The 57,671-nt window shown below is 34.9% G+C and carries 48 protein-coding genes and 1 tRNA gene (1 of these 49 running past the window's edge); 24 read left to right on the forward strand and 25 right to left on the reverse strand.

The annotated features are described in order from the left end of the window. The 3 genes from V7P73_RS04515 to V7P73_RS04525 all read right to left on the reverse strand — a co-directional run. Positions 1-1,073, reverse strand: the start of a protein-coding gene (locus V7P73_RS04515; RefSeq protein ID WP_333851754.1) for a zinc-dependent metalloprotease. The gene continues 1,156 nt to the left of window position 1, outside the view; the window shows 1,073 of its 2,229 coding nt (coding positions 1-1,073); the start codon lies at positions 1,071-1,073; its stop codon lies beyond the left edge, outside the window. A 22-nt stretch (positions 1,074-1,095) separates the two neighbouring features. Continuing rightward, positions 1,096-1,476 carry a hypothetical protein gene (locus tag V7P73_RS04520; RefSeq protein ID WP_333851755.1) on the reverse strand — a complete coding sequence of 127 codons (381 nt, stop codon included), beginning with the start codon at positions 1,474-1,476 and terminating at the stop codon, positions 1,096-1,098. 179 nt (positions 1,477-1,655) lie between these two features. After that, positions 1,656-7,661 carry an alpha-2-macroglobulin family protein gene (locus V7P73_RS04525; RefSeq protein ID WP_333851756.1) on the reverse strand — a complete coding sequence of 2,002 codons (6,006 nt, stop codon included), beginning with the start codon at positions 7,659-7,661 and terminating at the stop codon, positions 1,656-1,658. Positions 7,662-7,812: 151 nt separating this feature from the next. Between V7P73_RS04525 and V7P73_RS04530 the strand changes: the two genes are divergently transcribed. Genes V7P73_RS04530 through recF form a run of 5 tightly spaced genes read left to right on the forward strand, consistent with a single transcriptional unit; the run spans position 7,813 to position 12,050 of the window. After that, positions 7,813-8,583, forward strand: coding sequence for a hypothetical protein (locus V7P73_RS04530; RefSeq protein ID WP_333851757.1), 771 nt, complete (start codon positions 7,813-7,815; stop codon positions 8,581-8,583). A 9-nt stretch (positions 8,584-8,592) separates the two neighbouring features. Next, positions 8,593-10,392 carry a hypothetical protein gene (locus tag V7P73_RS04535; RefSeq protein ID WP_333851758.1) on the forward strand — a complete coding sequence of 600 codons (1,800 nt, stop codon included), beginning with the start codon at positions 8,593-8,595 and terminating at the stop codon, positions 10,390-10,392. 43 nt (positions 10,393-10,435) lie between these two features. Further along, the gene (locus V7P73_RS04540) at positions 10,436-10,678 is read left to right on the forward strand and encodes a hypothetical protein (RefSeq protein WP_333851759.1); all 243 of its coding nucleotides are present in this window, start codon (positions 10,436-10,438) and stop codon (positions 10,676-10,678) included. Then, complete coding sequence (locus V7P73_RS04545) at positions 10,666-10,974, forward strand: type II toxin-antitoxin system RelE/ParE family toxin (RefSeq protein ID WP_333851760.1); 309 nt, start codon at positions 10,666-10,668, stop codon at positions 10,972-10,974. Before V7P73_RS04540 ends, V7P73_RS04545 begins: the two co-directional genes overlap by 13 nt. Further along, positions 10,971-12,050, forward strand: coding sequence for a DNA replication/repair protein RecF (gene recF, locus V7P73_RS04550; RefSeq protein WP_333851761.1), 1,080 nt, complete (start codon positions 10,971-10,973; stop codon positions 12,048-12,050). The genes V7P73_RS04545 and recF overlap by 4 nt, the downstream gene beginning before the upstream one ends. Before the next feature lie 185 nt (positions 12,051-12,235). On the opposite strand, the gene V7P73_RS04555 is transcribed toward recF, so the two are convergent. Then, entirely contained in the window at positions 12,236-12,715 is a 480-nt protein-coding gene (locus V7P73_RS04555) for a cytidine deaminase (RefSeq protein WP_333851762.1), read from the reverse strand. Between the two features lie 78 nt (positions 12,716-12,793). Between V7P73_RS04555 and V7P73_RS04560 the strand changes: the two genes are divergently transcribed. Then, positions 12,794-13,321, forward strand: a complete 528-nt coding sequence (locus V7P73_RS04560) for a hypothetical protein (RefSeq protein ID WP_333851763.1) — start codon at positions 12,794-12,796, stop codon at positions 13,319-13,321. Here the strand turns inward: V7P73_RS04560 and arfB are convergent. Together arfB and V7P73_RS04570 are read right to left on the reverse strand one after the other, a co-directional pair. After that, positions 13,311-13,703: an alternative ribosome rescue aminoacyl-tRNA hydrolase ArfB gene (arfB, locus tag V7P73_RS04565; protein ID WP_333851764.1), complete on the reverse strand. Its 393-nt coding sequence runs from the start codon at positions 13,701-13,703 to the stop codon at positions 13,311-13,313. The genes V7P73_RS04560 and arfB overlap by 11 nt on opposite strands. Before the next feature lies 1 nt (position 13,704). Further along, positions 13,705-14,733, reverse strand: coding sequence for a long-chain fatty acid--CoA ligase (locus tag V7P73_RS04570; RefSeq protein ID WP_333851765.1), 1,029 nt, complete (start codon positions 14,731-14,733; stop codon positions 13,705-13,707). Positions 14,734-14,833: 100 nt separating this feature from the next. On the opposite strand from V7P73_RS04570, the gene V7P73_RS04575 reads away from it, so the two are divergent. Continuing rightward, positions 14,834-14,904 (forward strand) — tRNA-Gln (locus tag V7P73_RS04575). Positions 14,905-15,102: 198 nt separating this feature from the next. On the opposite strand, the gene argS is transcribed toward V7P73_RS04575, so the two are convergent. From argS to V7P73_RS04610, 7 genes are all read right to left on the reverse strand, one after another. Beyond that, positions 15,103-16,866, reverse strand: coding sequence for an arginine--tRNA ligase (argS, locus tag V7P73_RS04580; RefSeq protein WP_333851766.1), 1,764 nt, complete (start codon positions 16,864-16,866; stop codon positions 15,103-15,105). Positions 16,867-17,032: 166 nt separating this feature from the next. After that, entirely contained in the window at positions 17,033-18,391 is a 1,359-nt protein-coding gene (locus V7P73_RS04585) for an MATE family efflux transporter (protein ID WP_333851767.1), read from the reverse strand. A gap of 117 nt (positions 18,392-18,508) precedes the next feature. After that, a complete protein-coding gene (locus tag V7P73_RS04590; RefSeq protein ID WP_333851768.1) occupies positions 18,509-19,693 on the reverse strand; it encodes a sigma-54-dependent transcriptional regulator in 1,185 nt (394 codons plus the stop codon). A 297-nt stretch (positions 19,694-19,990) separates the two neighbouring features. Further along, the gene (locus V7P73_RS04595; protein ID WP_333851769.1) at positions 19,991-21,157 is read right to left on the reverse strand and encodes a M28 family peptidase; all 1,167 of its coding nucleotides are present in this window, start codon (positions 21,155-21,157) and stop codon (positions 19,991-19,993) included. An 87-nt stretch (positions 21,158-21,244) separates the two neighbouring features. Next, the gene (locus V7P73_RS04600; protein WP_333851770.1) at positions 21,245-21,583 is read right to left on the reverse strand and encodes a hypothetical protein; all 339 of its coding nucleotides are present in this window, start codon (positions 21,581-21,583) and stop codon (positions 21,245-21,247) included. 215 nt (positions 21,584-21,798) lie between these two features. Beyond that, positions 21,799-22,653 (reverse strand): nucleoside phosphorylase, encoded by an 855-nt coding sequence (locus tag V7P73_RS04605; RefSeq protein WP_333851771.1) that lies wholly within the window; start codon positions 22,651-22,653, stop codon positions 21,799-21,801. Positions 22,654-22,759: 106 nt separating this feature from the next. Then, on the reverse strand, positions 22,760-23,092 hold the full coding sequence (locus tag V7P73_RS04610) for a translation initiation factor (protein ID WP_333851772.1): 333 nt from the start codon (positions 23,090-23,092) through the stop codon (positions 22,760-22,762). Between the two features lie 120 nt (positions 23,093-23,212). On the opposite strand from V7P73_RS04610, the gene gpmI reads away from it, so the two are divergent. The 5 genes from gpmI (at position 23,213) to V7P73_RS04635 (ending at position 27,681) form a co-directional block, all read left to right on the forward strand. Further along, positions 23,213-24,739, forward strand: a complete 1,527-nt coding sequence (gene gpmI / locus V7P73_RS04615; protein WP_333851773.1) for a 2,3-bisphosphoglycerate-independent phosphoglycerate mutase — start codon at positions 23,213-23,215, stop codon at positions 24,737-24,739. 147 nt (positions 24,740-24,886) lie between these two features. Then, positions 24,887-25,318: a BT0820 family HAD-type phosphatase gene (locus V7P73_RS04620; protein ID WP_333852124.1), complete on the forward strand. Its 432-nt coding sequence runs from the start codon at positions 24,887-24,889 to the stop codon at positions 25,316-25,318. 89 nt (positions 25,319-25,407) lie between these two features. Further along, complete coding sequence (gene map, locus V7P73_RS04625) at positions 25,408-26,217, forward strand: type I methionyl aminopeptidase (RefSeq protein ID WP_333851774.1); 810 nt, start codon at positions 25,408-25,410, stop codon at positions 26,215-26,217. Positions 26,218-26,352: 135 nt separating this feature from the next. After that, positions 26,353-26,823 carry an IS200/IS605 family transposase gene (tnpA, locus tag V7P73_RS04630; protein ID WP_333851775.1) on the forward strand — a complete coding sequence of 157 codons (471 nt, stop codon included), beginning with the start codon at positions 26,353-26,355 and terminating at the stop codon, positions 26,821-26,823. 93 nt (positions 26,824-26,916) lie between these two features. Next, complete coding sequence (locus V7P73_RS04635; RefSeq protein WP_333851776.1) at positions 26,917-27,681, forward strand: class I SAM-dependent methyltransferase; 765 nt, start codon at positions 26,917-26,919, stop codon at positions 27,679-27,681. Positions 27,682-27,684: 3 nt separating this feature from the next. Here V7P73_RS04635 and V7P73_RS04640 read toward each other — a convergent pair whose 3' ends face one another. Continuing rightward, entirely contained in the window at positions 27,685-28,236 is a 552-nt protein-coding gene (locus V7P73_RS04640; RefSeq protein WP_333851777.1) for a hypothetical protein, read from the reverse strand. Positions 28,237-28,639: 403 nt separating this feature from the next. On the opposite strand from V7P73_RS04640, the gene V7P73_RS04645 reads away from it, so the two are divergent. The 9 genes from V7P73_RS04645 to V7P73_RS04685 all read left to right on the forward strand — a co-directional run bounded on the left by V7P73_RS04645 (position 28,640) and on the right by V7P73_RS04685 (position 41,564). Continuing rightward, the gene (locus V7P73_RS04645) at positions 28,640-29,788 is read left to right on the forward strand and encodes an efflux RND transporter periplasmic adaptor subunit (RefSeq protein WP_333851778.1); all 1,149 of its coding nucleotides are present in this window, start codon (positions 28,640-28,642) and stop codon (positions 29,786-29,788) included. Between the two features lie 95 nt (positions 29,789-29,883). Beyond that, positions 29,884-33,030, forward strand: a complete 3,147-nt coding sequence (locus tag V7P73_RS04650; protein ID WP_333851779.1) for an efflux RND transporter permease subunit — start codon at positions 29,884-29,886, stop codon at positions 33,028-33,030. Positions 33,031-33,046: 16 nt separating this feature from the next. Continuing rightward, positions 33,047-34,444, forward strand: coding sequence for a TolC family protein (locus V7P73_RS04655; protein WP_333851780.1), 1,398 nt, complete (start codon positions 33,047-33,049; stop codon positions 34,442-34,444). A gap of 98 nt (positions 34,445-34,542) precedes the next feature. Beyond that, complete coding sequence (locus tag V7P73_RS04660) at positions 34,543-35,388, forward strand: helix-turn-helix domain-containing protein (RefSeq protein ID WP_333851781.1); 846 nt, start codon at positions 34,543-34,545, stop codon at positions 35,386-35,388. Positions 35,389-35,476: 88 nt separating this feature from the next. Continuing rightward, entirely contained in the window at positions 35,477-36,784 is a 1,308-nt protein-coding gene (locus V7P73_RS04665) for a TolC family protein (protein ID WP_333851782.1), read from the forward strand. A 21-nt stretch (positions 36,785-36,805) separates the two neighbouring features. Then, the gene (locus V7P73_RS04670) at positions 36,806-37,927 is read left to right on the forward strand and encodes an HlyD family secretion protein (protein ID WP_333851783.1); all 1,122 of its coding nucleotides are present in this window, start codon (positions 36,806-36,808) and stop codon (positions 37,925-37,927) included. Positions 37,928-37,929: 2 nt separating this feature from the next. After that, positions 37,930-39,522: an MFS transporter gene (locus V7P73_RS04675; RefSeq protein ID WP_333851784.1), complete on the forward strand. Its 1,593-nt coding sequence runs from the start codon at positions 37,930-37,932 to the stop codon at positions 39,520-39,522. Positions 39,523-39,809: 287 nt separating this feature from the next. Next, on the forward strand, positions 39,810-40,832 hold the full coding sequence (locus V7P73_RS04680; RefSeq protein WP_333851785.1) for a WD40/YVTN/BNR-like repeat-containing protein: 1,023 nt from the start codon (positions 39,810-39,812) through the stop codon (positions 40,830-40,832). A gap of 78 nt (positions 40,833-40,910) precedes the next feature. Then, positions 40,911-41,564, forward strand: coding sequence for an HAD family hydrolase (locus tag V7P73_RS04685; protein ID WP_333851786.1), 654 nt, complete (start codon positions 40,911-40,913; stop codon positions 41,562-41,564). On the opposite strand, the gene V7P73_RS04690 is transcribed toward V7P73_RS04685, so the two are convergent. The 11 genes from V7P73_RS04690 to V7P73_RS04740 all read right to left on the reverse strand — a co-directional run bounded on the left by V7P73_RS04690 (position 41,561) and on the right by V7P73_RS04740 (position 53,956). After that, positions 41,561-42,247: a DUF421 domain-containing protein gene (locus V7P73_RS04690; protein WP_333851787.1), complete on the reverse strand. Its 687-nt coding sequence runs from the start codon at positions 42,245-42,247 to the stop codon at positions 41,561-41,563. The genes V7P73_RS04685 and V7P73_RS04690 overlap by 4 nt on opposite strands. Before the next feature lie 56 nt (positions 42,248-42,303). After that, the gene (locus V7P73_RS04695) at positions 42,304-43,485 is read right to left on the reverse strand and encodes a hypothetical protein (protein WP_333851788.1); all 1,182 of its coding nucleotides are present in this window, start codon (positions 43,483-43,485) and stop codon (positions 42,304-42,306) included. A 72-nt stretch (positions 43,486-43,557) separates the two neighbouring features. Beyond that, a complete protein-coding gene (locus tag V7P73_RS04700) occupies positions 43,558-44,400 on the reverse strand; it encodes a type 1 glutamine amidotransferase (protein ID WP_333851789.1) in 843 nt (280 codons plus the stop codon). A 220-nt stretch (positions 44,401-44,620) separates the two neighbouring features. Next, entirely contained in the window at positions 44,621-45,724 is a 1,104-nt protein-coding gene (locus V7P73_RS04705; RefSeq protein ID WP_333851790.1) for a carboxylate-amine ligase, read from the reverse strand. A 120-nt stretch (positions 45,725-45,844) separates the two neighbouring features. Continuing rightward, on the reverse strand, positions 45,845-46,795 hold the full coding sequence (locus V7P73_RS04710) for an ATP-grasp domain-containing protein (protein ID WP_120214418.1): 951 nt from the start codon (positions 46,793-46,795) through the stop codon (positions 45,845-45,847). 75 nt (positions 46,796-46,870) lie between these two features. Then, on the reverse strand, positions 46,871-47,584 hold the full coding sequence (locus tag V7P73_RS04715; RefSeq protein WP_333851791.1) for an alpha/beta hydrolase-fold protein: 714 nt from the start codon (positions 47,582-47,584) through the stop codon (positions 46,871-46,873). Between the two features lie 58 nt (positions 47,585-47,642). After that, positions 47,643-48,854 (reverse strand): ATP-grasp domain-containing protein, encoded by a 1,212-nt coding sequence (locus V7P73_RS04720; RefSeq protein ID WP_333851792.1) that lies wholly within the window; start codon positions 48,852-48,854, stop codon positions 47,643-47,645. A gap of 59 nt (positions 48,855-48,913) precedes the next feature. Further along, positions 48,914-50,317 (reverse strand): M17 family metallopeptidase, encoded by a 1,404-nt coding sequence (locus V7P73_RS04725; RefSeq protein ID WP_333851793.1) that lies wholly within the window; start codon positions 50,315-50,317, stop codon positions 48,914-48,916. Positions 50,318-50,383: 66 nt separating this feature from the next. Further along, positions 50,384-51,508 (reverse strand): alpha/beta hydrolase, encoded by a 1,125-nt coding sequence (locus V7P73_RS04730; RefSeq protein WP_333851794.1) that lies wholly within the window; start codon positions 51,506-51,508, stop codon positions 50,384-50,386. 232 nt (positions 51,509-51,740) lie between these two features. Further along, a complete protein-coding gene (locus V7P73_RS04735) occupies positions 51,741-53,495 on the reverse strand; it encodes a discoidin domain-containing protein (protein ID WP_333851795.1) in 1,755 nt (584 codons plus the stop codon). A 50-nt stretch (positions 53,496-53,545) separates the two neighbouring features. After that, positions 53,546-53,956, reverse strand: coding sequence for an acyl-CoA thioesterase (locus V7P73_RS04740; protein ID WP_123281172.1), 411 nt, complete (start codon positions 53,954-53,956; stop codon positions 53,546-53,548). A 135-nt stretch (positions 53,957-54,091) separates the two neighbouring features. Here V7P73_RS04740 and dnaA point away from each other — a divergent pair, with 135 nt between their 5' ends. The 3 genes from dnaA to V7P73_RS04755 all read left to right on the forward strand — a co-directional run bounded on the left by dnaA (position 54,092) and on the right by V7P73_RS04755 (position 57,407). Beyond that, positions 54,092-55,546 (forward strand): chromosomal replication initiator protein DnaA, encoded by a 1,455-nt coding sequence (gene dnaA / locus V7P73_RS04745; protein ID WP_333851796.1) that lies wholly within the window; start codon positions 54,092-54,094, stop codon positions 55,544-55,546. A gap of 104 nt (positions 55,547-55,650) precedes the next feature. Further along, complete coding sequence (locus V7P73_RS04750; RefSeq protein ID WP_333851797.1) at positions 55,651-56,091, forward strand: low molecular weight protein-tyrosine-phosphatase; 441 nt, start codon at positions 55,651-55,653, stop codon at positions 56,089-56,091. Positions 56,092-56,129: 38 nt separating this feature from the next. Next, positions 56,130-57,407, forward strand: coding sequence for a dicarboxylate/amino acid:cation symporter (locus tag V7P73_RS04755; RefSeq protein WP_333851798.1), 1,278 nt, complete (start codon positions 56,130-56,132; stop codon positions 57,405-57,407). The last annotated feature ends 264 nt before the right edge of the window (positions 57,408-57,671 follow it).

Consider the following 57,671-nt stretch of genomic DNA (forward strand, 5'->3'; position numbering starts at 1 on the left):
GTATGTTGTGCGCCCCATTGGTGACCCATCTCGTGAGCAACATAATCAATATCAAACGCATCAGTTCTAGGTGCGCTTCTTCCTGTTACACCACGTGCTTTACTTCCTGTAACGCAAGGTGATCTAAGCTGAGCAATACCACCACCACCAGTACTGAAAATATGTCCGATATCATAAGCAGAACTTCCTACTGTTTGATCTACAAATGCTTGATTTTCATTTAATAATGTTGATCCACTGTCATTAGTAAATCCGGGACCATAAGCATCAACATCTATAGAAAGCAATAGATCATTATTAGCAATCATTGTCATGGTAAGAGAAATGGTTTTTTCATAAACACCATTTACTCTCGTCATTGTCGTATTCATAGCCGCTAAAACTGCTTCTTTCTTTTGCTGTACAGTTCCTCCTGTTAGCCCAGCTCTAATGATGTGATATCTGGAATATTCCATTGTTGATGATAATGCAAGTCGGTAATTTCTGAATTGACCATCCTGTACCAAAGACTGTGGAACTGGTTCTGAAACAATATTTTCACCATCTGGATTTTTGTTACCACACACAAATCCTTCAAGATTAGGTCCCAAATCTTCACGATTATAAACTATGTAAGTAGATTTATCTTGGGTGTAAGCATCCAGATAAGCCGTTTTTCCAGCATTATAGTACATCACATTCACACCGTCATAAGGCGATACACTGAAACGGATAGAGTTTCCGGAGTTTCCTTTTTCATATCCAAGATATGATCTTAAGTTTGGATATTTAGCCTGTAAAGCAGGATCCATTACAGAAGCCTCTTGTACAACATAGTCTACCAATTTTCCTTCTGCTGTTGGGAATTTTAAGACCAAAGACTCATCATTGGAAAAACGTTTTGGAGCTGTTGCAAGATCCGCTTTGATGTCCTCAATATTTAGTTTGAAAAGCTTATATTTAGAAGGCGTTGCTGTTTTGTCATAAACTGGCTGTTTGTTGTCAACGCCTGACACTTGCTTCCAGTAATTTTTCTGCGAGAACAACATTCCCGAGAACATTACACCTACTGAAAATAGTAATTTTTTGTTCATTGTTAATATAATTTTAATTATCTTATTTTTTAATTATTACACTATTGTAATTGCTTTTTTTATTAAGCTTAATGATGATTGCAGGATATTTTTTATTTTTAAATTCAGGATTATCAGATTGTTGAATTTGTATGTCTAAATTTTGATTGTTTTCTGAAACCTTTGAAACCGTGAAGTCCAATCGTTCAATTTTAGGTTGTAAAACAATATAAGTTTCATTTTCTTCAAAAGTTGGAATTGGATTTTTTCTTGGAGAAGGATTATTGGCGTTGATGATTTCGTAAATATTATTGATTTCAGTCTGAGATTTTAAAATCTTAAATTCAGAATCAATTAGTTTAATATTCACATGATTAATCTCTTCAAATTCTACTTCCTTTATCTCCAAATTACCACTATTCATTTTTGCATTTTGACAAGAAAATAAGTGAATCAATAAAGAAAAGTATAAAAGAAACTTTAATTTCATACTTTTTTTTGCTAAAATAATAAAAATTATGCAATCTGTTTAATGTTTTAACTATTTAAAATAAGAAAGGCTTCAATTATTTGAAGCCTTTCTTATTTAATTACATTTCTATCTTATTCAGAAATCTCGATTTTCATTCCCTGCGTATGCGCATTCATCTGCGGTGCATAGTAGTTTTGTAGCGTAGTAATGCCGTTTGAGAATTTTCCACTTGCATTAGCAACATAATCATATTCGAAAATATATTTTCCTTTCGGCATATATTCGATATAGAAATTGGTGGAGGCATCTTTTGTGGATTGATAATATCCTAGATTATTCTTCCATTGATAACCAGAAATCACATCCAAAGGTTCAAAACCAGCCGCTCTCATATCTTTCAGGTGAATGAATTCCATACTTCTGTCTGTATTCAGAATCATTCTCACGGTGATTTTATCTCCAACTTTGATAGGCGAATTTTCATTGATTTTCATTAATTGTTCACCATTTTCAGTTTTAACTTTCTTATACAATTCCTTAGAAATCGAGATATAACTTTCCGAAGATTTTATTTTATCAAGGTCTTCATAATATTGCCAGAACAAACCACCTTGAACAATTCCTGCACTTTCTTTTTTGATGGTAACAGTTGAAAGTTTTTTGTCTAAATTATCAGAAGTTACAGTTTGTTTAACATAACCAGTCGCTTGCGTTTGCGGATTTAGTTGTTTTCCACCCCAAGTGATTTCGGCTTTATCGGATTGGCTCATTTCAATCGCCGAACCTTTGGTTTCTGCAGAAGTCCAAGATTTCCCTGAATTCAAAATGGTAAAAATAACTTCTGCTGTTCCTCTGGAATTTCCCCAAGAATTAACTTCTTTTTGAGTAATCAGCCAGATTTTCATTTCTTCGATGAAGTTTTCATCAGTCGGCGTCAGTTTTTGGAATGCTTCAATCGCTCCTGCGTGATTAACGGTTTTGGAAGAATACCAGCCCCAGTCGTTGAGATTTTGTTTCCAATAAACACCTTGAGTTTCTGATTGTGTTGAAGTTTCTTTCAAGTAAGTCATCAGTTTTTTCGAAACCTCTTTCAATCCATAATTGTTGAATAATAAAGCCGAACGATGCAATCCAAAGAAAGTAAAATCGGTGATTTTTGCTGTTTTTGCTTTGGAAATAACCGAGGATTTCAAACTTGCTCCTTTTGCTTTCAAAGCATATTCTTTTTCCCAATAATGTCTTGTATCAAGATAATCGATTACGAAATTGCTCCAGACATTGTCTTTATCCGTTTTCCAATATTTATTCACTTCATTATCTACATAAGAAACCAGTTTTTTGACCATTTCTTTCTGTTCAGAACTTTGATAATCAGAAAGATTTCCTTTCAGCCATTCATTGATTCTTCCTAGATTTTTCAAAATATAAAGTGAAGTATAATATGAACTTGGGTAACCTTGATACCAACTAAACCCACCATCAGGATTTTGTAATTTTACCAATTCTGACCAATCATTTTTGATGGAATTTCGCATCGTATTCGCATCGAATAATCTTGCTAATTTTTGCATTTGTTCTGTCTCATTTTTACTTTCCAGAACCCAAGGCGTTTCATCTAATAACAATTGTTTCAATTCCTGATTTTTTTCAAGATTCGAAGTCAAAAGACCTTTGGATTGATATTCATCAAAAACGGTTTTCATTTTCGGATTCGCTTTGAAAATCTCCGAAGCCAAAACATCTGCAAACCATTTGTTGAAAACAACATCTGCAGAATTATTAGTGTCATCTTTCAGGCTTGGAAGCGCAAACATAATTTCCCAAATCGGATTGGTTGTCAGTTCCAAAGTATTGGAAAAATTCGTCAAGGTTTTAGAATCCGAGTTTTTCAAATTCTCCAAAGTGAAAGTTTTAGTTTGTCCTTCTTTCACAAAAATCGGAAGCGCATCTGTCACCAACATTCTGTTTGGAAGAACTGCAATTGCTTTTTGTTCGCCATCAGAGAAATTACCTGCTTTAGCAACGATTTTAATGATGATAGAAGAAATATTATTAGGAACTTTCAGTTTCCAAGTTGCAGATGTGTTTCCATTTTCAGCTAATGAAAAAGATTGTTCTTTGTTATATCCTGAAACTGCTGTCAATTGATTGATTCCGAATTTTTCTGAAATATCTTCATTCGTAAAAGCATCGAGAATTTGTAAAACCGCAGAACCGTTTAATCGTTGATTTGTTAAATTACTAAGTTTAGTTTGAAGATTAAGTTCGTCGCCTTCTCGTAAGAATCTTGGATAATTAGGTGTGATAGAAAATTCTTTTTGTGTCACTACAGATTTTTCCAAAATTGCACTTCTCGCATCTTTTGTATGAGCCAAAAACATCACTTTCCATTGTGTCAAAGCTTCCGGAGATGTGAACTCGAATGATATATTTCCGTCTTTGTCTGTGAGAAGATTTGGATAGAAAAACGCTGTTTCATTGAGGTTTTGACGAACCGGGATTTTGTCTAAATCTTTTTCTTTTACTCTTGTTGTAACAACTTCTTCAATGTCTTTTGTCTTTGCTGAGTCGGAAATTTGAATTCCTGCAGCATTTCCTTGAAGTTCCGTAGGAGAGTAGTCTACTTTTGGAGCTTTCTTAGGCTCGGGTAAAATATTTTCGGCATAAACCATATTCATTTTTTTTGCTCTTTTTGAACCGTATCCAAGCAATACTATTTCGTTATCAAACCAATTAAACTGTGGAGAATTAATATTATAATTCTTCAAAAACTCAAATCTCTTATTATAATATTGCTGTTCCAAACCATTTTTCAATTCATAAGAACTTTGGTAGAAAGGGGAATAGAATTTCTGCCAACTCCAAGAATTCACAGCAAATTGGTCAAGCGATTTATCGTACATATTCGCCAAAACTTCAGCTGTCATTCTGAGCGAAGTCGAAGAATCTTTATCAGCACCGGAGATTTTTATCGTCCATTTTTCGTTTTGTCCAGGCTGTAATTTGTCTCGGAAAGTAACAGTTTCAATTTTCAAATCATCTTTACTGTCCGCGATTTTCAAATCAACCGATTCTGTTTTTACATCATTAAAAGACACCAATTGGAATTGCAAATTCACTCTCGAGATGCTTTCATCTTTCGGAATCACAGTTTCATATTCCAAAATTCCGTTTTTGAAAGATTTGGTTTCCGTTACGGTTTCACCTTTTCCATTTTGAATAAAAATATTGACCAAAGCATCAGGAATCGCAGAATAAACAAACACTTTTGCTTTTTCTCCTCGCTTCAAATCTTGTGTTGGTTTAATCACTTCCAAGAATGGATTTTGATTTTGCCCCAACGATTTTTTATCCCAAACTTTGAAGAATTGCTCCGTTTTTATCGTGTCTTTTCCTTCGATATTGTAAAGCAATATTTTATAAGTTCCAGCTTCCAGTTTACCAAGATTCAGTTTTTCGTTTGTCATTCCGAGGGACGAGGAATCTTTAGATTCTTCACTACGCTTCGCTTCGTTCTGAATGACAGGGTTCTTCACTTCATTTAGAATAACAGAAGAAACTTTCCAATTCTTCACATCATCATTTTTATGAAATCTGTCGTGAGGAAATTTCTGTACAAATTCATCTTTTGATAATTGTGGTAAATCTTGAATTACAGAAGCAAAATTCTCTCTGAAAATCTGTCTTGGTTCTTCCAGTTTTTCCAATTTTACGTTGTAAGATTTTGGTAAAACTTGGTCGTTGTAATTTTTAGTGTCAACTGTCAACTTCACAGCTTCATCAGAAAATATATTTCCGATTTCATTTGCTGTGATGTAATGAGAAACCGAAGCTACTTTCACGTTGGTATTTGCAGATTGAGTTTCACCATTAATATCTGTCACATAAGCATTGATGGCGTAATTATCAATCTGAATGCCTTCCAGAGTTTCGTCTTTTTTCAAATCAATTTTGATGGTGAATTCTCCTTTCTCATTGGTTTTTACATCGCCAAGAATTGAATTTTCATTATCATTTCCACGAGGGTACCACCAAAAATATCTCCAACGGATATTCTGTTTTTTGATTTCATAATTTACAGTCGAATTGCTCAAAGGTACACCTGAAAACATCGCGGCTTTTCCTTTAAGTTCAATAGTTTGACCGTATTTATATTCGTTTTTTATTGGTTCGAAAGTCACTTCAAATTTCGGACGTTTGTATTCCTCAACCTGAAAATCTGTATATCCATTAATATCAAAGTCAGAATTGTCATCATCATTATTAACCTCAATATTGAAACTTCCATTCAGTTTATTTTTAGGAAGCGTAAAACTTCCGTTAACAGAACCAAATTCATTGGTTGTCAGTTTCAAAGTCTGTAACTCTTCGCCGTTGGCGTCATTCAAAGTAATATTCAACGGAACTTTTTCCAATGTTTTTACTTTCTGTGTTTCGCCATTAATTCCTGTTGCAATAACTTTGAAATAAACAATTTGTCCAGGTCTGTAGATTTTTCTGTCGAGGAAAATTTGTGCGGATTCTTGATTTTCAGATTTATTTCGGTTATTGTAATCATTATAACCATAAACATTTATCATCGAATAATTGCTTCCGTTTTTCACAAGAAAATTTCTGTAATATTCTTTGTTCTCAGAATTTGGAATTTGGAAATTTCCAGAACCATCGGTTTTTACAGAATGTTTTACGATTGGTTTTCCTCTTACGTATTCAACAATCTCAAGATTTTCATTGCCAAAAGCTTTTTCGTTTTCGTTGTTTACGAGTTTTAGAATATTAGCTTTTGGATTAGAATCATCTTTTTTAGAATAAATGATTTTGGAATCAGAAACGATAAAATGAAAATTCCTTTGAACCATATTTTCCACGACATATTCAGCCAAATAAATTCCTGCTGTAAGTGCTTTCAGCTCCAAAGAAGTTTTATGAGTTTTGAAATCAAAAGATTCTGGCAAACTAAATTGGTCTTTTCTTACCAACGATTTTTTCACTTTCGCAAAAGGTGTTTTGTAAGAATCAAAAACGTAATGCAGAAAACCTTGCGTATCATCTTTGACCTCATAAATATTCAAAGAAAATTGCTTTATATTTTTTCCTTCTGCAACAATGTGAATAGGCTTGTTACTTTGTGTTTCGTTTTCGTAAAATAGGTTTAACTGAGGATTTTTAATTTGATTTTCTTTGTTTTTGATGTTATTCATAAACTTAGATTTTGGAAACATTTCTTTTGCATCATTAATCCAAATCAAAGCCAGTTTATAATCCTGTTTTTGCTGAAGAATCTCAATCATATCATCGATAATCAAGACTTTGTAATCGCCTTTTACAGATTCATCTTCAACCAATTTTTCAAGTTGAGCAAATTTATCTTTACAATTAATGAATTCACAATTATAATTGATTTTCTGATGTTTGAAATACAATTGAGAATTTCCAGAGAGTGAACCAATTTCCGAATCAAAAATTGAATTGATTTTTGTCGAATTTACTTTCAATTCGTTCGGGGTGAAAAGATTGTGATTTCTTAAGAACTCGATATAATTATAGTTGTACCAATCGGAAAGTGTTGGAAAATATTCAAGATTATCAGCGTCGTCAAAGATTTCCTTGTATTTCTGCATTTGGATTTTTTTCAAAACAGAATTGTCTTTTTCTAAATCCGCATAATTCTTAGATAAATAATTTTTGAAATCCAACTTGCTCCAAGTTTCGATTTGTGACAAATCTGCATTGTCTATATTGGTTTTTTGATTGATTTTCCAAGAATTATTTTGATAATAATCTTTGATGAATTCCAAAGTCAGAAGATGAAACAATTGTTTTTCATCGCCTTTCAATTTTGTTTCCGTGCTTTGAAGTTTTGCAAAGAATTTAGAATTTTCATCATTTTTCGTGTCATCATAAGTCTGCTTTGTAATACTGAATTCCGCTTTCAAAGATTTGATGATTTGAATCCCGTTGTTGTCTTTCAAAGCTTGATTTTGGATTTCCAGAATAATCGGAAGATTGGATTTGTAAGTTCCTTTTTTATAATTGTCTTCGATTTTTTTCCATTGCTGGTCGTAGTAGTTTTGAGCGGAAAAATTCATAGTAGCAAATATTAATAAGAATACTAATAAGGATTTTAGGATTTTCATATGTAGATTGTATTTTTTAATCAGTGAACCGAATCACTTTATAAAGATGCATTGTTTTATCATAAGGTTGGAAGGAAAAAATATTTTTTTGATTTTAACGCTTTTAACATTACATTTATTTAGAACATTTTTTCCGACATTTGTTAAATTAATGTCGTTTTTAAATTTAGCAAAAAAATATGTTATTGATAGTCAGATTTATGTTTCATTAATGGGAACTTTTCTGGCTGGTTTTTTTATGCTCGAGCAAAATATATTCCGTTGGCCGAGTTTATTGCTGATTTTCATTACCTACTTCAGCGGCTATCTTTACACCAAGTATCAATACGATAAAAAGAAATTCATTAAAATTCTGATTTTCAATTCAATTTGTGGAATTTTAAGTTTTTGTTTGATTGCTTTTAATCATAACGAAATCAGGTTGTTAAAATGGGCTGTGATTGTCGTCATTGGTTTGCTTTACAATTCCTTTTTCTTGGAGAAATTTATCAGGAAAATCCCATTACTAAAGATTTTTTACGTTGGTTTGACTTGGGCTTTAATCAATTCTTGGTTGATTCTGCCGGAATTTAATTTAAAAATATTTTTCATCACTTGGTTATTTATTTCAGCTTTGGTTTTGCCTTTTGATATTCGAGATATGGAAAGTGATGATGTAGTAACTTTCCCGATTCTCATTGGGGTTCAAAAGACTAAATTTTTAGCGTATGCTTTAGTTTTTATCTCAAGTTTGTTGGGTATTTTTTTTCTGGATTTTATTTTTTCGCTGTGTTTTTTCTTGACTACAATTATCACATTTTTATTAATTTATTTTTCAGAAAATAATAATCGGGAAGCTTATTTTAGTTTTTTGGTTGAAAGCTGTAGTGGACTTCCTTTGTTATGTCTTTTGGCTTATAAATTGTTATTGCAGTTTTGTTAAAATCTCATAATGTTCAATAACAAATCTATTCTTCTTATTCTCGTTTTTCTAAACTTCTTTTCCGTTGCTCAAGCGCAGGAAAGAAAAGATTCTATTTATTATAAAATTGAAGAATTTTCGGATAAAAGGAAGTTTACAAAATTCATCCATCGATTCATATTTCGTCGTGAGGCAGATTCAGCTTCTGTAAATTCAAGAACTGAAAAACAAGTTCAAGAAACCTATGACGGCAAGTACATTAGAAATATCAGAATTGAAACAATTGACCCTTTTGGATACAACACCAAAGAGAAAAAAGAAAAAGCCAAATGGTACGATTGGTTTACGAATCATCTTCATTCGAACACAAGAATTTCAACGGTTAATAATTATCTACTGTTCAAAAAAGATGAAGAATATAATGCCCAAAAACTTTATGAATCTGAACGATTGTTAAGAGAAATGCCTTTTGTAAACAGAGTTAATATTGCGGTAGAAAATAGTTCTAATGATTCTATCGATGTCGTTGTTAAGGTTTTGGATTCCTGGAGTTTGAAACCCAGACTCAGTTATTCTGGAAGTAAAATTGGTTTGGGTGTGACGGAAGAAAACTTTCTTGGTCTCGGTCACGAAGCAGATTTTCTTTACAGAAACGATTCCAAGGAAAAACAGGATTATCTTTTGGGAAGTTACACGGCTTATAATCTTTTCGGTTCTTATATCAATGCTCAAGTTTTGGGAGAAAGAGATTTTTGGAAAAACGAACGAATCAATCTAAACGCTAAAAGAGATTTTTTCTCCCCATTGACAAAGTGGGCAGGAGGTTTCACTTTCGAATATTTTATGCGAAATGTCGCACTTCCAATGGAAACCGAAACTGCTTTTCCTGAGGTTCAAATCAAGGTTTACAGTCAGGATTTGTGGGGCGGTTACCAAATTCCGGTTTCGGCAAATCCCGAAGAGAAAGTGTCCAGTAATATTGCTTTGATAGGGCGATTTCAGAATTATCAGTACAAAGATAGTCCTTACATAGACCAGTTTGGATATTTCCGTTCTTACAGTAGTTTTTTGATGTCTGCGGGATTTATTCAAAGAAAATTTGCGGTTGAGAAAAATATTTTCCAATATGATTTACCGGAAGATATTTCTTACGGTAATTCCTTCAGTCTGACTGGCGGATTATTATCAAGAAGCAAAGAAGTAATGCCTTATTTAGGTATTTCTGGAGCTTATGGGGATTTTACAAAAATAGGTTATTTCAGTTTAAAAGCTCAGTTTGGAAGATTCTTTAATGAAGACAGCCAAAATCGGGAGTCTTTCCGATTAGACGGAACTTATTTTACAAATCTTATGGATTGGAAATTTGCTAAAGTCAGACATTTCTTTTCGCCGACTTTAGCGCTAGGAAATCCTCAACATAATTATTCTTACAGAGACAGAATCAATCTTTCTGCTGCAGAAGATTTTCCTGTTTACAATGCAGATTATATCGGGACAAAAAAATTAGTTTTGAGATATCAGCTCCAGCTTTTTGTTAATAAAACCTGGAAGAATTTCCATTTCAGTCCATACTTAACAACTGCTGTTGGCTGGCTTGGAATGCCTGATGATAATTTGTTAAAAACAAAAGCGAATACAAAAATCGGAATTGGTGTTTTGATTAATAATCCATATTTGGTTTTCAACAGGATTCAGATTTCCTTTACTTATTATCCAAGAGTTCCTTTCAATAATAATTCTGTTTTTGATTTTAACAGCAATCGAAATAATCTTTTGCCAATGAACAGTTTTGCGACGGATATTCCACATTTTGTAAACTTCGGAAATTGATTTTGTAATTAAGAAGTTTTATCTTTACATAAATTTTTGAGTGATGGAAAATATTGAAGTATTAAGAAGCAAATTGGTAGAAAGAATATTTTCTACTAATAATGTCAGTTTTCTACAAGCTATTGAAAATCTTTTTTTGTCTGTTCAACCTGAAGGGGAATCAGATAAGTATATTTTGTCCGAAACCCAAAAAGAAATGATTCTTATTGCTGAAGAAGATATAAAATATGGAAGAACAATTTCTGATGATGAGCTAAGAAAATTGGACGAAGAATGGATGAAGTAAAAGTGATTTGGACTACACTTGCAAGAAGAGAGAGGGACGCCATTTTTGATTACTGGAATATGAGGAATAAAAGTAATCATTATTCTAAAAAATTAAATCTTATTATTTATCAAAAAATTGATTTATTAAAATCTAATCCATTTATTGGCATTGAAACCGATTTTAAACCGTACAGAATTTTGCATTTTGAGAATTACGGATTGGTTTATAGGTCAGAACAAGAATTACTTTATATCATTTCTGTTTGGGATAATCGTCAAAATCCTAGTAAATTGAAAAAACTTTTAGGATTATGATTATCAACACACTTTCACTCATCAATTTCAAAAGCCACTCGGAAAAAGCTTTCCAATTTTCTCCTCAAATCAACTGTTTTGTTGGGAATAATGGCGTAGGGAAGACCAATGTTCTGGATGCACTTCATTATCTTTCTGTTGGAAAAAGTTTTTTGGGAAATTCCGACCTCAATAATATTAAATCAAATGAAGATTTCTTTGTCATAGAATCCGAAATCCAGAATGAGGAAAAGGAAGATCTGATTAAGATTCTGATGCATAGAGAATCCAAAAAAGTCATTAAGAAAAATGATAAAAGCTACGACAGACTGGCTGATCATATTGGTTATCTCCCAAGTGTGATGATTTCGCCTTACGATTCTAATTTAATTTCTGATTCTGGAGAAAGCCGAAGAAAATTTCTGGATGCAATGATTTCTCAGACCGATTCCTCTTATCTTTTTGATTTGATTCAGTATCAGAAAACCGTTCAGCAGAGAAATGCTTTATTAAAATATTTTGCAAAGAACAGAACGTTTGATAAAGATTCTCTGGAGATTTATGATGACCCGATTTCAAACTTCGGAACAAGGATTTTCGAGAAAAGAAAAGAGTTTGTAGAAAAACTAAATCCAATTGTTCAGCATTTCTACGAAATCATTTCTGGTGGAAAAGAAATCGTGAATGTCATTTATGAATCTCATCTTTTTGATAATAATTTCAAAGAACTTTTATCGAGTTCAATTGACAAAGACAGAGCTTTGACCTACACCTCAAAAGGAACACACAAAGATGATTTGTTATTTGAAATGAATGGAAATTCTATCAAAAAAATAGGTTCTCAAGGTCAGCAGAAATCTTTTTTAATCTCATTAAAGTTGGCTCAAATCAACCGAATCAAAGAACTCACAGGAAAGTCTCCAATTCTTCTTCTGGACGATATTTTTGATAAGTTAGATGACACTAGAGTTTCTCAATTGATAGAATTGGTGAATAAAGAAAGTTTCGGGCAGATCTTTATAACGGATACGCATAAAGAGCGGACAGAAAACCTAGTCCGACGAATCAACGAGGAAAGTAAGATTTTTGAGATTTAAAAAAAAACATCGAAGAAAAGATAAATCTTCAACCTAGCCCTGATGGGAACGGCATCCTTTTTTGTTATTGCGATTGTTGAAATGTTCTACGGATTGCTTCACGTCTTTCGCAATGACAAAAAAGATATAGTGGACAGCAGGTTGGGATGTTCTACCGAAGCTACCAACTTGTTGCTCCTAAAAAATTATAAAAAACTACCGTCAAATGAGAATGGCAACAAGTCTCGGATAGATTTTGTTTTGATGATTTCTCCGTTTGGTGCGGCAAAATAGATTTCGATTTGTTCTTTTTGCTTAGCTTCATATTCCAAAATAGATTGTCTGCATCCGCCGCAAGGTGGAATTGGAACGGAACTCAAGGCGTCTTCTGGTCCTCCAATCACGAATAGTTTTTTGATTTTTACATCTGGATAATTTGCCGAAGTCCAAAAAATCGTCGTTCTCTCAGCACACAAACCGGAAGGATATGCGGCATTTTCCTGGTTACTTCCTGTGATTATTTCGCCGTTTTCCAAAAGAAGCGCGCAACCAACAAAAAAATGGGAGTAGGGCGCGTAAGCTTGTTCCCGGATGGTTTTAGCTTTATCAAAAAGTGTTTTTTCTATATCGTTGAGTTCATCGTAACTCGGGATAACTTCAAAGTTGATTTTTATCTCTTTTTCCATTTTTTAAAATGAGGGAGGTAAAAATACATTTTTTGTGGAAATAAATTAACATTAATTGAAAAAAAACATCTAAGAGATATGTTACGACCATTTTTAGCACTTATTTTTCTGTTTATCATTGGATTGACAAATGCTCAAGACAAGATTTTTTGGAATGAAAACCGAAAGTTGGTTTGGGAAGATTTCCAGTCCAAAACGCAACCGAATACTTCCAAAGCTGCCGCGACAACCTTTTGCGGAATTTCTTATTTGTTGAAAAGTCCGACCAAAAAATTTACATCCAAAGAAGTTAAGATTCAATCTTTTTTCGTGCCTTCAAAATCTTGGGCGCATAATGAGCACAAAACGGATTTGGTTCTGATGCACGAGCAAAGTCATTTTGATATTGCTGAATTGTTTGCAAGACGATTCAGAAAATTAATCAGCGATAAAACAATGGATGCAAAGACGCTCCAAAAGTTTTATGTCATAGTTTATGATGATTACAAAGATTATCAGCAGGATTATGAAACGGTAACCAATCACGGGAGAATTCGTGAGAAACAGTTGGAATACACAGAGAAAATCAATCTGGAAATAGAGAAATTGTCAAACTTTAAAACCTGAATTTTCGGTTTTCTTTTTTCTCGGACAATTTCTTTTTGTTATCGATGCGTTTCTGGATTTGACCTTTCGAAGGTTTTGTAGAAATACGTTTTTTGTGAACAAAAACTGATTTTTCAACCAATTCTAAAAGCTTTTCGGTCACAATCTTTTTATTCTGAAGTTGTGTTCTGCTTTCTGATGAAGTCATTTGTAGCAAACCTTCAGAATTGATTCTGTTTTTGAGTTTTTCAGAAATTCGGAGCTTTTCATCAAAAGAGAAGAATTGACTTTCCATTACGTTCCATATTGCTGTCACAGCTGTTTCTACCTTATTCACATTTTGTCCGCCAGCTCCGGAAGAGCGGGAAGTTTTGTAGCTGATTTCAGTAGAAAAATCTTTCATTTTAGTTAGTAATCATTTTTTTTAATTCAAGACGATTCACTTTTCCGTTCGGCGTTCTTGGGATTTGTTCTACAAAAATAATCTCTTTTGGTTTATGAAACGACTTTTGAAATTTTAAATTATGGATTTTAAATTTTAGATTTTCATTAGATTCTCCTTCGATTACGAGAACTAATTTTTGTCCGAGTTTTTCATCTTGGATTCCTAGAAAAACGGCTTCATTGGGAATTTCTTTCTTAACGAGTTTTTCTAACTCTTCAGGAAAGATCTTCGCGCCTCCAGAATTAATCACATTATCGATTCTTCCCAGAAATCTAAATTGCTTATTATCATTAATTTCAACCAAGTCATTGGTCTGTAAAATCTCTGCATTAAGTTTTGGAGCAAATATTTTCAAACAACCTCTTTCATCGAGAGAAATATCAACGCCATCAAAAACCGTAAACCAATCTTCCTGATTTGGGAAAACCTGTTTCAAAGCGATGTGAGAAAGCGTCTCGCTCATTCCATAAGTTTCAAAAATTTTAGTTTGAGAGTTTGAGAATTTGAGGGTTTGAGAGATTTTTTGCTTTAAAGTTTCCGAAACAGCTGCGCCGCCAATAATTAAGTTTTTAATTAAATGAATTTTGTCCAAAGAATTTTCAACTTGTAAAGGTGTCATCGCACAAAAATCGATTTCTTCATTTATATTTTCTAATGGATTGATAGAAATTGGAGCGATTTTCAGGTTTAATTTTCTCGAAATACTTCTTACGACCATCATTTTTCCCGAGATATATTCAATCGGAAGACAGAGTAGAGCCAAATTTCCTTCTTTCAATCCTAAAAAATCACAAGTCATCTCTGCTGAGTTCAACATTTTGGATTTTTCTACGTCAAAAACTTTCGGAATTCCAGTAGAACCAGAACTCTGAATTTTCACCGTTTTTGACTCCGAAAACCATTCTTTTATGAAGTCTAAAACTTTGGTTTCAAATTCGTTAGATGAGGTTTGGTTGATTGGCGATGCTTTGGAAAGGTCGATTAACATTGGGATGTGTGAAAAATTATTTTATAAAATTATGCAATTTTTTTTGAAGAAAGTTTGGAAGTTAAAAAAAAAGCTGTACATTTGCACCACAATAAACGACAGACCCATGGTGTAACGGTAGCACTTCGGTTTTTGGTACCGCCTGTCGGGGTTCGAATCCCTGTGGGTCTACAAAGTTTAGTTTTAAACGCTCTGAATTTTCAGAGCGTTTTTGTTTTTAAGTGTTGTATTTAACTAAGTTCTTTGATTAAAAAATTCTGTTTTCTAGCTTTGTAAGACTTGGAATATTATATTATAAATTTTCATACCATCCCAAAAATAAAAAACTCCGCTCGAAAGCAGAGTTTTAATTTTATTTAAAAGCGAATTTTACATTCTATTCACGACGTTGATTCCTAGCATAGATAACGATTTCTTAATCGTTTTTCCAGCCAGTTCAGACAACTGAAGGCGGAACTGTTTTGCATTCTCATCATCCTGATTCAGGATTGGATTATTTTGGTAAAATGAATTGTAAGTTTTTACCAATTCATAAACATAATTCGCAACCAGAGCCGGACTTAGAGATTCCGCAGCTTTGCTCACAACATCTTTTGATTCAGATAAAAGCATAATCAAATCTTTCTCGCTTTCATTCGGAAGATAAGTTCCCAAATCTTCTTTTGCAGCATAATCAGCCTTAGCCAAAAGCGACTGAATTCTCGCATAAGTATATTGAATAAAAGGTCCCGTATTTCCATTGAAATCAATACTTTCCGCAGGATTGAAAAGCATTTTTTTCTTCGGGTCAACTTTTAGGATGAAATATTTCAAAGCACCCAATCCAACCGTTTCGTAAGATTTCTCTTTGTCTTCGTCAGAAAGCGTTTCCAATTTCCCTAATTCCTGAGATTTTTCCTTCGCAGTTTTGTACATTTCTTCCACCAAATCATCGGCATCAACCACAGTTCCTTCGCGGGATTTCATTTTTCCTTCCGGCAATTCTACCATTCCGTAAGACAAATGGAAAAGTTGGTCAGCCCATTCGTAGCCCAATTTTTTTAGGATTTTGAAAAGCACTTGGAAGTGATAATCTTGCTCATTTCCAACAGTGTAAATCAACTTTTGGATATCATTATTTTTGAAACGCTCCACAGCAGTTCCCAAATCCTGAGTCATATAAACCGAAGTTCCGTCAGAACGCAGCAATAGTTTTTGGTCAAGACCTTCGTCAGTCAAATCGCACCAAACAGAACCGTCATTTTTTTTGTAAAGAATCCCGTCCTCCAAACCTTTCTGAATCAAATCTTTCCCAAGAATATAAGTATTGCTCTCGTACTGAACTTGGTCGAAATTAACACCCAATCTGGCGTAAGTTTGATTAAATCCTGCATACACCCATTCATTCATCATTTCCCAAAGTTTACGAACTTCTGGGTCGTTTTGTTCCCATTTCAAAAGCATTTCCTGAGCTTCGATGATAGATGGCGCTTGCTTTTTCGCTGTTTCCTCATCTATTCCGCCAGCAACCATTGCTTTGATTTCGGATTTGTATAATTTATCAAATTCTACATAATAGTTTCCAACCAATTTATCGCCTTTCAAACCTGTAGATTCCGGAGTTGCTCCCTTCCCAAATTTTTCCCAAGCCAACATCGATTTGCAGATATGGATTCCACGGTCATTGATGATTTGAGATTTGATGACATTGTAACCATCCGCTTTCAGAATTTCGGCAACAGAAAAACCGAGAAGATTATTTCTGATGTGTCCCAAATGGAGCGGTTTGTTGGTGTTTGGCGAAGAATATTCCACCATTACCGTTTGATTTTTCGGCTTCACATTATCAAAATCCTTACTGATTTCTGATAATTGCTCAGCGAACAATTGGTCTTTGATTTTTAGGTTAAGAAAGCCTTTTACCACATTGAAGTTTTCAACAAAATCAATTTGATTTTTCACTTCTTCGCCCAATTCGTTTCCGATAACATCCGGACTTTTTTTCGCCTGTTTTACCAAAGGGAAAATGACGATTGTGAAATCTCCCTCAAACTCGGTTTTATTTTTCTGGACTTCCAGCGTTACGGCTTCTATACCGTAGAGTTTAGCGATGATTTCGGTTATTTTTGACTGTATATTTTGTTTAATATTCATTTCGAAATTTTGTGATGCAAATTTAAAAATTTAAAATAGGTTTTGAAATAATTTATCAACCACATAGTCACATAGTTTTATAAAATATTTTTAAATAGAATCCTATTTTAACTTTATTAATAAAAATTTTTCTATTTGCCTATGTGGTTTTCACTAATGTTTAGTTTTAATTAGCCAGAGCTTTCCTCTTGCTCAACCTCAAAAATCTAATCACTAAAAGAATCGCTGAAATAGTCAATCCAATTCCCAAAGCAATCCACATCCCGAAAGCGCCCATTTTCATAGTCACACAAAGAAAATAACCAACCGGAATTGTGAAAACCCAATAAGCTAAGAACGTAATCACACTTGGGATTTTCACATCCTGGATTCCTCTCAAAGATCCTAAAGCCGTAACTTGGATTCCGTCTGATAATTGGAAAAGCGCCGCAATAATCATTAGTTTAGAAGCTAAATTAATTACCATAACATCGCTTTCTTTTGTGAAAAAATGAGGTAAAACATTTCTGAAAAGGATAAACATCAATCCACAGAATCCCATATAAATCAAGGTTAATTTGAAATTATTAATCCCGATTTTTCTCAATCCGTCAAAGTCTTTCATTCCCATTTTATTTCCAATCATTACCGTAGAAGCCACACTGAAACCAATACAAAGATTGAAGGTGAATGACGCCATAGACAACGCAATCTGATGCGAAGCAATATCGGTCGAACTTATTAATCCACAGATAAAAGCTGCTGCTGCAAAAGCTGTAACTTCAAAGAACATTTGCATTGCAGTTGGGAATCCCAGTTTTATCATTTTGGAAAACATCTCTTTACTGAATTCTGAAATTTTCAAAGAGAATTCTTTGATGTAACGTCTCGTTTTTGGCTCCTTTACCAAGACAAAATACAGGAACACAACCATGAAAATTCTGGCAATCAAAGTTGCTAATGCAGAGCCCTGAACGCCCATTGCCGGTAATCCGAAAAGTCCTTTGATGAAAACATAATTCAAAGCGATATTAATTACGTTTGCAATGATTGTCGCTTTGGTTACACCGATTGTAAATGCCAAGCCTTCCGAAACTTCTCTCAAGGTCTGGAACATCATAAAAGGTATCATTGTGAATGCCATTATGCTGAGGAAACTTATTGTATTTGGGATGATTTCTTTAGGTTGATCCATATGATAAATCAAAGGTAAAGCAGCTAGCAGAATAATCATCAGCAAAGTTCCGATTCCCAGATTAATCACAAATCCATGTCTGAAAACTGAGTTAATCACATCGTGTTTCTTCTGAGAATTTGCTTCTGAAACCAAAGGTGGAATTGCAAAAGAAAAGCCTAAAGCCAATACGAAAATTGAGAAAAATAAAGCATTACCAAGAGATACAGAAGCCAAAGCCTGAGCGCCAAGAAGTTTTCCAACGATAATGTTATCGAACAGGTTTACAGAAACTTGTCCAACTTGTGTTATCATTACAGGAAGTGCTAACTTCAGTCCTTCCTGCGTATATTGTTTGTTTAAAAAGTTCATTTTATTTCATATAATTTTATTAAAAGAAAAGTTATAATCGCAAACTTTTCATTTTTATTCAAAAAAAACCGCCTCGTTGAAAAAACGAGACGGTTAAATATTTTTATTTATTTAATCTCATTTCTTTACAAAGCTCGCAACGTCATCAGCAGTCACAGGATCTGCACCTAAGATAATTAATCTTTCCACTACGTTTCTAAGTTCTCTAATATTTCCAGTCCAGTCAAATTGCTGCAAAGCTTTGATAGATTTCTCATCAAATTTTTTTGGAGCAGTTCCGTTTTCAGACGCAATCAGGCGAGTGAAATATTCTACCAATAATGGAATGTCTTCTTTTCTGTCGTTTAAAGATGGAACATTGATTTCTATAACAGAAAGTCTGTGATACAAATCTTCCCTGAATTTTCCTTGTGCAATTTCGTTTGTCAAATTCTTGTTCGTTGCCGCAATGACACGCACATCCACTTTGATTTCTTTGTCGCTTCCAACAGGGGAAACTTTACTTTCCTGCAAAGCTCTCAACACTTTTGCCTGAGCAACCAGACTCATATCTCCAATCTCATCCAAGAAAATAGTACCGCCATTAGCTTGTTCAAATTTTCCGGATTTATCTTTTATAGCGCCTGTAAAAGAACCTTTTACGTGACCAAATAATTCGCTTTCAATCAATTCTGATGGGATAGCCGCACAGTTCACTTCAATCATTGGTCCTCTAGAACGTTCGCTTTGTGAATGGATAGCGTGCGCTACCAATTCTTTACCAGCGCCGTTTGGTCCTGTAATCAAAACTCTGGCGTCGGAAAGTGCTACTTTATCAATGATTTCCTGAATCTTTTTAAGAGCAGAAGATTCGCCAATCATCTGATATTTTTTGTTCACTTTTTTCTTAAGCTGAGAATTTTCCTGCTTAAGGTTTGAGTTGTCTTTCTGGAGATTACCTTTGTCAAGTGCGTTTTTTACACTCGTAATCAATCTGTTGATATCAATAGGTTTGGAGATGAAATCGTAAGCACCTTCTTTCAGACAGTTGACGGCAGTATCAATATCTGCGTGACCAGAAATCATCACAAATGTGGTTTCGGGTTTCAACTGAAGGCTTTGTTTTAGAAGTTCTGTTCCAGATATTTTTGGCATTTTGATATCAGAAATGACCAAAGAAAAATCTTCTTTTTCTATAAATTTGAAACCTTCGAAACCGTCTTCCGCGATTTCGAATTGGTAATCTGGTAGTTCGTCTGATAAAATACTGTGTAGAACGCCGGAAATTGCTTTTTCGTCTTCTACTATTAAGATTTTCTGCATAAGGACAAAGATAGTGATTTTAGATTTCGTAAAACGAAATAATTACGATTGATTATTTCAAAATTGAAAAAACTTCATAACAAATTGTTTGCCGAATTTTTTGATGAAGGTCTCAGCTTGTTTGCAATAGCGATAGAAACGGCTATCCTTTTGTTTTTTTAATAGATTTAATAAAAGTCAAAAACAAAAGATAATAGTGGATAGCGCGACCTAAGCTATAGCAAATGAGTAGGCGAGGGGATTGCTAAAATAATATTGAAACTTTAAAAAATTAAGAAATTGAAAATCGAAATTTTCTTATTCTACAATAATTTTCTTGGTAATCTGCTGTTCTCCGATTTTGAATGTTCCTAGATAAACACCATTCTGAAGATTGGAAATATCAATCCTAGTTTGGTTTTCTGTCTTGCTAAGCATTTTTCCTTCAAGAGATGTAATAGTAAAACTAAAATGTTGATTCTTGCTGTTTGGAAGCTCCAATTGAAGATAATCTTTTGCTGGATTTGGATAAAATGTGAAACTCTTCTCCATATCTTTTACTGTTTCGACGCTTAAAGTTTGACCTGCAATCGCAAAATGCTGGACAGCTCCAGTTGTAGCCTTCGCAATATTGTAAATGTAAACTGGGTCGAGATTAGCATAAGTGTCGTTTACAGTGTGTGCATATTGCGTTTCTTTATATTCAAAAAGTCCGGTGATGATTTCTCCATTGGCTTGAAACGGCATATAATCTGAAGAATAAGCATAACTCAAATTGGTTTTCAAAGTTGAATAAAGCGTTACACAGTTCATCAATTGTTGTGTGAAAGTATTGGAAGCTGAATTGTTGGAACTTGGACTGTTAGATTCGTCTCTTTCGCAAGTGATTGTATCGTTTGTTTTTCCTTTTACACCGCCAACTTCATCGATATTAAGAACTAATCGGATGCTCATTTTCGGACTGGTTGCATTCACGACATTGGAAACATAATGTGCAGAACCGAGTAAACCTTGCTCTTCTCCAGAAAAATTAATGAATTTGATAGAATATTCCGTAGAAACATTTTTCAAAAGTCTCGCTACTTCAAGAATCACAGAAACACCGCTTCCATTATCATTAGTTCCTGTTCCGGTAATCGTATCATAATGTCCGCAAATAATGACGTAAATATTTGGGTATTTGGTTCCTGTTTTTGTGACAATCAAATTGGATGTGGTTTTTCCATTGTATGAAAAATCATCTTTTGTAATTTCAGATTCCGAATATCCAAAAGAAAGGTATTTGTTTCTAAGCCAATTGTAAGCATTATTGTTGGCTGTAGAACCAGTGGTTTTTACACCTAAACCTTCGAATTCCTGTAAATAAGTATTGATGTTAGACTGAGAAACAAGATTTGCAACATTTGCATAATCTTGATTGAAAGTTTGAGAATTTGCAAAAAACCCTAAAAATAAAACCGAAAATAGTAAGTTCTTCATCTTCATTGATAATAATTTTGCAAATATAATTAAAAAGGAGAAGACAAATCATGGTCTTCTCCTTTTCGTGAAAAACTATTACTAACTTAAAAACTAATTCGTTGCTTTACGCACTTCTGCTTTTACATCCTCAGCGGCATCTTTGGTCTTTTCCCAAGCATCAGAAGCGGTGTCTTTTGTTGTTTCCCAAGCTTTATCTGCAAAATCTTTGGTGTCTTCCCAAGCATCTGCAGCGCTTGATTTTAGATTTTCGAAGAAACCTTCTCTCGATGGTTCTTCATTTTTTCTTTTCTGCTCATCTATGTATGAGCGAGCTTTGTCCGCATATTCATTCACCTTATTTTTTGCTTTATCGGCAAAGTTTTCTAATGAATTTTCTGTTCTGTCTACTGCGTTTTCTGCATTATTGTATTTTTGGTCCTGCGTATTCATAATATTTTGTTTTAGTGATTAATATTGAAAAATTTGATTTGATACTAACCAATTATTCAATTACAATGCCGTTAAATCTTAATGAACGTTAAAGTAATTATAAATAAATCCAAAACGAAAAAAGCAACCTCCATTTTTGGAAATTGCTCTTAAATTAGATGTGAGAATTAGAAATTTAATCTAACATCTAAATTCTAATCTCTAACGTCTAATTTCTACTTAATAATTCTATCAAGAACCCATTCTATCATCATTTTTTCTGATGCGTGATGGTCGCTTGCAAATTCGCCGCGTCTTCTGTTGGCAATAACACAATTTACAGTAATGGCCTTGTGTCCTAATAATTTTGATAAACCATAGATGGCCGAAGTTTCCATTTCGAAATTGGAAACACCAAGGTCATTCAAAGTTTCTAGGAATTTATCATCAAGCGCTTTTAGTCTTAATTGACGGCCTTGTGGTGCATAGAAGCCTGGAAAAGTCGCGGTGTTTCCTTTGTATTTTGCATCAGCATAATAATCCGCAATATCTTCTGCCCAATCTGAGAAATACAACATAGGCTTGATTCTCTCGTAAGGGAATTTTTCCATGAAATTCTTACTGAATTCATTCTCAAATTGATAATCCTGATAAAAATGCATCAATCCGTCCAGACCAACAACATTCTGCGTTACCAGCATATTATTAACTTCGATGTCAGGATTTACACTTCCGCACGTTCCCATACGAAAAAGTTCTAGCGACTTATGCTCTTTTTTGAATTCTTTTTCTTTCAAATCGATATTGACCAAAGCATCCAATTCGTTCATCACGATATCGATGTTTTCTGTCCCGATTCCTGTTGACATTACTGTAATTCTCTCGCCACGCAAAGTTCCCGTGTGCGTATAAAATTCTCTTTTGTTCTTTTTGATTTCGATAGTATCGAAGAATTTTGAAACTTTCGGCACTCTGTCCGGGTCGCCCACAAGAAGGACTTTGTCTGCAAGGTCTTCCGGAAGAAGATTCAAGTGGTACACACTTCCGTCGTCATTCAGTACCAATTCGGAATCTGCTAATTTGTTTATCATATTATTTATATTATAATTTTGAATTTTAAATTTTAAATTATAAATTTCTGAGTGTTTGATTAAGAGCAAACATTTATCATTTAAAATTTATAATCCATAATATTTTTTATCCTCCTACACGTTTGGTTTTGTAACCAAGGTCTTTTAGGATGTTCATTATTTTGTCGCGGTTGTCGCCTTGGATAATAATGGTTCCATCTTTTTCAGAGCCACCGATACCCAATTTGGTTTTGATTTTTTTCGAAATCTCTTTCAAACCTTCATCATCACCTTCCCAGCCTTCGATTAGGGTAACAGGTTTTCCGTTTCTGCCTTTCTTCTCGAATTTGCAGACCAAAGGTTCTTTCTGTTTGAAATTTTCTTTTGTTTCATCGGGCATTTGGAAATCCTGTTCTTTGTGTTCGGGGAAAAGGTTTTTTAGTTGGTCTCTTAAGTCCATTTTGATTTTTAAAAAAGGTCTTAAAGTTAATCATATTTATTAATCTGCAAAAAATATCTTTAGAAATTATTTTAACGCATTTCCATTTCGTAAATTTGTAATAACAAAACAAAATTAAAAATGTCAAAGAAAGCAATTCTTGCAATATTAGATGGCTGGGGAATCGGTCTTAACGACAGTGTTTCCGCTCTGGCTCAAGCTAAAACTCCTTTTATAGATGCAGCGCTTAAAAACTTCCCAAACACAACTTTGGAAGCGAGTGGTCTGGCAGTTGGTCTGCCGGCTGGACAAATGGGAAATTCTGAAGTAGGACATATGAACCTTGGTGCCGGTAGAGTGGTTTATCAGAATCTTGTAAAACTAAATATGGCGGTGGAAACAGGAAGTCTTGGAAAAGAACCTGTCATCCAAGCTGCTTTCGAATACGCAAAAGCGAACAACAAAAAAGTACATTTCATTGGATTGGTTTCCAATGGTGGTGTGCATTCTCATATCAATCACTTGAAAGGTTTGCTGACAGCGGCTCACGAATTTGGATTCAATGATAATGTCTTCGTTCACGGTTTTACAGACGGTAGAGATTGTGACCCAAAATCTGGAAAAGGTTTCATTGAAGAACTTTTAGCTCATATGAATGCTACAACAGGAAAATTGGCTACTATCATCGGTCGTTATTACGCTATGGATAGAGACAAGCGTTGGGAGCGTGTGAAGTTAGCTTATGATGTGATGGTAAATGGTGTTGGAAAAGAAACTAAAGATTTCGTTCAGTCGATTCAGGATTCTTACAATGCAGATGTTACGGATGAGTTTATCCAACCAATTGTTGCGGTTCAGAATCATTTCCCAATTGCTAAGATTGAAGACCACGATGTTGTGATTTCTTTCAATTTCCGTACAGACAGAGGTCGTGAAATTACAGAAGTGCTTTCTCAGCAGGATTTCCCAGAGTATGGAATGAAAAAGTTGGATTTGTACTATGTGACTTTGACGAATTATGATAAAACATTCCAGAATGTAAAAGTTGTTTTTGATGAGAATGTTCTTGAAAAAACAATGGGTGAAGTTTTGGAATCTGCAGGCAAATCTCAAATCAGAATTGCTGAAACAGAGAAATATCCGCACGTTACGTTCTTTTTCTCTGGAGGTAGGGAAGCGGAATTCGTACAAGAAAGACGTTTGCTTTGCCCAAGTCCGAAAGACGTTGCAACTTACGATTTGAAACCTGAAATGTCAGCTTATGATATCACCAATGCAATCGTTCCTGAGTTGCAAAAAGAATCTGCCGACTTTGTAGTTCTTAACTTTGCAAATACAGATATGGTTGGTCACACCGGCGTTTTCTCTGCAGCGGTAAAAGCGGCTGAAGTTGTAGATTCTTGTATTCAGAAAGTTGCTGAAACGGCTTATGAGCACGGTTATGCAGTTTTCATCTTGGCAGACCACGGAAACTCTGATGTGATGATTAATCCAGACGGAAGTCCAAACACGCAGCACTCTACGAATTTGGTTCCATTCATTGTGATGGATAAAGATCACACTTGGAATTTGACGCCAGGGAAATTGGGCGATGTTGCTCCAACAATCCTGAAAGTTATGGGCGTAGATATTCCTGAAGAAATGACAGGGAACGTTATCGCTAACTAAAAGCTTAAAACAAATAAAATAGGAAAGTCGGTTTTTTACCGGCTTTTTTTATGTGAAAAATGTTAACTTTTGCTACAATAAATTTCAAAAAAATACATTTATATAATTTGTATATTTGCTCACTTATTTTCATAAAAAACAACAATGATAAAAAGTAATAAAAAACTTGCAATTGATTTCGATGGAACTATTGTAGAAGATGCTTATCCTGGAATTGGGAAAGCCAAAACATTTGCATTCGAAACTTTAAAAAAACTGCAGGGAGAAGGTTACAGATTGATTCTTTGGACTTACCGTCACGGTAAATCTTTGGAAGATGCGGTAGAATTCTGCAGAAAAAACGGTTTAGAATTCTACGCAGTTAATTCTAGTTTTGAAGGCGAAGTTTTTGATTCGGAAACACAATCAAGAAAGATTGATGCAGATCTTTTCATTGATGACAGAAATCTTGGTGGATTCCCGGGTTGGGGAGAAATCTATCAAATCATCAACGAAAGAATAGAGTTCCAAGTGGCAGGGGGCGAGGTTCACGCTTACTCCAAAATGAAAAAAGAAAAGAAAAAAGGACTTTTTTGGTAAAGTTCAAGACTTATAGATGATAGACGGATAGATTATAGACATTCAAATCTATTATCTATTCGTCTATTATCTCAATATCTAAGATAAAAATGATTCAACTCAAAAATATAGATGAGCTTCGATTGATGAAGCAAAGTGCAAGATTGGTATCCCAAACTTTAGGAATGTTGGCAAAAGAAATTAAGCCTGGTGTTACAACGCTTTATCTTGACAAATTAGCTTACGATTTTATAAAAGACCACGGTGCAGAACCTGCATTTTTAGGTTATGGCGGATTCCCTGCTTCACTTTGTATCTCTCCAAATGATCAAGTTGTTCACGGGATTCCAAACTCAGAACCGATAAAAGAAGGAACGATTCTTTCTGTAGATTGTGGTGTTTTCTGGAACGGATTTGTTGGTGACCACGCTTACACTTTTGAAGTTGGAGAAGTTTCTGATGAGGTTAAAAAACTATTGAGAGTTACCAAAGAATCATTATATAAAGGAATTGAACAGTGTGTAAAAGGAAAACGTGTAGGCGATATTTCAAACGCTATCCAAAAGCATTGTGAGAAAGAAGGTTATGGCGTTGTTAGAGAATTGGTTGGTCACGGTGTTGGTAGAAAAATGCACGAAGACCCACAAGTTCCAAACTACGGAAAACCAGGAAGCGGAAAAGTTCTAAAAGACGGAATTTGTCTAGCAATAGAACCGATGATTAACCTAGGAACAGAAAAAGTGAAATTCCATAATGACGGTTGGACGGTGACAACATTGGACAATCTGCCTTCTGCGCATTTTGAACACGATGTTTGTGTTTACAATGGTAAACCGGTTTTGCTATCGACTTACGAATATATTTACGAAGCTCTAGGTATTAAATCTGACGAGGAGAAAGCTTTTCAAGTTGAGTTTTAATTATTGGCTTTTTTGTGAAGCGACGAAGTCGCGAAATGTTGGTAGAAAAAATTAGAATGTTGTTAGAAAGGTGCGAAGCACCGAAATATTGGTAATTCAACCAAATTTATTAGCTTTAAGAAAATTATTAATCTTATGGCTGATTCTAATGCAACTTACACTCAAATTCATATTCAATTGATTTTTGCTGTGAAATTCAGAGATGCTTTGATTCAAAATCATTGGGAGGATGAACTTTATAAGTATATAACAGGCATTATTCAACATCATAATCACAAATTATTGTCCATCAAAGGAATGTCTGACCATCTTCATATCTTAATTGGTTTAAGACCAAATCAAGCACTTTCAGAATTGGTCAATCAAATCAAAAGCAATTCATCCAAATGGATTAACGAAAAGAGATTTTGTAATGTAAGATTTGAATGGCAAAAAGGTTATGGCGCATTTTCTTATGGTAAATCTCAAGTCGCAGATGTCATAAATTATATCAATAATCAAGAAGTTCATCATCAAAAAAAATCATTTAAACAAGAATATTTAGATTTTTTAAATAAATTTGAAATTGAATATAACCAAGAGTATGTTTTCAATGATTTGATTTAAGACCAAGATATCGATGCTTCGCACCTTTTTATTTATTATCGTTTAATTCTACCGATATGTCGCGACTTCGTCGCTTTTCACAAAATTTGCAAATTGAAAAAAATATCCAAATTTCTACTTAATAAAATCCCAAGGCCAATGCTTATTAAACTGAGCATTTTTTTGCGTCCGTTGATTGTTCTGTTTTTCAAAGGAAACAATTTCACAGACCCGATTGACGGGAAATCTTATCGCAAGTTTCTGCCTTACGGTTATGGGAAGCAACGTCCCAATGCGTTGTCTCCAGGAACTTTATCGTTAGAAAGACATCGGCAAATGTGGCTTTATCTTCAAAACGAAACCCGTTTTTTTACTGATAAATTAAAAGTTCTTCATATTGCGCCTGAGCAAGAGTTTCTAAGAAAATTCAAAAAGATGAAGAATCTGGATTACACTTCTGCTGATTTGTTTTCGCCAATTGTAGATGTAAAAGCGGATATTCTGGATTTACCTTTTGAGGATAATAGTTTTGATGTCATTATTTGTAATCACGTTTTGGAACATATTGTGGATGACAGAAAAGCAATGTCCGAACTTTACCGAGTGATGAAATCTGGAGGTTGGGGAATTGTTCAAGTTCCAATGAAAAACTCTCTGGAAAAAACTTACGAAGATTTTACAATAACAGACCCGAAAGAACGTCAAAAGCATTTTGGACAATACGACCACGTTCGTTGGTACGGAATGGATTATTTTGACCGTCTTAAAAGTGTTGGTTTTGACGCGCAAATCAATTTCTATTCTCAAAAATTCTCTGAGGCTGATATCAAAAGATTTGGTCTTAATAAAAATGAGATTCTTCCTGTTGTTAGAAAATAGCGATTACTTTTCTGTAAGGAATTTAGATTTATTGATATAATAATCCAAGATTGCTACGCCTAAATAATAGATTCCGCCAAACATCATATTCATCTTGATTTCGTTGTCATCAAAGAGAAAATAAGACAATGAAAAGAGTAAAAGGAAAAACCATAAAAGCAATTTTCCTGCATAAACACTTGCAAATCTCACTGTCATTTCTTCGTCTTTTATTGTTTGAGATTGAATCAAACATTGAATTAAAACTACCAGATAACCACACAAAAGTTCCTTTTGCTCAAACAAATCAAACGTGTAGAAATACAAAACCGAACCGGATAAAACCAATCCAAAAACCACAAACTTGAGAAACATATTGACTTTGGCACCTTTCGAAAAAATCAGAATTGAGAAGATGAAAAGCGGATAAACCAAGAAAACGGAATAAAGCGCATATTTGTAAATCAAATATTCAGGCGTTTCAAAGCCATCAGAAATCCAAAATAATCTGAAGTATAAAAACGACAGGTATAATGAGTTGAGGCTGAATAAAATTGGAAGTGTTTGGGGTTTCATAAAATACTCGCACTTATTCTTATTTCAAATATCCAAAAATAAATTCTGATTTTCAAATTATTAATTAAAAGTAAAATTGGTAAGTTATTCCGTAATTCGGGTAATGTTTTTTTAATAATAGAAAAGTAGCTTTGCTTCATTAAGAATAATTATGAAAAATTAACAATTAAAAGCTTTTGAAAATAGGAATTAGTGGAAGTTTTTGAATTTTGTTTCAAACAAATGTTTGATAAAATTGTGTTAAATATTCTTTAAAATTATTTTTTAAGTTATTGAACATCAATGATAATAGTTTTTGTTGATTATCTTTGATAGATATTATTATTAATTACATAACACAAGTGTTGAAGATAATCAATAAATTTGAACGTTTGTTTGAAAACACATCTAAAAATTAGTATTTATGAGGAATATCGCAATTAGCTTTTTTGTTGTTTTGGGTCTTTTGACGTCTTGTTCAAAGTCTGAAAATAAAGATGACAAAAAAGAATTGCCACCGCAACCGTATGAATATATCGTTGCGAAAAGTGGACCAGCTGAAAACCTGACACAATATCCTGCCAGACTGGAAGGGATCGAAAATGTAGAAATTCGACCAAAAATTGATGGATTTGTTGAGAAAATTTATATTGATGAAGGAAGTCAAGTAAGCAAAGGTCAACTTTTATTCCTTATCAGAAACCCACAGTATGAGCAATCTGTTTTGGCGGCTCAAGCTACTGTAAATAGTGCAAGAGCACAAGTAGCTACAGCTCAGATGCAGGTGACAAAAACCAAACCTTTGGTTGATAAAAAAATCATTTCCGCGTACGAATTGGAAGCTGCAGAATTAGCACTTAAATCTGCAAAAGCAGCGTTGGCAGAAACACAGGCTCAGTTGACTAATGCGCAAGTGAATCAAGGTTATACCAAATTATTCAGTCCAGTAAGTGGTGTTGTTGGGACTTTGCCTTATAAAGCAGGAAGCTACATCAGCACAGCTACGGCTCAACCTTTGACTACGGTTTCCAATGTCTCAAAAATATTCGCTTATTTTTCTATTAATGAAAAACAGCAGTTAGACTTTTTCAAGCATTCGACAGGTTCTACAATTCAGGAAAAAATCAAGAATTCTCCTTTGGTAGATTTGGTTCTTTCTGACGGAAGCAAATACGACGAAAAGGGAAAAATCGAATCCATTAGCGGATTAGTTGACCCAAACACAGGTTCGTTTTCTATGAGAGCCACTTTTCCCAATCCTAAAGGTTTGATAAGAAGCGGTTATAGTGCCACAGTTCAGATGCCAAATAGTTTGGAAAATGTAATCGTTATTCCTCAAGCTGCAACTTACGAGATGCAAGGGAAGGTTTTGGTTTACCTAATTGGCGCTGATAACAAAGTAAAATCTACAGAAATCAAAGTAGAAAGTCTTCCGGATGGATTGACTTATGCCGTGACATCAGGATTGAAAGCTGGCGATAAAGTGATTGTAGAAGGCATCGGACTTCTGAAAGATGATACGCAGGTGGTTCCAAAAGAAACGACTCTGCAAAACGTAATCGATAGAAAATAGTCTTCCAAATTATATTAATGTCAAAAGTGAGAATTTGAAACTTTCCATTTTGAGAGTCTTTTATCTTTCATTTTTTTTCTTTTAGCCTGAAAAATATGTTTAAAAAATTTATAGAACGTCCGGTATTGTCTACCGTAATTTCCATTATCATCGTTATTCTCGGTGTTTTGGGAATCGTGACTTTACCGATTTCACAATATCCGGATATTGCACCGCCGACAGTAGTTGTAAGTGCAAGTTACCAAGGTGCCAATGCCGATGTAATTCTTAAAAGTGTAATTGTCCCACTGGAAGAGCAGATCAATGGTGTGGAAGGGATGACGTATATGACTTCTACTGCAACCAATGATGGTTCGGGTTCGGTAACAATTTATTTCAAGCAAGGTGTTAATCCGGATATTGCTGCAGTAAACGTACAAAACAGAGTTTCCAGAGCAACGCCCTTGTTGCCTGCGGATGTTACAAGAGCCGGAGTTACCACAACCAAAAGACAAAGTTCCAACGTATTGATTTTCTCGCTTTACAGTGAGAATCCCAACTATGATATGACTTTCCTCCAAAACTACACCAATATCAACATTGTTCCTCAAATCAAAAGGGTAACTGGAGTTGGAGACGTGACCGTTTTTGGTACGAAAGATTACTCAATAAGAATTTGGTTGGATCCAAATAAAATGGCATCTTATGGACTTGTTCCTTCAGATATCAATACAGTTTTAGCTGAGCAGAATATCGAAGCTGCACCCGGAAGTTTAGGCGATGAAAGTAACGAAAGTTTCCGCTATACCTTAAAATATAAAGGAAGATTAACAGAAATTCCTGAATTTGATAATATAATTCTAAAAGCTACTGCCAACGGACAAATATTGAAATTGAAAGATGTTGCAAGAGTAGAATTAGGAGCACAAGATTATACAGGAACCAGTGTTACGGACGGTCATCCATCAATTGGTATGGCAGTGGCGCAAACTGCTGGATCCAATGCACAGGATGTAATTAACCAATCCATTGCGGTTTTAGATAAAGCTCAGGAATCTTTCCCAAAAGGTGTAAAATATGTAGCATTGGTTAATGCCAATGACTTTTTGGATGCATCCATTGAGAAAGTAATCCATACCTTATTTGAAGCGTTTATATTAGTATTCATCGTAGTATTCTTATTTTTACAGGATTGGCGTTCGACAATGATTCCGGCGATTTCTGTTCCGGTAGCGATTGTCGGAACATTTTTCTTCCTGAGTATTTTTGGATTTACCATTAATTTATTGACGCTTTTTGCATTGATTCTAGCGGTAGGAATTGTGGTCGATGATGCAATCGTAGTTGTAGAAGCAGTCCACACCAAATTAGAACAAGGCGAGAAATCTCCATTAAGAGCATCTGTGAATGCAATGGACGAAATCAGTAGCGCGATTATCAGTATTACATTGGTAATGGCGGCGGTTTTCATTCCGGTAAGTTTTATCTCTGGTTCGGCCGGTGTATTTTATAAACAATTTGGCTTGACATTGGCGATTTCTATTATATTATCCGCGGTTAATGCCTTGACATTAAGTCCAGCTTTATGCGCAATTTTCCTTAAACCTCATTCTCACGAAGAAAAGAAAAAGAATTTCTTGCAGAGATTTTTCACCAATTTCAACATCATTTTTGATGCGATGGTAAGGAGATATTCGAGAGGTATTTTGTTTTTATTAAAGAAAAAATGGATGGCATTCGCAGGATTGGCTGTGTTTGCAGGGATTTTCGTTTGGTTAATGAATACGACTCCGAAATCCTTCGTTCCAAGTGAAGATATGGGAGGGATTTTTATGGATATTTCGCTTCCAATTGGTTCCAACGAAAACAGAACGAGAGAAGTTCTCGCCAAAGTTGAAAAAATTGTAGAAAAACAACCTGAAGTTTTACATATTTTCAAAGTTTCAGGAAGAGGGATGATTTCGGGAAGTGGTTCTAATAACGGAATGCTAATCGTAAAACTGAAAGACTGGAAAGACAGAACCAAAAAAGGTGAAGATTTGCAATCGTTCGTTGCGAAAATGTACAAGGAAACTGCTGGAATCAAAGATGCAAAGATGACTTTCTTCGGAAGACCAACGTTGCAAGGTTTTGGAAACGCTGCAGGTTTTGAGATGCAGATTCAGGATCAAAAAGGCGGAAGTATCGCCGATTTGACCAAGGTAACGAATGATTTCATCGATAAAATGAATCAACAGCCTGATATCCAAAGAACATTTACTTCTTTTAACCCGAATTATCCTCAATATATGATTGATATTGATATTCCTGCTGCAAAAGCTGCTGGATTCTCGGTTTCAGATATTTTGGGAACAATGCAAGGTTATTATGGAGGCGTTTATTCTTCGAATGTCAATTTGTTTGGAAAACAATACCGTGTGATTTATCAGGCACCTTTTGACCAAAGAGAAAATCTGGAAAGTTTCAATATGATTCAGGTTAGAAATTCTAGTGGAGAAATGGCTCCCTTGAATAGATTTATCACAGCAAAAAGAGTTTACGGACCTCAGGCAATCGGACGTTTCAATTTGTTTACAGCAATTTCTCTGAACGGAACACCAAATCCTGGTTTCTCTTCCGGAGACGCCATTGCTACAGTTGAAAGAGTTGCAAAAGAGACTTTACCACAAGGTTATGGCTACGAATTCTCTGGATTAACGAGAGAAGAAGTAACAGCTGGAGGACAAACGGTTTATATCTTCATTTTGTGTTGTGTATTCGTTTATTTCCTTTTGGCGGCACAGTATGAGAGTTACATTTTACCATTTGCAGTAATGTTATCTTTGCCGGTTGGTTTGGCTGGTGTTATGATGTTCAGTGCGTGGATTGGAGGTTCTAATAATATTTATACTCAGATTTCACTCATTATGTTAATTGGACTTTTGGCGAAAAATGCGATTTTGATTGTAGAATTTGCGCTTGATGCTAGGAAGAAAGGTTACAGTATTGCTCACGCTGCAATCAGTGGAGCTAAGCAGAGACTTCGTCCGATTTTGATGACATCATTTGCATTCATTTTCGGGTTGATTCCATTGGCGATTTCAACTGGAGCGGGAGCTGTAGGTAACCAATCGATTGGTATCGGGGCTATTGGAGGGATGTTATTCGGAACTATTTTTGGAGTCTTTTTTATTCCGATTTTGTTTGCAGTATTTATGTATTTGCAAGAAAAAGTGAGCAGCAAAAAAGTATCTGATAAATACGAAGGAGAACTTAGCGAATAACCAAAATTTGAGAAAAATGAAATTAAAAAATCTAATCATATTAGCTGTTGTTGCGGGTTTCTTTTATTCGTGTAAAGTCACGGATACTTACAAGAGTCCGGATATCGAGCAAAGTCGTCAAGACAACCTCTTCCGACAAAAAACTAATAACGATAGTACTTCTGTGGCCAACATTGCGTGGAATCAAATTTTCACCGATGATAAACTTCAGAATATCATTAATAAAACCATTCAGAATAATCTTGACCTGAAGGTTGCTATTGCCAGGATTCAGGAAGCGGATGCCGTTTTCAAACAATCCAAATTACAGAATCTCCCAAGTCTGGATGGTGTTGCTTCTGTTACGGAAACTAAAAATAGTGGCGCTGCGCAGGCAAATACTTTTGTAATGCCAGATTTAATGAATTATCGATTGGGGATTTCTACAGGTTGGGAAGTTGATGTTTGGGGAAGAATCAAATCTCTGAAAAGATCAGCTTATGCCGGATTTCTTCAGACAGATGCAGCGAAAAGAGCAATTCAAACTCAAATGGTTGCACAAGCTGCAACTTTATATTACCAGTTGATTTCTTTGGATAAGCAATTAGAAATCACAAAACAAACAATAGAACTTCGTAAGAAAGATGTAGAATCTGTTCAGTTGTTGATGGATGCGGCTTATTTAACGGGTGCAGATGTCGAACAAAGCAAAGCAAACCTTTATTCGGCGCAATTGTCGGTTCCAGATTTGGAATTACAGATTCAGCAGGCGGAAAATTCTTTGAATATTTTAATGAATGATAATCCTCAAACGATTGAAAGAAATTCTATCGATTCTCAGGTTATTTACAGCGATTTGAAAACCGGAGTTCCTGCTTCATTACTGAAAAATCGTCCGGATGTTCAGGCGGCTGAATTGACATTCCGTCAGGCATTCGAAAATAAAAATATGGCGATGGCGCAGGTTTATCCTACAATTAGTATCACAGGAACTTTGGGATTATCTACAAGATTACTGGAAAATTTCTTTACTAATTCTTTGTTTTATACGCTTGGTGGAACTGTAACACAGAATATCTTCCAAATGGGAAATAGAAAAGCGCAGGTCAAAATAATGGAAGCTCGTAAAATGCAGGCTTATTACACATTCGAAAAGACTTTGCTCACAGCAGGTTCCGAAGTTTCTAATTCATTATTGTCTTATCAAAAAGCTAAAGAAAAGGAAATGACAAGACAACTTCAAATCCAATCTTTGGAAAAGGCTGTTGAATTTAATAAAGAGTTGTTAACTTATTCGTCTAATGTTAATTATGTGAATGTGTTAACGTCTGAACAATCATTATTAGCCGCTAAATTAGCTGGAGTGAATGATAAACTTCAACAATTACAAGCCGTTACCGAATTTTACAGAGCACTTGGAGGTGGACAATTTTAGACACTAAATTTTTTTTTACTATACTTGAAAACCTGGCAATTTTGTTGGGTTTTTGTATTGTCTAAAATTATAAATTCATAAAACATTAAATTTGTGGGATGACAGCTTTAGAACAATTCGGGGTTGAGATTTTTACTCAGGAAACTATTCACCAAAGAATCGCGACAGACAAACCTTTTCGCCCCGATAATCCTGCGTTTTTATTTATCAAAAGCGGAACAATAAAACTTCGCCAACATCTTAGTGATCTGGAATTGACCGCCAATACTTTTATAGTAACAGATCCGCAAACAGTATATGAGTTGATTTCCATCAGCGATAATTTCCAGTCGAGGATGGTTTCCTATAAACGTGAATTTATTTCTGCACTATCTCTGAAATTCAATAGGTTAATTACTTATAGGTATTTTCGACAGCAGATGAATGTGGGTGTTCCTTTTTCTAAGGATGAATTAGATGTGGTTTGGAAAAGTGTCAATTTCCTGAAATATATTCTCGATTCTGAAACCGAGATGACCTACAAAAAAGAGATTGTGGAACATCTTTTCTCGGTTTTCTGTTATCAGATGGCAGGAATTATTTCCAAGGAAGACAATAGCTCAATGAATCAGATGTCGAGACAGGAAGAAATTGTTTTTATTTTCCTGAATGACCTCGCCAATCATCATCTCAGCAATCGAAATGTTGAGTTCTATGCAGAACGACAATCGATTACAACCAGACATTTTTCATCCGTAGTAAAGTCAATCACGGGAAGGTCTGCAAGTCAGATTATAGCTTCCATTGTTATCAATGAAGCAAAAGTATATCTTAATTCTTCTAAAATGCCTATATCTGAGATTTCTGCAGTATTGGGGTTTAGTGATCAGTACTCTTTTTCTCATTTTTTCAAAAAGCATATGGAGATTAGTCCTAATCAATACCGCGCGCAGTTTGTAAAGTAAAATCTTACATTTGAACATCTTTTTCCAAGTCTCAAGCATTTATTTACTTTTACGATTATCATAATTTTGTACCCGAAAAACAAGTATAATGATAAAGTGTACAAAGGCTATACTATCTATATGGTTAGCAATTTGCCCTGCGCTGTTTTTTTCGCAGGACAGACAGATGACAGCTAGGGAAGTAGCTGATATGGCAATTGTGAACCATCAGCAACTCAAGGTGGCTGCTCAAAATATTGACATTGCAAAGCAGAATGTGGAAATAGCAAAAGAGCACAAATTACCTTCTATTAAGGCTTCTACCAGCCAGTTCTATCTTGGTAATGCATTCGTTTTAGAAAAAGATCTCACAGATTTTCAAAATGTGACGATGCCGCATTATGGCAGTACCTATGGTATTGAGGCATCTGAACTCATCTTTAAAGGTGGTCTCTTGAAAAAAAATATAGAATTAGCAGGACTTCGGGAGCAATTGGCTTTATTGGATTTTGATAAAAATAAACAAGATATAAAACTGTTGGTGATTTCCAATTATTTGGATGTCTACAAAATCATAAACCAACAAATCGTTTATGAAAATAATAAAAAACTAGCGCTTGAACGTCTGAAAAATATTCAAAAATTTTATCAGCAAGGGATGCTCACGAGAAACGAAGTTATCCGTGCAGAACTTGCGATAAAAAATCTGGATCAAGGAATTTTAACATTATCAAATAATAGGAAAATCCTTAATTATAATCTTGATATCGCTTTGGGATTATCTGATGAGATTCAAATAGTGCCAATAGAAGATCTAAGTAGTAAAGAAGCTGGATTGGGTTTAGAATATTATAAAAACTTAGCACATGAAAATAATCCTCAGTTAAAATCTGCAAAGACCAATATTGATGTAGCTGATAAAAATATTGAGATCATAAAAACGGATAAAATGCCAACCTTAGCTGCTTTTGGAGGATATTCCGTTCAAAGACCTTTTACGAATGTAATGCCTGCGATGGATATTTATCTCAACGTTTGGCAAACAGGTGTACAACTTAGTTATAATATTGATAGCCTTTTCAAAAGCAAAGGAAAGATAGAGCTGGGAGAGATGCAGAAACATCAGGCACAAGATGCCTTGACTCTTGTTAAACAGAATATCGATATGTCTGTGAATGCAGCGTATATAAAGTATGAAGAATCTATCCAGCAGGTAGATATTCTGGATGAAGCTAAAAAGCTAGCGGAAGAGAATTATAAAATTACAGAAGCAAAATATTTGAATCAATTAGCTGTTCAGACAGAAATGATCGATGCACAAAATCAAAAATTACAATCGGAATTGGATTATACAAATGGTGAGATCAATGTTTTATACCAATATTATAATCTTTTAAAAACTACAGGCTCGTTATAATTATTTACTGAAAACAAAACAATGGAAAACAAGAAACAAAATACTCCAGAAACAAAATCTGCGCCTGTACAGTCTGCGGTTGCACTCAAGAAAAAAGAAAATAAAAAAAATAAAGTAAGAGCCATTATTTCGAACATTATCGTGTTTATCGTTATAGGTGTGGGTTTATTTTATCTGATTCGCGAGTATTACCACCTAGGTGATAAAACTTATACAGAAGATGCTCAGGTAGAAGAATTTATTAACCCGATTAATACCAGAGTGTCGGCTTATATCAAGGAAATCAAATTTATAGAACATCAGCAGGTTAAAAAAGGAGATACACTTTTGGTATTAGACAACCGGGAGATTCTTACACAATTGGGACAGGCAGAAGCGGCGTATCAAAATGCAATAGCTCAAAAAATGACTGCAGGTTCTTCTGTAGTTACAGTCTCTAATAATACCAATGTGGTACAGTCTAATATTGCAGGTTCAAAAGCTAGATTATGGAATGCTGAACAAAACCTCAACCGCTATAAAAATCTTCTTGCAGCAGAAGCGGTAACACAACAACAATATGATCAGGTGAAAACGGAATATGATGCGCAAAAAGCGGCGTACGAAACATTACTTAATCAAAAAAATTCGGCCAATCTTTCTACTATCGAAGCCAAAAATAGATTGGGGATTAACGATGCAGAGATCAAAAGAACAAAATCAGCTCTGGATATGGCAAGAATCAACCTTTCTTATACCGTGATCACAGCACCTTATGATGGGGTAATGGGAAGAAGAACAATATCAGAAGGTCAATTGATACAGCCGGGACAACAGGTTGCAACCATTGTTCTGAATGGTCAAAAATGGGTTACTGCCAATTTTTTGGAAAGTCAGATGCCCAATATCAAAATTGGAGAAAAGATGATAATGGCAGCAGATGCTTTGGGCGGACAAAAATTTGAAGGCAAAGTGACTGCGATTTCTGCGGCTACAGGAGCAAAATATTCTAGTGTTCCTACAGATAACTCGACAGGTAATTTTATAAAAGTTCAACAAAGGATTCCGGTAAGGATAGAGTTTACTTCCAATAACAAAAAAGAAGATATCGATAAACTGAGTGCCGGCATGAATATGAATATCAAGCTAGAATCTAATAAATAATAATGTACAACAAAGGTCTATATAACGATTGGGTTCCCAAGCCATTGCAGTTGCTATTGATAGTGTTGATGCTTGCATTGCTTATGCCGCTTAGTGGCGTTTACACAGGGAATATTACCAGTTTATCCAGCGGACTAGGTACGCAATCCGAATACTTTTTGTGGGCCAATTATGCCAATACAATTGGAATGGGAGCTTGTATGCCCATTGTTGGAAGACTGAAACAACGATTTAAAGTCAGAGATAAGATTATTTTCATTCTGATTGCTTTGGCGATTCTTTGTTTTATTAATGCAACAACATCCTCCCCAATGATTTTTGTGTTTACAGCACTTTTGATAGGTTTTTTGAAGATGATAGCATCTCTGGAATTTTTCTTACCATTGATGGTAATGATGGGGAATAGAGGGTTTTTCTATGGTGCCTTTTATACCTTCGTACTGGTTCTTCAACAATTGGCATCATATTATGCAACAGAAGTATCCTTAGTATATAATTGGCAACAGTTTTACATTTTAGCTGCTATAGCTTGTTTATTGATGGCTGTTTTACATTGGTTTTTTATGCACGATAAATATTTTGCCATCAAAATGCCTTTGCATTATATCGATTGGATGAGTATTGTTTTGTTTGTTTCAACCTTTATGTTTTCGGCTTATGTTTACGCGTTTGGTAAACAACAGGATTGGTGGAACTCCCGCAAGATCATTCACGCAAGTCTAGTTGCTTTTGTAAGTTTTGGGATGCTTTGTGTAAGACAATTAACTCTCAAAAGACCTTACCTTTCTTTTAATATTTTTAAAAAAAGCAATGTTGTCAATGGTTTGATCATGTTATTCTTTCTGGGGATGTATCTTGGAACTGCTTCTATTCAGAACACTTTTTCAATGGGCGTGTTGGGCTATGATCAACTTACAAATGCAAAACTAAGCACATTGATGATTCCTGGGATTATTGTTTCCGGTATATTGGCGATGTTTTGGTTCAAAAAAGAATTACCGGTTAAGATGTTTGTCTTTTCTGGTTTCTCTGCGATGCTGGGCTATGCTATCATAATGTACTTTTCTATGGTTTTAGAGTTCAGTTATAATAATTGGTATTTGCCAATGTTTCTCAAAGGCTACGGGATGGGCGCGTTGTTTATATCTGTTTGGTACTATACGTTGGACAAATTAGAGATTAATGACATGATAGCAGCTATTGGATTGGTTCTGGTTTGGAGAACGTTTTTGGCTGTTGGGATTTTTTCTACATTATATTCGTGGTTTCAGTACAGATATCAGATAGAGAGTATTGGCAATGCTGCTGTTTATTTGGATGGGATGACAATTACCCCACAAACACTTTCCAAAAACATCAAGCTATTACAGCTGAATGCCATTATAGTGGCAACTAAAAAAATATTTGGTTACATCATCATCACAGGCTCAGGCGTTCTGGTTTATGTTCTTTTTCATCATTTTGGAAGAGAAAGGTTTGAACAGCTGAAGTTTATGAAGGCTTTAGCAGGAAAAAAAGTTGTTACCAGAAGAAGGTTAAAAGAACGGAAAAAATTTACAGAAAGCCTGAAAGACGGCGTTGGTTCTGCGATTTAAAAATTACTTGTAAAGTCTCGTTTTGTTTTCAAAATGGGGCTTTGCTTTTTTAAGCATAATTTTAGGAGCTTAATCCCGCTTTCCACTATATCTTTTTTGTTGACGACCAATTGGTCTTCAATAGAAATTGAAAAGAAAAAACAAAAAAGGATGCCGTTGCAAAAGAAGTTTAGACGATGCAAATAGAAAAATAAAAATAAGAGTCAATCGGGGCTATGGATTTTGTCTTTAAAACCAAATTTTGTTAATAATCATCAACATTACCAAACTTTCATTATTTTTATAAAATGAAAAAACTAGTACTATTTTCACTCACGATTATTTCGTCATTTCTGCTATCTCAGAAATTTACCATCGATACATTATTGACTGACAAAATCAGCATTCGAGCCATTCAACTCTGGGACGGAAAAGTCTGGTATGCAGGAACAGATTCCAAGTTTGGGTATGTAGATTTAAAGAATTCTAATAATAAAAAGCAAATCCGATTGTCTCAAAAATCTCTTCATTTCAGAACTTTAGCTCAAAACAACAAATATTTTTACACAATTAATATAGAAAGTCCGGCGCATTTTTTCCAAATTAACAAAAAAACATTAGACTTCAAAGTTGTGTTTAATGATAATGATTCAACCGCTTTTTATGATGCTTTGAAATTCACAGATAATAATTTTGGATTAGCATTTAGTGACCCATCAGCCAATCAAAGACTGAATATCTCTCAAACCCGAAATGGTGGTGCAAATTGGATCAATTGTAAAAATTGTAAAGATTTTCCTTATTTAGAAAAAGGCGAAGCCGCTTTTGCTGCTAGTAATACTAATATTGCAAGTTTTGGAAATGTTATTTGGATTGCTACAGGAGGTGCAAAATCCAGAATTTACAGAATGAAAAATAAAGATTGCAACTGGCAGGTTTTCGAAACACCTTTCACTCAAGGAACATCATCCCAAGGTATTTACTCAATAGATTTCTATGACAAAAATTTCGGAATCGCAGTTGGCGGAGATTATACAAAACAATCCGATAATATCAATAATATCGCAACAACCAATGATGGTGGACAAACTTGGCAAATCCAAGCCAGCGGAAAAAATGCGGGTTATATGACTTGTGTGAAATTCCGACCAAAAACCAAAGGAAAAGAAATCGTTGCAGTTGGTGACCAGCACATCAGTTTCTCATCAGATTACGGAAAAACCTGGACCAAAATATCTGACGAAAAAAATTTCTACGCTTGCGAATGGCTGAATCACGATACGTTAATTTTAGCAGGGAAGGATAAAATTGTCAAATTAACATTTCAATAATTTCCAAAATCTTTCAGTTTAATTTTTCAATCCCTACTTTTGCTCCGAATTAATGAAACTGAAAAGAGAAATTAGAAGATGAAGAATACTGTTATTTTTGATATGGACGGTGTGATTGTAGATACAGAACCACTTCACAAAAAAGCTTACTACCAACATTTCAAAGAATTGAACATTGATGTTGATGCCGAATTATTCTCAAGATTTACAGGAAAATCGACCCGAAATGTCTATCAAATGATTAAGGAGATTTTCGGAATCGAGACCAATGTTGAAGAATTAATCCAAAGAAAAAGAACCATATTTTATGATCTGTTCGATTCTGACCCAGCTTTGAAATTATTGGATGGAGTTGGAACATTGATTAAGAATCTTCATTCTGCCAATTTCCAATTGATATTAGCTTCGTCCGCAGCAAAATCAACGATTGACAGAGTTTTCAAAAGGTTTGACTTATTTCCATTTTTCTCACATCTCGTAAGTGGTGAAGATTTTCCCGAATCAAAACCGAATCCTGCGATTTTCATCGAAGCTCAAAGGCTTTCTGGAAATGAAAAATCGAATTGCATCGTCATAGAAGACAGCACAAACGGAATACAAGCCGCCAATGCTGCAGAAATCTTCTGTATCGGTTACAAAAGCGAAAACAGTAAAAGTCAAAACTACGAAACTGCAGATTTAGTCATTCATCATTTTGATGAGCTGAAAGTTGAGAAATTGGAATTGATTTAAGAGATTCTCTTTTTGTTGGAAGATTCTACCCATTCATCTTTTCCGCAAACTCTGCAATTGCTTTGTGTTCCACTATCACATTCCTGAGTATAACCACAAAATGTACAAGAATAGTAGGTGTTTTTAGGAAATGTTTTTAATGTTTTTTCTAATGAATTGGGCATTATCGGCAAACCATATTTGATGTCTTTATCCTCATAATAAAAAACGCTGATTTCGCCAGAGATTTCTTCAATGGCTTTTTCAATTTGACCAAGATGTGAGACGCCTTTTAGTCTTAATTCTGCAAAAAATTCATCTTCTCCCAGCGACTCTTTCTTAAAATCATCAATGCAGAAAACGCCTTCATCAATCAAACAAATTGGTTGGCCTTCTACCAACTGTTCAAATTTTTTGCTTTTTCCAATAAAGTATGTAATGATGGAGTAAAGGCTAATAATCATTGTGAAAACAACAATTGCCGGAATAATTCCAACATCTTTATAAAACATCGGGTCGCCGGCTGCAGAACCAAGTCCAATTATCACAACGAGTTCAAAAACGGATAGTTGCTTCACGCCTCGCTTACCTAAAAGTCGAAGTCCTAAGATGATGATAACGAACATTATACTTGTTCTCAGAACAGTTTCTAAAAGGAAACTCCAATCTTCTGAACCCAGAAGAATTTGTTTGAAATCTAACATAGTTTTTTATCGCTATGTTCAAAAAATACGCCAGAGATTATTACTAAAAGTGAAAGCTATTTCTCAAAAAAAGCCATAGAACTTCCAATCCAAATCGCATCTTTCTTATTAAAATCCACATTCACCATTGCAGCTTTGGTCATTCTTACAAGATTTACAAGAAGTTCAGGATTTTCTTTTTCTGGACTCCAAGCAAAAAGCAACCGAATTTCGGCTTTGGAAAATTCTCCGTTGATGTCTTTAAAAAGTGGTGCATAAGTCACTTTTCTTTGAAGAATATAATTTTCTTTATCTTCAATTGTATTGATTATTTCCTGAGTCGGATTAAGGTTTACGCCACTTCCAGCAAAAGAAAAAAGTGGTTTCAGAACAAAATTTTCCAATAGTTCAGTTTCAGGAAAATCTGCTAAAAAATAACTTTTCGGAACAAACTCGTGTTTTAGTTTTGGAAGGATATATTTTGAGATTTTGAAAAACCAATTCGGATGTGTAATCCATTCTACATCAATGTTTTCTCGGAAATCAAATTCAGATTCCAAACCTTCAATTTTATCTAATTCATCAAAAATCACACGATTATAAATTCGGTTGATTTGGATTAATTTTCCATCATTTTCATAAAATAACTTTTTGCCTTCTTTTTTGATTTTCGTCAGACAAACCGTTTTGATTCCAAGATATTTTTCTGTGAGAATAAAATCAATAAGCGTTTTTTGTCTTTCAGGATAGATTTCCAGAAGAATTACATTTTCAGGATTCTCATTTCCTAAGATCACCTGTTTCAGTTTTTTGATGTAATCATCTTTCGGAAGAGAATTTTTCAGTTCGTTCAGAAAAGGATAAACTTCGGTAATCACTTCTTCAAACAACTTTTGAAATCCAAACAAACTCGGAAAAGCCTGCAATTCTATCAACTGCGGAATTACATTTCCATTCTCATCTTGACAAATTCCAAAATCTATGGCTACAAAATGTGGTTTTTGAGTATCATTCGGAACATTGCAATTCGCAGGAATAGCTTTTCTCAAGTCTTCGTCAGACATCTCTTTGATTTGAGAAATAATGGATTGGGAAGCATCATTCAGCTTTTGCCAAAAATCTTTGCTAAGAAAAATTGGACTCTCAGAAAGTCGAAACGCGGCTTCGTGACCGCATTTCTCTTTTATTAATTCATTGACTTTTTGATATTTTTCCTGAGAAAATTCTCCGTTGAATTGAGTTCTGTATTTTGGAATCATAGTTTAAATTTTGTTGATAGTTGTGCGTTGAAAGTTGTTAGTTTCAAAATAAAAACTATCAACAGTCAACCACTAACCAAATACCAAATTTTTAGTAATTTGTTCAGACGCCAGCTGTAAAAACCTTGGGATTATTTGGGCTCTGGTCAATATAATTTTGTCGTCATCATCCATTCTGTCAATGGTTTCAAGGTATTTTTCCATCCCGAAAGTTTCAATCATTGCTTCTTTATTTTTCTCATCTTCCAGATTTTTGATGAAGCCAATTGGGTCAGCTTCTGGATGAAACTGAGTTCCGAAAATCTCGTCAGAAAAACGAACGGCCATCATTGCTCTTTCCAAACGAACCGTAGGGCGGATTTTTTCTAAAGCCACGATTTTCATACCCAATTCGTCTAATTTTTCCAGATTAGGTTCGATGCATTGATACGCTCTGGAATCAACTGCGTAAAAAGGGTCTGGAAGATTTTGGAACAGAAACTCACTGTCGCCTTCTTCCGATTTATGAATTGGCATCACGCCGAAAGAATATGATTTTCTCTTGCAGACATTTGCAATTCCGAAATGAATAACTGCCAATTGGAAAGAATGACAAACCAGAAACAAATATTTTTTCTGCTCACTGTTTTTGTTGTGTTCCCAAACTTGCGTCAAAAAATCAGCAAATTTCTGCTCCCATTCATAACCTTCACGGTGCGGATTTCCTGGCCCTCCGGAAGAAATGAAAATGTCAAAATCTTCAATATTTGGCATTTCATTTTTATAACGGATATCAAAAACATCCACAGAAACTTCGTATTCTGATTGCTCCTGAAACGCTTTCGACAGCTCTTTTATATTTCTCATCCCTTGATTCGGATGATTATTATTCATATCCAAAAGTGCAATTCTTACATCATTTTTACTCATATTCATAATTTTTTACAAAAATACGGAATCTAAAATTGATAAAAAGCGAACAAAATTCTCATTACTGTAATTAGGGCAATTCCCTCGCCAGCGCTAAATCACAGCTTGGGTCGGGCTTTCCGTTGCAATCTTTTGTTTTTCCTTATGTGAAAGAAAAGCAAAAGGATTTCCACTGCAATCCCTATTGCATGCGATTCGGAAACAATTAACCATTCATAACTAATAATTACAAAAGCCCTTTCTCTGTTTCATAAATCATATAATCCACCACTTTTTTCATATCACCGCCACTTTCGTGGAACACTTTGAGTTGTCTGTCTGCTCCGGTTCCCATTTTGATAATTTCTCTCGCAAACTCAACTTCTTTTCTGCATCCCAAATCGTCCACAACATCATCTATGAAAGCCAATAATTCTTCCAGCAAATCTTTATAAGGAACACTTGTTTCTTTCCCAAAGTCAATAAGATGAGCATCAATTCCGTCTTTGGAAGCTCGCCATTTATTCTCGGTCAAAAGCAATCTTCTGTAACTTCTGTAGCTGGTATTTTGCTGATGCATTTTATAGATTTTTGCTACCAAAGCCTGCATAATTGCTGCCAGACAAACGGTCTCATCTATCGTCATTGGCATATCACAAATTCTAAATTCAATCGTAGGGTAGAAGGGATGGACTCTCAAATCCCACCATATTTTCTTAGCATTGTCAATTGTTCCTGTTTTTACCATCAAATTCACGTAAGCATCGAATTCTGCCACACTTCCGAAATAACTTGGTAAGCCTGTTCTTGGGAATTTAGCAAAAACTTCTTGTCTGTAAGATTTGAAACCCGTTAATCTGCCAACCCAAAAAGGAGAATTGGTAGATAATGCGTAAACGTGCGGTAAAAAATAGCGCATCACATTCTGGATTCTAATTCCTTCTTCACGATCTGGAATCCCGATGTGAACGTGTAAACCGAAAATCAAATTCGACCTTGCAACATCGCCCATATCGCTTACGATTTTGTCATAACGTGCGTCTTTTGTGATGATGTTATCTTTCCAATGAGAAAACGGGTGTGTTCCACCGCCGGAAACTCGTAGACCTTGCTCGTGAGCGGTTTTTACTAGATGTCTTCTGAGGTCGGTCAATTCCTGACGTGCCTGTTGGATATTTTCACAAATGCCTGTTTCCATTTCTACGACAGACTCGTGCATCTCGTGTTTTAGATTTTCGCTGAGAACTGCTTTTCCTCCTTCTATTATTTTGGAAACGTGGGAAACCAAATCGCGGCTTTCCGCATCGATGATTTGATATTCTTCCTCAACACCAATTGTGAATTTGTGCATTTTTTTTCTTGTGTTAGTTAGTAGTTAGTCTATATTCGATGTCTTTGAGAACTTCAGATGATATTGCGGAAAAATTATCAATGTCACACTGAGCGGAGTCTAAGGGTTTTTAAAATATTTTTAAAGCTGATTAGTTACAAATTTCCCCCAATCGATATTTATTTTTCCTGGTTTGTAATCTTTAGCTTTTTCAATGGCTAGTTTTGCAGCGTGTTCTACAATCCATTGGAAATTTTCTTCGCCAACAGAGTTTCTGTCCGCATCAGGCGCTGGATTACAGAAATCAATGGCGTAAGGAATTCCGTCTCTCACAGCAAATTCCACTGTATTGAAATCGTAACCCAAAGCTTCATTCATTTTGATGGTATAGTCCGTAATCGTTTTCAATAATTTTTCAAGTTCTTTTCCTTCCGTTTGATGCGTTGTTGCATATCTCAAATGATGTGGATTTCTAGGTTCATAAGGCATAATGTGAACGTACTTTCTGCCCAAACAATAAACTCTATAATAATCCTCGAAAACAATCTCTTCCTGAACCATCATTACCAATTGCTCTGTTTCTGCGTGTTTTGCCCACATATCTTCCGGATTTTCTACTCTGTAAACATTTCTCCAACCACCACCATCGTGAGGTTTCATATAAGCAGGAAATCCGATGTAGTTGAAAATATATTCCCAATCGTGAGGGAATTTCAGGTTTCTGAAAGAAGTTTCCGAAGTGTTGGTTGGTCTTTCGTGAGATGGTAACAAAACAGTTTTCGGTAATGGAATTCCAATTTTTGACATCAAAGCATTATTGAAAAATTTCTCATCTGCACTCCACCAAAATGGATTGTTGATAACGTAAGTTCCGTTAACCGCTGCATTTTTAAGATAAGCTCTGTAGAAAGGAACATCTTGCGAAATTCTGTCAATAATCACAGCGTAACCATAATCAGCGCCTTGTTCCAATTTATCAATTTGAACGGGTTCTGCAATATATTCTCCTTTTCCGAGTTCGTTAACTTTATCAATAAAAGCCCAAGGAAACGTGTCTTCCATTCCAAATAAAATTCCAATTTTTTTTGCCATAATGTTTTGTTTTTTTGTCAGAAGTCCGATGTTGGATGTCTGAGATTTGTATGTTTGTTTTATTAATTTAATTGATTAACCAAAAAATCGTCCAACGAATGTCGGGAAAACCATTCTCCAAAGCACCCAATCGTGGTCTATCCATTTTTGCTCATCATACCAATGATTGATTCCTTTTGACGTTAAAATGCCTGCCATTTTTCTGGTCGGTTCCAGGCAAATATCACGGTCAGATGTGCTGAGAACAATGTGCATATGTTTATATTTCCAGGCTTCGTCGTTTTTTACGAATTCGTCGGGACAATTGAAATAAATCAGTTGATCCTGATAACCATCCATAAAATTCCTGATGTTAAAAGCGCCTGACAAACAGAAAAGATGCGACACCAAATCCGGAAACCTGAATGCAAAATTAGCTGCGTGATAACCACCAAAACTTGCGCCTGCAACTGCTACACGATGTGTGTTGTGCGTTCTTTGGATATAAGGAATGAACTCCTGAGCCAAGAATTGAACGTACATTTCGTAATTTCTAATTCTTTCGTAAGGCGAAATCGCTTTGTCATAAAAACTAAATTTATCGATCGTCTGAACATTGAATAATTTCAAAATTCCACTGTTTGTGAAATGTGAAATACTTCCGTTTAAATGAAAATCGGCATTCTGAGTATAGGAGCCTTGCGAAGTCGGGAACATAATAATAGGATAACCGAAATGTCCTGTAACTTCGACCTGAAGGCTCATCCCAAGAATATGTGAATAATAATCTGTATGTGTGATTTGAGACATTGTTGTTTTAAAATTAAAAGATTATGAAATTCAGTAATTTATCATTCATAATTAAGCATTAGCTGGTCGGTTTGTCTTTTGGCGGAATGATATTCAGAATCTCTTCTGTGACATAGGTTGCCGCTTCATCCAATTTTTGCTGAATTCTTTCGGGATTGTCGGATTTATAAACAATTCCGATATGATAATCGATGGGTAGAAATTTTTCCACTTCGTCGCTTTTCAAATTGTCAATATTGGGATGTTTGTCTTTTGCTAATGCCACAATCAATCCAGAATATAATTTCTGAGTTTCCTCAACCGAATATTGAGTTCCTTGTAACAATGCATTTTCCAATCTTGCCCATTCACGCCAGATATTTACGCCTGTAGCAGCTTCTACCATATCCGGAATGTGTGCGCCACCAACTCTGGAAGATGTTTCGAGGAAATAATATTGTCCATCTGTTCCTCTGATGTATTCACTATGAGTTGCTCCATTTTTGATTCCGAATTTTGTCAGAACTTCTCTGTTGATTTGTTCCAAACCTTTGGCTTCTTCAGAATTTTTATCCAATGTTTTGGTACGGAAAACGCCACCTTCATGAGAAACTTTCATCGGTGGAGATAGATATTTTGAAAAACAGGAAAACACAATTTCCTTATTATAAACCAAACAATCCACGTGATAGACATCGCCAGGTTTGAAAGATTCTAAAAGGAATTTATAACGTTCATCCCCAAGATTTTCCACAGCCGGCCAAAGTTCATCAGCCGAATTGATTTTCTTAATTCCACTTGCTGAAGCTTCAGAACGTGGTTTTAATACCCACGGTCCTGGAACATCTTGTGTGAATTGATGAAGTTTTGCATCATTGAAAATGGAAGAAAATTCTGGAACAGAAATCCCGTTGTCTTTGGCTTGTTGGCGCATAGCCAGTTTATCTCGGAAATAACGATGTGTCGTTTGTCCCATCCCAGGAATACGATAGGTTTCCCGAATCATTGCCGCTTTTTCTACATCATAATCATCCAAAGCAATAACCGCATCGATCTGGTGGTTTTTCATCAGATAAGCAAATCCCTGGACCAAATGGTCAAGATTCCAAACCGAAGGTTCAAGCTCTGGCATATAATAAATCTCGTCTATAGCGTGCCAAGGCCAATTCTTTTCTTTCAGGTTTTCTGACGTAATCAAAATGATTTTGTTTCCGAGTTTTTTGCACTCGTCCATAAAATCATAACCTTTGTAATAACAAGAGATGCAAACAATCGTTTTTTCCATATTCATTTTCAAATTTGTATTATGTAAAAAGTAAAATGTTCAAAGATTTACTTCTTTAATTTTGGCTAATAATTTTCAATTAAATCTAACAAAAGCTGAACGCCATAACCAGTCGCTGCTTTATCTTTAGCATAACCAACATTCCCAAACGCAACGCCTGCAATATCCAGATGCGCCCAATTTTCGTGACCTTCAATGAATTGTTCCAAAAATTTTCCAGCAATAATACAGTCTCCAAAAGGTTTCATCGAAATGTTCTTAAAATCTGCAACATCCGAAGTAAAATCATCTTTCCAAATATCCCAAAGGGGAAGATTCCAAAGTCGCTGATTGGTTTTATCGGCGGATTTTTCCAGTTTCTTTTTCAACTCATCATTGTTAGAGAAATAAGCACCACAAGTGTAACCAAACATCCTAACCGAACTTCCTGTGAGCGTTGCCAAATCAATCAAAACATCGGTTTTGTAATTTTTTGATAGATAAGAAAGTCCGTCTGCTAAAGTCATTCTACCTTCTGCATCTGTGTTTAGAACTTCAATTGTTTTTCCATTGTAAGCCGTCACAACATCGCTCGGCAAATACGCATTTTCTGAAACAACATTATCCGTAATCGGAAGAATGGCGATGATGTTTACAGGAAGTTTCAGTTCCGAAGCTGTAATCAAAGCTCCTATAACTGCGCTTGCTCCGCCCATATCGCTTTTCATATAATGCATATTTTCAGATGGTTTGATGGAAATTCCACCAGTGTCAAACAAAACGCATTTTCCTACCAATCCGAAAGTTTTTGCATCAGCTTTTCCACAATAGTATTCTAAAATTGTGAAAGCAGCTTCTTGCGAACTCCCTTGATTAACTGCGACGAATGCTCCTAAGCCTTCTTTTATAGACTCTTCTCTGTTGAATGCTTTATACTTCAAATCATATTTTTCCGCAGTCGAATTCAAAAAATCTGAAATTTGATTCACCTTTTTATGATTGGCAGGTTTATTCAGCCATTCCATTCCGGCAAATTGTCCGTTGCAAAGTGCTTCTGTTTTTAAGGCTAAATTTTTTCCCTCTTCTTCAGAAATATTTTCAAAATGAAGTTCAAAATTCTCCTGCCAAAACGGATGCGATTTTTCAAATGGATAGAGATAAGTTCCTAAAAATAAACCTTTTACTAATTCTTCTGTCAAATCTAATCCTAAATTTGAATGAACCGAAGTTGGAACTGCCTGCAAGCTTTTTTTATAATCATTAGAAAATTTGTTTGCGATAGCTTGGATTTCGTATCCTTTTGAATCTTTCCCAATTCCAATGAAAAAATCGAACTTATCCGAGTGAGTTTTAATGAAAATGTCATTTTTTTTTCCATTGAAGAATAATTCAACGTTCGGATACGAGTTTTTTTCCTGTTTCCAATCGTCTTCGCTGAACAGGTATATGTTTTGGGTTGTTTTTTCTTTTTTATTATAAATTTTAATCATAAACTTTTTAAATTTTGGCTAAAGCCAAATACAATCTTTAATTTTTTATCGGGCTAAAGCCCGACGCTATTGATTTAAATTATCTTCTAATTCATCTTTGGCTTTCACGGGACTTTCCAGACTGTCTATGAAAAGCCATTCTACTGCTCTTGGGAATTCCTGCGACCAGAAAAATTCCTGATGTGTTCCTTGGTCGTTGATGTTGGTTCTGACTTCAAAGTCAAATGATTTTTGAGTCGTCAATTTTTTCAAAGCTTTTTCAAATAATCTTATTCTTCCAACCATTCTGGAACCTTCTTGTCTTCCTCCGTACAAATAGACTTTTAGTTTGTAAGGATTACTAAATGTAATCATCGGAAAATCATTTTCCGGTTCTACCCAAAGCGACGGCGAAAAAATCAATAGTTTGGAATAAACTTCCGGATAAAGAAATCCTCCATAAATGCTAATCAATCCACCCAATGAGCTTCCGCCAATTCCCGTGTTTTCTCTGTCTTTTTTAGTTCTGTAATTTTTATCAATCCAAGGTTTCAAAGTATCTGTGATGAACCTTAGATACTTTTTCCCTTCTGCATTTTTTGTTACATCCTCATTATCGAAAATATATTCTTTAATTCGGTCATCGTTACCGTGTTCTACCGCAATGACAATCAAATCGCCTCGTCCATACTCTGCAAGAAGAGCCAGTTTTTTATCGATTTCCCAATTTCCAAATTCGGAACCATCATTGAATAAATTCTGTGCATCCTGCAAATACAAAACCGGATAACTTTTCTCCGAATTATAATAATCATAAGGTAAAAGCGCCCAAACTTTTCTCCTCTTATCAAGCTGAGGAATATAAAATGCTTCATCAACCAATTCAGTAATCGGGAAAAATTCTTTTTTGAAAGGTCCCCAATTCAGTCTCCATTTTTCGACAGTATCTTGCGTTTTCTTTTTCTCTTTTTTTATCTTTCTGTTCGATGTGATGTTGTCATATTTATCAATTTCGACATTTTCCCAACCACCTTTTGTAAACTTATATTCTATTTCATTATTTAATAATTCATTTGGAATATTGACGTAATAATTTTTGTCATCCATCTTTTCCAATCTGAATTTTGAATCTTTTGGATTCCACTTGTTAAAATTACCGGTAATAAAAATCGGTCGGTCATCATTATCTTCTGATGTCAGAAAAAACTCCATTCGCTTTTAAAATTCTTTTACTGTTTATAAATTTATAAAATTATTTCAGTTGATGAAGTATTTTTGAGTATTTTTCTTTTAAAATTTAAGTTTATTAATAAATGTTAATCTAATTTTAAAATTCTTTGAATTAATGAAAATTTAATATTTCGAAATAATAATCAGTAATAATAAAAAAGCTTTCGAAGAATCACTCCGAAAGCTTGAATTTTTATAATTAAAAACTTAAAATTTATTCTGATTTTACAACCTCTGTTCTTTCAGAGATTCCATTTGCATTAAAAGCTTCAATTTGAAAATAATATGCATCTGTTCTGTCTGCTCCTGTGAAGAAATATTCGTTTTTACCATAAACCATAATGCTTCCATATAATTTATCCGGCGATTTTCCCCAGTAGATGACGTAACCATCTGCGTCTGAATTTTGCTGCCATTTGAACCAGATACTTCTTCTTTCGCCATATTTTTTAGGGTCTGCTCTTAAAGGAACAAAGTTTTGAACTTTCGCAGGTTTTGTTCCAGCACCTTTCCCAAAAACTCGGAACCCGCTTAAAGCAAATTTTCCTGTCGGCATTTTCAGATTTTCCATTTTTAGGAATCTAGCTTTTGCTGGATTTTCCAATTCAATATAATCGTGAGGAACGTCGGTTTGGTTTTTAGATTTGTCAACAATTACTTTCCAGTTTTTGCCGTCATTAGAACCATAGATTTTATATTGATGCATTTTGCCTAGCGTTTTTCCCATAAACTCAGCATCTTGGTCTGCATAATTAACTTGAATCGCATTGATTGTAGAAACCTCACCCAAGTCAGTTTGAAACCATTCTCCAGAATTCCCAGTTTTTGCTGACCAATATGTTTTGATGTCTTCGTCCACTGCAAGATTTGCCTGATAACCTCCTAAAGTTGATGAAACCTGAACAGGTTTATTATAATTCAATAACATCCAACCAGGAAATAAACCTTTTGAAAAATCTTTTCCTTGTGCATATTGTGGTAGCAAAGTTGGATAATCGCCATAAGCGGTGTTGGTGTACATTACATCATCTTTATCAAATCCAGTTGGCCAAATTCCCAATCGTCTCTCAAAATTATTTTTGGTTGAAATGAAAATTGTAGAAACGTGCCACCAGTTATTGAAATTATCCTGAAATGTTGCTCCGTGTCCAGCTCCTCTTGCAAAACCTCCAGGTTTATAAGAAAATGGATTGTGTTGCTGATATTCATAACCTTCTAAAGGGTTTTTTGAAACATAAACCCCATCAGAATAACCACTGAATTCCGTTGCTGGCGCACCATATTGCATATAATATTTGTCCTTATATTTCGTAACCCAAGCACCTTCTACAAATGGTTGAAGAAAAACATTATCATTGTATTCTCCAAATCTTTCCCAGCCGTGGTCTTCTGGTTTTAATCTTAAAATAGGTTTTACGAAACCTTCGGACTGCATTGTTTTAGTTTTAACTTCGGTTCCCAAAAGTGGCCACTCGTTGCTGGAACCCCAATAGAGATATAATTTGTCTTTGTCTTCATCATAATGGAAAGCAGGATCCCAAGCGCCAACTTTCAAAGTGTCGACAGCTATTTTCCAATCGTCTTTTGTAGGATTAGTACTTTTCCAAATCGGGAAATCCTGTTCCCAGGTGGAGCCATAGACGTACAAAGTGTCTTTCATTGCCCAAACTGCTGGCGCGTTCAGGTCGTGTGTATATTTATTATCTCTCAAAAATTTTCTGTGAACGAATTTCCAATCTAACATATTATCAGAATACCAATAACCTTCCTGATTGGTAGAAAATAGGAAAAGCTTTTTCTGGAAATTAACAATCACTGGGTCTGCAGTTGCGCGGTGTTTTCCTTGTTTTGAAAAAACTTCGAAGGGCGTATAACCGTAATCTATATTAATAGGGTTACAATAAGTTTTTTGCTGAGCAGAAAATAATGATATAGTAGATAATGAAACTATTGCTAGTAATTTTTTCATTTAAGATTTATTTTAATTCCGAATATGTTAAAAATTCAAGGAAAGATAATTTATTCCTTCCAATTTTCCTTAATCAAGTCCAAAAGAAAATCCGGACATCTTACAATTTTATTAGTTTCGGCATCCAGGAAAAATAGGGTAGTGGAAGCTTCTGTAATTTTTACTTTATCTTCATTATAAATTTCATAATCAAATTCAATTTTAACGCCCGGAATTTTTTTTACGTAAGTATGAATTTCCAAAAGTTGGTCATAAAGTCCTGGTTTCAAATACTTAATTTTATATTCGGAAACGGGAAGGAAAATTCCTCTCTTTTCAATTTCATCATATGACATTCCAAGTGTCCGAAAAAGCTCAACTCTTGCGACTTCAAAATATTCTGCATAGTTACCATAATAGACATATTTCATTGGGTCTGTTTCTCCGTAACGTACTCTTATTGAGTGTGTTGTGTGTATCATTTTAAGTCGTTAATAATTCATACAAATATATTTTTTAATAATCAATAGTGAAAAAATTTTTTTATGAAAATTAATAATTAGATATTTGTTGTCTTCTTAAAAAACTAAAATCCCACCGGAAATAGCAGCAGAAAAATGAATGAAAATTTAGAATTGATCTGGGGTAGATGCATCCAGTTTATGCGGGATAATCTGAACGCAGCAGAGGACAATACGGACCTCAAAAAGTTAGAGAATTCTTTCGACTTATTGTTTGATAAAGTTCAGCCAATTTCTTTGGTGAACAATAATCTGACGTTGCTAGTTCCAAGCGATTTTTACAAGGAATATATTGAGGACAATTACTTGTCTTTACTGTCTGCTGCACTTAAGAAAAATATCGGTAAAGGCGTGAAATTGTGGTATTCTGTAATGGAAAACAAACCTGCAGGAAAAGAAAAACCAATTACGATGAACGTAAAAGGAATTTCTACTCAGGCTCCAAAAATTCAGGAAGCTAGACCGGTTCTTAAAGATAATAATGTGAACGCTTTTGCAGTTCCTGGAATCAAAAAAATCAATATTGATTCTAACTTGAAAGCGGATCAATCTTTTGATAATTTTATAGAAGGAGAAAGTAACAAGTTTGCTTCAACTGTTGCAAGATCTATTGCAAAAAGACCGGGCTCTACGGCTTTCAATCCATTGTTTGTTTATGGTGGATATGGTGTAGGAAAAACGCACTTGGCTCAAGCTATTGGACTTGAAGTGAAAGCTTCTTTCCCAGAGAAAGTGGTTTTGTATCAATCATCAGAAAAATTCATTCAGGATTTTGTGAAGGCGGCTAAGTCTCAAAATAAAACAGATTTCCAACATTATTATCAGATGATTGATGTTTTGATTATCGATGATATTCAATTCTTGTCTGGTAAAGCGGCTACTCAGGATAGTTTCTTCCATATTTTTGATTATTTGCATCAGAATGGAAAACAAATCATCTTAACTTCTGATAAAGCGCCTGCAGATATTTTGGATACGCAGGAAAGAATTATTTCCCGTTTCAAATGGGGACTTTCTGCAGAAATCAAATCGCCAAACTTCGATACAAGAAGAAAAATCATTGTTGACAAATTAAGCCGTGACGGAATTGAATTGACGGATGATATGCTAGATTATTTAGCTTCCGAAGTTAAAACCAACGGAGTTAGAGAACTAATCGGTGTTGTGAATGCAGTAATTGCTTACTCAACGGTTTACAAATCGGATTTCAGTCTTGATTTATTAAAAGATACCATTAATAAGTTAGCAACAACTCAGAAGAAAACCATCAATATTCCTTATATTCAGGAGATTGTTTGCGATTATTTCGGGATTCAGAGAGAGCAATTGTTGTCTAAAACCAGAAAAAGAGAAATCGCTTTACCGAGACAGTTGGCAATGTATTTTGCAAAAGAATATACCAATGCAACGTTCACAAAAATCGGAGAAGAAATGGGCGGAAAAGACCATTCAACCGTAATGTATGCTTGCGACACCATTCGAGATGTTTCCAAAATCGATAAAGAATTGAAGAAATATATCAAGGATTTGAAAGAGAAAATTGCTCAATAACAATACAAGGATTTAAGTTTTTAAATCCTTTTTTTTTATGATTTTATTTTTCTAATTTTAAAATCATAATACTTTTTACATCTTACTTAATACAATTTTGTACAATGAAAATATTAATGGTTTGTCTCGGCAATATTTGCAGAAGTCCTTTGGCAGAAGGAATTTTGAAATCTAAACTGGATGAAAATTATTTTGTTGACAGTGCGGGAACAATCAATTATCACGAAGGAAATGGACCTGACGAACGTTCTGTAAAAACTGCTTTCAAAAACGGAATTGATATCTCGATGCAAAAATCTAGACCAATCAAAAAATCAGATTTGGATGATTTTGATTTAATTTTCTGTATGGACAAAAACAATTACAAAGATGTTTTGAAAATGGCGGACGATTCTCAAAAACATAAAATCAGATTGATTCTCGATAACGAATTGGAAGTTCCAGACCCATATTTTGGAGGAATAGACGGATTTGATAAAGTTTACAAAATGCTCGACGATTCTTGCGAAATAATTGCAGAAAAAATCAGGAAAAATATGATATAAGTCACAAACAATTCTAAATTTGTAGGATAAGACTTTTTATGAATTTGGACATTGAACAAAAAACTATAAAACCGAAAAAATTCTTTCAGCTTCTTTATATTCAAGTGCTGATTGCGATTGTTTTTGGTGTTTCTCTTGGTTATTATTATCCCGATTTGGGCGAGAAAATGAAACCTCTCGGCGAAGGTTTTATCAAGCTGGTCAAAATGATTATAGCGCCAGTCATTTTTCTTACTGTTTCCACAGGAATCGCTGGAATGAGTGATTTGAAAAAGGTCGGAAGAGTTGCAGGAAAAGCGTTCATTTATTTTTTTACATTTTCGACTTTAGCTTTGATTATTGGGATGATTGTCAGTCATATTGTTCAGCCTGGAAAAGGTCTTAACATCGACCCAAATACTCTGAACGGTGCTGAAGTTGAAAAATATGTGAAAGCAGCGCACGATAATTCCTTGGTTAATTTTATTTTCAATATCATTCCAGAGACGTTATTTAGTCCATTAACAGGCGATAATATTCTGCAGGTTTTACTGGTAGCGATTTTATTCGGAGTTGCTTTGGCGTTAACTTCAGAAAAAAGTTACCCAGTTTTTGATTTTCTTCAGGCTTTAACGATTCCAATTTTCAAAGTTGTAGAAATTTTGATGAAACTCGCACCAATTGGAGCTTTCGGAGCTATGGCTTTTACGATTGGGAAATATGGTGTAGAATCACTCAAAAATCTGGCGATGCTTGTCGGAACATTTTACGTGACTTCGGCATTGTTTGTCATTTTGATTTTAGGAAGCGTTGCTTGGTATAACGGATTCAATATTTTCAAATTTCTGAAGTATATCAAAGAAGAAATTTTTCTGGTTTTAGGAACAAGTTCGTCAGAGCCGGCACTTCCCGGACTGATGAAAAAGATGGAAAACGCAGGCTGTGACAAAGGTGTCGTTGGTTTGGTGGTTCCTACTGGCTATTCCTTCAATCTCGATGGAACCAATATTTATATGACCTTGGCAGCGTTGTTCATTGCGCAGGCTTGTAATATCGACTTAACTTTGGAACATCAGATTGGATTGCTTTTGGTCGCAATGCTAAGCTCCAAAGGTGCGGCTGGCGTTACAGGTGCGGGATTTATCACCTTGGCGGCGACTTTGGCAGTCGTTCCCGAAGTTCCGATTGCGGGGATGACTCTGATTCTTGGGATTGACAAATTTATGTCCGAATGCCGCGCTTTGACTAATGTTATTGGGAATGCGGTCGCAACAGTTGTCGTTTCCAATTGGGAAAATAGATTGGACAAAGACCGATTAAAAGAAGTTTTGAACTAAATTTGTAAAGATTTGGATTTGGGCAGCTTAATCCGCCTTCCGCTCCCAAACCTAACGAAGTGGTTCGACGAAGTCAATCTTTTTTGCAGAAGATTTCAGTTTCAATAGAACTTGAAGTATAAGCAAAAAAGGATTTCCGCTCAAGTCGGGCTGCAGATTCAACATAAAACAAAATTCATCATAATAATATAATTTTGTCATTCCGTAGGAATCTCGGCAGTTTAGATTCTTACAGAATGACAAAAATCGTAAATACATTTTACA

Source organism: Epilithonimonas sp. (assembly GCF_036780765.1).
Lineage (GTDB): Bacteria > Bacteroidota > Bacteroidia > Flavobacteriales > Weeksellaceae > Epilithonimonas.

What these genes read in the sequence shown, in the direction of transcription:
- V7P73_RS04520 (WP_333851755.1), bottom strand. Translation starts at nt 1,476, where the DNA reads ATGAATAGTGGTAATTTGGAGATAAAGGAAGTAGAATTTGAAGAGATT.
- V7P73_RS04525 (WP_333851756.1), bottom strand. Translation starts at nt 7,661, where the DNA reads ATGAAAATCCTAAAATCCTTATTAGTATTCTTATTAATATTTGCTACT.
- V7P73_RS04530 (WP_333851757.1), top strand. Translation starts at nt 7,813, where the DNA reads ATGTCGTTTTTAAATTTAGCAAAAAAATATGTTATTGATAGTCAGATT.
- V7P73_RS04535 (WP_333851758.1), top strand. Translation starts at nt 8,593, where the DNA reads ATGTTCAATAACAAATCTATTCTTCTTATTCTCGTTTTTCTAAACTTC.
- V7P73_RS04540 (WP_333851759.1), top strand. Translation starts at nt 10,436, where the DNA reads ATGGAAAATATTGAAGTATTAAGAAGCAAATTGGTAGAAAGAATATTT.
- V7P73_RS04545 (WP_333851760.1), top strand. Translation starts at nt 10,666, where the DNA reads ATGGATGAAGTAAAAGTGATTTGGACTACACTTGCAAGAAGAGAGAGG.
- recF (WP_333851761.1), top strand. Translation starts at nt 10,971, where the DNA reads ATGATTATCAACACACTTTCACTCATCAATTTCAAAAGCCACTCGGAA.
- V7P73_RS04555 (WP_333851762.1), bottom strand. Translation starts at nt 12,715, where the DNA reads ATGGAAAAAGAGATAAAAATCAACTTTGAAGTTATCCCGAGTTACGAT.
- V7P73_RS04560 (WP_333851763.1), top strand. Translation starts at nt 12,794, where the DNA reads ATGTTACGACCATTTTTAGCACTTATTTTTCTGTTTATCATTGGATTG.
- arfB (WP_333851764.1), bottom strand. Translation starts at nt 13,703, where the DNA reads ATGAAAGATTTTTCTACTGAAATCAGCTACAAAACTTCCCGCTCTTCC.
- V7P73_RS04570 (WP_333851765.1), bottom strand. Translation starts at nt 14,733, where the DNA reads ATGTTAATCGACCTTTCCAAAGCATCGCCAATCAACCAAACCTCATCT.
- argS (WP_333851766.1), bottom strand. Translation starts at nt 16,866, where the DNA reads ATGAATATTAAACAAAATATACAGTCAAAAATAACCGAAATCATCGCT.
- V7P73_RS04585 (WP_333851767.1), bottom strand. Translation starts at nt 18,391, where the DNA reads ATGAACTTTTTAAACAAACAATATACGCAGGAAGGACTGAAGTTAGCA.
- V7P73_RS04590 (WP_333851768.1), bottom strand. Translation starts at nt 19,693, where the DNA reads ATGCAGAAAATCTTAATAGTAGAAGACGAAAAAGCAATTTCCGGCGTT.
- V7P73_RS04595 (WP_333851769.1), bottom strand. Translation starts at nt 21,157, where the DNA reads ATGAAGATGAAGAACTTACTATTTTCGGTTTTATTTTTAGGGTTTTTT.
- V7P73_RS04600 (WP_333851770.1), bottom strand. Translation starts at nt 21,583, where the DNA reads ATGAATACGCAGGACCAAAAATACAATAATGCAGAAAACGCAGTAGAC.
- V7P73_RS04605 (WP_333851771.1), bottom strand. Translation starts at nt 22,653, where the DNA reads ATGATAAACAAATTAGCAGATTCCGAATTGGTACTGAATGACGACGGA.
- V7P73_RS04610 (WP_333851772.1), bottom strand. Translation starts at nt 23,092, where the DNA reads ATGGACTTAAGAGACCAACTAAAAAACCTTTTCCCCGAACACAAAGAA.
- gpmI (WP_333851773.1), top strand. Translation starts at nt 23,213, where the DNA reads ATGTCAAAGAAAGCAATTCTTGCAATATTAGATGGCTGGGGAATCGGT.
- map (WP_333851774.1), top strand. Translation starts at nt 25,408, where the DNA reads ATGATTCAACTCAAAAATATAGATGAGCTTCGATTGATGAAGCAAAGT.
- tnpA (WP_333851775.1), top strand. Translation starts at nt 26,353, where the DNA reads ATGGCTGATTCTAATGCAACTTACACTCAAATTCATATTCAATTGATT.
- V7P73_RS04640 (WP_333851777.1), bottom strand. Translation starts at nt 28,236, where the DNA reads ATGAAACCCCAAACACTTCCAATTTTATTCAGCCTCAACTCATTATAC.
- V7P73_RS04645 (WP_333851778.1), top strand. Translation starts at nt 28,640, where the DNA reads ATGAGGAATATCGCAATTAGCTTTTTTGTTGTTTTGGGTCTTTTGACG.
- V7P73_RS04650 (WP_333851779.1), top strand. Translation starts at nt 29,884, where the DNA reads ATGTTTAAAAAATTTATAGAACGTCCGGTATTGTCTACCGTAATTTCC.
- V7P73_RS04655 (WP_333851780.1), top strand. Translation starts at nt 33,047, where the DNA reads ATGAAATTAAAAAATCTAATCATATTAGCTGTTGTTGCGGGTTTCTTT.
- V7P73_RS04660 (WP_333851781.1), top strand. Translation starts at nt 34,543, where the DNA reads ATGACAGCTTTAGAACAATTCGGGGTTGAGATTTTTACTCAGGAAACT.
- V7P73_RS04665 (WP_333851782.1), top strand. Translation starts at nt 35,477, where the DNA reads ATGATAAAGTGTACAAAGGCTATACTATCTATATGGTTAGCAATTTGC.
- V7P73_RS04670 (WP_333851783.1), top strand. Translation starts at nt 36,806, where the DNA reads ATGGAAAACAAGAAACAAAATACTCCAGAAACAAAATCTGCGCCTGTA.
- V7P73_RS04675 (WP_333851784.1), top strand. Translation starts at nt 37,930, where the DNA reads ATGTACAACAAAGGTCTATATAACGATTGGGTTCCCAAGCCATTGCAG.
- V7P73_RS04680 (WP_333851785.1), top strand. Translation starts at nt 39,810, where the DNA reads ATGAAAAAACTAGTACTATTTTCACTCACGATTATTTCGTCATTTCTG.
- V7P73_RS04685 (WP_333851786.1), top strand. Translation starts at nt 40,911, where the DNA reads ATGAAGAATACTGTTATTTTTGATATGGACGGTGTGATTGTAGATACA.
- V7P73_RS04690 (WP_333851787.1), bottom strand. Translation starts at nt 42,247, where the DNA reads ATGTTAGATTTCAAACAAATTCTTCTGGGTTCAGAAGATTGGAGTTTC.
- V7P73_RS04695 (WP_333851788.1), bottom strand. Translation starts at nt 43,485, where the DNA reads ATGATTCCAAAATACAGAACTCAATTCAACGGAGAATTTTCTCAGGAA.
- V7P73_RS04700 (WP_333851789.1), bottom strand. Translation starts at nt 44,400, where the DNA reads ATGAATATGAGTAAAAATGATGTAAGAATTGCACTTTTGGATATGAAT.
- V7P73_RS04705 (WP_333851790.1), bottom strand. Translation starts at nt 45,724, where the DNA reads ATGCACAAATTCACAATTGGTGTTGAGGAAGAATATCAAATCATCGAT.
- V7P73_RS04710 (WP_120214418.1), bottom strand. Translation starts at nt 46,795, where the DNA reads ATGGCAAAAAAAATTGGAATTTTATTTGGAATGGAAGACACGTTTCCT.
- V7P73_RS04715 (WP_333851791.1), bottom strand. Translation starts at nt 47,584, where the DNA reads ATGTCTCAAATCACACATACAGATTATTATTCACATATTCTTGGGATG.
- V7P73_RS04720 (WP_333851792.1), bottom strand. Translation starts at nt 48,854, where the DNA reads ATGAATATGGAAAAAACGATTGTTTGCATCTCTTGTTATTACAAAGGT.
- V7P73_RS04725 (WP_333851793.1), bottom strand. Translation starts at nt 50,317, where the DNA reads ATGATTAAAATTTATAATAAAAAAGAAAAAACAACCCAAAACATATAC.
- V7P73_RS04730 (WP_333851794.1), bottom strand. Translation starts at nt 51,508, where the DNA reads ATGGAGTTTTTTCTGACATCAGAAGATAATGATGACCGACCGATTTTT.
- V7P73_RS04735 (WP_333851795.1), bottom strand. Translation starts at nt 53,495, where the DNA reads ATGAAAAAATTACTAGCAATAGTTTCATTATCTACTATATCATTATTT.
- V7P73_RS04740 (WP_123281172.1), bottom strand. Translation starts at nt 53,956, where the DNA reads ATGATACACACAACACACTCAATAAGAGTACGTTACGGAGAAACAGAC.
- dnaA (WP_333851796.1), top strand. Translation starts at nt 54,092, where the DNA reads ATGAATGAAAATTTAGAATTGATCTGGGGTAGATGCATCCAGTTTATG.
- V7P73_RS04750 (WP_333851797.1), top strand. Translation starts at nt 55,651, where the DNA reads ATGAAAATATTAATGGTTTGTCTCGGCAATATTTGCAGAAGTCCTTTG.
- V7P73_RS04755 (WP_333851798.1), top strand. Translation starts at nt 56,130, where the DNA reads ATGAATTTGGACATTGAACAAAAAACTATAAAACCGAAAAAATTCTTT.